Raw genomic sequence first — 56,724 nt, 5'->3', positions numbered from 1 at the left:
AAGAACAAAGCTGGCACAAATGCCTTTTTATTCGTTTCCTTACTTTTTATATAAGCAACGATGGCACCAAACATAAATAACACACCAGCAACAAGTATGTTATTCCCTAATGAAACTTCCCCATTTGCAATCAATACCGATCTTAAATACACAAAATCAAATAAAACGAATGCAATAAAGAAGAGCTGGACTATATTCCATAAAGAAGACGATCGAAACATTCCCAGTCCAAAACGGTGGATTGTTAAATAAGCAAAGAACCCCATTTGACTTATCACACTAAAAATAAATCCTACACCCATCAACCAGAAGGAGACTGCCAAAATTTCCTTTCCGTCGAAATTTTGAAAAAATTTAGCGTACTTGTCCCACTCTAAAACAAATCCAATAATGACTGTACTAACCCCACCAAGAAACAACGTCGTAAAAAATAGTCGTACCCACTTGCGGCTATTCACAACACATCCCCCATTATCCTTATATTTCTAATTAAATTGTATCAATGACAATTTCAAAAAGCTAGCCATGTTCATGTATAAATTCCTTAAAGATATTTATATTAAAAAGAGAGAACTGTGCTGAAAGGAGTTCCAACTTATGAAACGGATGCTGCTCGTTTTGACTTCTTCTTTTCTATTTCTTGTACTTGTAGCATGTGCACAAGAAAAAGAAGCAAAGTCCGAACTTGATTATGATCAAACCAAGAAAATGATTGTTGATATTTTAAAAACCGATCAAGGTAAGAAAGCCATTCAAGATGTGTTAACTGATGAAAAAATGAAACAAGCACTCATACTAGATGAAACAGTAGTAAAGAAAACGATTGAAGATGCAATGGTATCCGATAAAGGGCAACAATTCTGGGAAAAGCTCTTTAAAGACCCTGAGTTCTCATCGAAATTCGCTAAAAGTATGGGAAAAGAACAAACAGCCTTAATGAAAACATTACTAAAAGACCCTGAATACCAAGCAGGCGTCATGGAAATTATGAAAAACCCTGAAGTAGAAAAAATGATGTTACAAACGATGAAGAGCAAAGAATACCGTCAATATTTACAACAAGTACTAACAGAAACTGCTGAAAGCCCACTCTTCCAAGCTAAGATGATTGATATTATTAGTAAAGGTGTCCAAAAAGCCGAAAAAAGTGGTTCTGATAAAAAGGAAGCCGGCGGTGAAGGTGGTTCCCAAGAAGGTAAAAAGGAACAGCAGTAAAAATAATAACGATAATAATGAGTGGACAATATATGTATCATCCACTCATTATTATTTTATTTTTGCGCAACAGTTGTTTTATCAATTACCGTTTCAGCTATTGTGCGATAAATAAGACCTGTCGTATGCGTATCTTCATATACTGACGGCGCAAAATCTTCTTTATTCCAATCAGGTTGTTGAAGCGGGATTCGGCCAAGTACTTCTGTTTGAAGTTCTGTAGCTAGTTTATCTCCTCCACCTCTTCCAAACACATATTCTTTTTCGCCAGTTGTTTTACTTTCAAAATAAGCCATATTCTCAACAACACCAAGAATACTATGTTCTGTACGTAAAGCCATTGCTCCAGCACGTGCTGCTACAAATGCCGCTGTTGGATGCGGTGTTGTGACAATAATCTCTTTACAAGCTGGTAGCATCGAATGTAAGTCTAGCGCAACATCACCTGTACCTGGTGGTAAATCTAAAACTAAATAATCTAAATCGCCCCATTCTACTTCTGTAAAGAAATGATTTAACATTTTCCCAAGCATAGGTCCTCTCCAAATAACCGGTGCATTATCTTCTACAAAGAACCCCATTGAGATTACCTTTACACCTAGACGCTCCACTGGGATGATTTTATCTCCTCTTACTACAGGGCGTTTTTCTATCCCCATCATATCAGGTACGCTAAAACCATAAATATCGGCATCAATGATACCAACTCTTTTCCCTAGACGAGCTAGAGCAATAGCAAGATTAACAGAAACTGTTGATTTCCCTACTCCACCTTTTCCACTCGCCACTGCTAAAAATGTCGTTTTCGAATTTGGTGACAATAAAGATTCAGTTTGCTCTTCTTCTTGTTCTGGTGCAAACTGAGCTAATTCCTCTTCTGTAAATTCTGCAAAGCGAAGCCCTACTGTTGCTGCTCCTAGTTCTTTCACTAACTTTACAATTCCAGATTGCAATTGCATTTGTTCCGCTGTACCGGTTTTTACGATTGCAATTTTAACACTTACATGTTCCTTCTCAGGCTTGACTGTCACCTCTTTAATTGCCCCTGTTTCTTTTAACGTTTTATGTAAAAACGGATCTACAATCCCTTCTAACGCTTCCACTACTTGCTCTTTCGTTACCATAATTAGCCCAGCCCCCTGTATGAAAAATAACATAATGTTAATTAAATATATCTCTCTTTACTTTTGAAATAAATGCGTTTACATTTCCAGTATAACATATTTTCGGAAAACTTCGTTAACGAGAGAAACGCAAAAAAATCCTCCTTATTCTGGAGGATTTCCTTTTTCCGTGAAATAACGTAATATACCACGATATACTGCAGCTGCTACCTTTTGCTGATATTTCTCCGAATTTAACATATACCTTTCATTTACATTCGATAAAAAGCCAGCTTCAATTAAAGCGCCTGGTGTTTTCGCATACTTTAATAAATACACATGAGAAATTGTTTTAGCAGAACGATTTGTATTCTCTAAACTCGTTCTCAACTCAGCTTGTATAAATTTCGCAGCACGTTCATTTTCAATTGAAGAACGGTAATAGAACGTTTGTGCGCCCTTCGATCCACTACTAGTTAAAGCATTTAAATGGATACTTGCAAAAAAGTCTACATCGGGTTTATTAATAATCTCTACACGTTTTTTTAAATCTTCTGCTTTACGTCTACTATATGACTTTGTATCTTTCTGGGCTAAATCATAATCTCCCTCACGCGTTAAAATAACTAGTGCACCTTGCTCTTGTAAATAATCTTGCACCTTCTTTGTGATCTCAAGCGTAATATCTTTTTCTACAATATCCTTGCCACCAACAGCCCCTCCGTCTGGTCCACCATGCCCAGCATCTAATACGATTACTTTCCCTGATAAGGGTAAATTCCAAGCTCGCCACGATTTTGTAATTTGAAATTCTTGTTTGACTAAAAAAAACAAAATAACCGCAGCGAGTGCAAAAGAGATAATTCGAATTCTCTTCATACCTTTCCTCCTCCAGCTAGTCCCTCTAATTACTTATATGGGACAAGAGGAAAGTTTATGCTTGTCTTAATGAAGCTTTAATCGATATCTTCTTTCACCTTTTTCATATCCTTCCTGCCACCATAAGCCGATAAACTGCTGGCAAGATTCAAAAAGTAATTCCTCATCTTGTAATTTAATTTCCCGCATAGTCATGCTCGTTAAAAATTGAAATAGTGTTTCCGTTAATTGTTGCTCTTCTTCTAAGGCCCTATATTTCACATCAAAGAACGATTCGCCATAATAGCCAAATTTACTATATCTCGCTCCTAATAAATACGATTCTATCCCTAATTCAATGCAGTAATCTTCATACTGACGATGAAGTTCCTGCATCTGAAAGGCATCTCTAATATTTGAACGTAATGTTTTTAATGATAATTCCCGCAGCATCTTCCGCTCATATTTCAACTGCTTTTCTTTTTGTTTTTCTTGTAAGCTGACAATGACATTCATAGTACTTATAAACCTCCCTAATACGTATTAGTCTAAACTTCTAAAGAAGAAGCATACGCGAGAGGATAGCACTAAAATATTCCAAACTACAAAAATTACAAAAGAGGAATGAAACATAAAAAAACCCCAACCAAAATGGTTGGGGTTTGTAGTTCGCAAAAATTAACGTTTTGAGAACTGAGGTGCACGACGTGCGCCTTTAAGACCGTATTTTTTACGCTCTTTCATACGTGCGTCACGAGTTAATAGACCTGCACGTTTTAGTGTTAGACGGTATTCTGGATCAGCTTTTAATAAAGCGCGAGAAATACCGTGACGAATAGCACCAGCTTGACCAGTGTATCCACCACCATTTACGTTTACAAGTACATCGTAGTTACCTAAAGTTTCTGTTGCAACTAGAGGTTGTTTCACTACTTCACGTAATGCAGCAAATGGGATATAGTTTTCAAAATCACGACCGTTAATGATAACGCGTCCTTCGCCTGGAACTAGGCGTACGCGCGCTACTGAACTCTTACGACGTCCAGTGCCATAGTATTGAACCTGTGCCAAAGTAAGCCCTCCTTTAATTGATTATCCGCGAAGTTCGTAAACTTCTGGTTTTTGTGCTTGGTGTGGATGCTCTGCTCCAGCATACACGTTTAGTTTCTTAGAAACTTGACGGCCTAAGCGTCCTTTTGGAAGCATGCCTTTAATTGCAAGCTCTAACATTTGTACAGGGTAGTTTGTACGCATTTCAAGAGCTGTTCTTTGTTTAAGTCCACCTGGGTGGTTAGTGTGACGGTAGTAAATTTTATCGTTTAATTTATTACCTGTTAAATGAATTTTCTCAGCGTTAATAATAATTACATGATCACCCGTGTCAACGTGTGGTGTAAATGTAGGTTTGTTTTTACCACGTAAAATGGATGCTACTTCACTAGCAAGGCGACCTAAAGTTTGACCTTCAGCATCAACCACATACCATTTACGCTCAACTTCGTTAGCTTTTGCCATAAAAGTCGTACGCATGTGTTTCCCTCCTCGTTATCTTTTCCATAGAAAAAATCTATTGTTTATCTTAAACACGATTTCCTTCCGGGGCTAATCGTGGTTTTAGAAACAATACCATATGTTATGATATACTTTTGAGTTTCTAATGTCAAGCAAATGTTACACCAGGATTAGTTGTTATAGTTTACCTGCCATAAATAAAGCCCATGACCAGGAGCCATCTTTCCAGCAAACTGACGATTTTGTTTCGCTAAAATCTCTGGAATGCTATCCGGATCAAGCTTTCCTTGCCCTACGCTCAGTAACGTACCAACAATAATCCTGACCATATTATATAAAAATCCATTACCTACAAAACGAAAAATTAATTCGTCGTCCTGCTCAATTAGCTCGATTTCATAAATTGTTCTCACTTTATCTTTTTTGTCAGTTTTTGCCGAACAAAAAGAAGTGAAATCATGCGTTCCAATAAAATAAGGGATCGCTTTTCTTATAGCGTTTATTTCGAGCGGATATGGATATTGATATACGTAATTTCTACGGAATACATCCGCAGTCTTTGATAATAATACACGATAACGATATTCTTTTCTCTCGACACCGTAACGTGCGTGAAATTCTTCTGTTTTTTTCTCTACCTGTGTGATAACAATATCATCTGGTAACATTGTGTTTAATGCATTGTTCCATTGCCACTCTTCAAGAGACAACGGTGTATCAAAGTGTATCACTTGTCCTTTAGCATGAACAGTAGAATCTGTTCTGCCCGATGCCTGAACACGGACAAGTTCCCCTTTATGCAATTTCTGTAAAGCTTTCTCTATTTCTTGTTGAACAGTACGATGCTGCGGTTGAATTTGATAACCACAAAAATGCATGCCATCATATGCAACCGTACATTTTATTCTATCCATTTCTTTATTCTCCATTACGATCGCACCCATGCCAAAATACAAGCTAAACAAAGTAAGCTTATAATTGTTACTGTATCGCTTGTTTTCCAGCGTAGTTGCCTGAATTTAGTACGTCCTTCGCCACTTTGATATCCACGGGCTTCCATAGCAATTGCTAAGTCCTCTGCACGCTTAAAAGCACTGATGAATAGAGGAACGAGTAGTGAAATGATAGCTTTCATCCTATCTTTTATCGGTCCCCCTGCAAAATCAATACCACGTGACGATTGTGCCTTCATTATTTTACTCGTTTCATCCATTAATGTCGGGATAAAACGAAGAGAAATTGACATCATTAATGCGATTTCATGAACAGGAACTTTTATACGCTTCAACGGCTTTAATAACGTCTCCAAACCATCTGTAATCTCAATAGGTGTCGTCGTTAACGTTAATAATGTCGTCATTAAAATAATAACGAAGAATCGTATAGAAATGTATATTCCTTGCTCTAATCCTTTTTCATGTATCGAAAACCAACCAAGCTGGAATAGTACTTCCCCTTCTTTATTTGTTAAAATATGCAGGAAAAATGTAAAAAGAAAAATCCATAGAATTGGTTTTAAGCCCGAAAGTACATAACGAATCGGCACTTTTGCAAAAAATAAAGCAATGAGTGCATATAAAAATAAAAATCCATATGAAATCGCATTATTTGCTAAGAAAACAACAAATACATATAAAAAGACAATCAGCAGCTTCGTACGTGGATCAAGTTGATGAATAAGAGAATTCCCTGGAATATATCTTCCAATAATCAACTGCTGCATGATTCATGACCACCTTTTCGTAACACCTGCACAACTTCATGAGTAAGATCCTCTAAAGATAAGGTAGCCTTTGGGATTGAAATGCCAAACTTCTCTTCAATTGCACGTTTATACTTTAAAGACATAGGAAGATCCACGCCAATTTTCTCTAGTTCATCAGCATGTGAAAATACTTCCTCTGCACTTCCTTGCAAAAAGACCGTTCCTTTATGCATGACTACAATCTGCTCGGCATATTTAGCAGCATCCTCCATATTATGCGTTACAAGGATAACTGTAAGGCCTTTCTCCTTATGTAGCTTATAAAACATCTCCATAAGTTCATTTTGCCCTTTTGGATCTAGTCCTGCTGTAGGTTCATCTAATACAAGCACTTCGGGTTCCATCGCTAATACACCTGCTATCGCAACACGCCTCATTTGCCCACCACTTAACTCAAATGGTGAACGTACTAACAGTTCTGGTTCTAACCCTACAAGTTGAATTGCCTCTCTTGCCTTTTGCTTCGCTTCTTCTACAGATACACCAAAATTAGTAGGTCCGAAGCAAATATCTTTCTCCACAGTCTCTTCAAACAACTGATGTTCTGGGAATTGAAAGACAACACCTACCTTTTTACGTAGTGGCTTTAGCTTTTTTTCTTTCTTTCCTGCCGAAATGAAATGTTCACCAATTTGAACTGTGCCATTTGTCGGCTGCAATAAACCATTTAAATGTTGAATCATCGTCGACTTACCTGAACCAGTATGACCGATAATGGCATAATAGCCCCCACTTGGAAACGACACGTCTACATCATAAAGTGCGCGTCTTTCAAATGGAGTTTTATATTGATAACGATGTTCTACTTTTTGGAATGTAATCTCCAAAGTTCGTTCACCAAGCTTTCCATTGTAAGATGCGTATTTTGCAAGAGAATTTCATTTCTTTTTAATAATTCTGCTATTTTCACTGAAAATGGTACATCTAATCCAATTTCTTGGAGCATATGAGAGGACTTGAAAATTTGTTCTGGAGTCCCTTCCTCTAATATCTCTCCCTTATTTAAAATAATGACACGGTCTGACTGTGCCGCTTCTTCTAAATCGTGCGTAATTGATAACACGGTAATACCTTTTTCATTAACAAGTTGTCTAACCGTTTCTACCACTTCACGTCTCCCTTGAGGGTCTAGCATTGACGTTGCTTCATCTAATATCAAAATAGACGGCTGAAGTGCTAAAACGCCTGCTATTGCTACTCGCTGCTTTTGCCCACCAGATAACGAATGTGGCTCATCATTAAGAAAATCTTCCATACGGACTAGTCGTAAGGCCTGATCTAATCTTTCTACCATTTGCTCTCTTGGCATTCCGATATTCTCTAAACCAAAGACAACGTCATCTTGCACTGTCGTTCCAACAAATTGATTATCTGGATTTTGAAATACCATCCCAATTTGTTTTCGAACATCCCATACCGTTTCCTCTGACAAAACCATTGTATCATTTACTGTAATTGTCCCTGCTTCCGGCAAAAACAAACCATTCAATAATTTTGCAAGTGTAGACTTCCCAGAACCGTTTTGTCCAATAACAGATACCCATTCTCCTTCATATAAGGAGAATGAAACATCTTTTAATGCATAAGTGGCTGCACCAGGATATTGAAATGATATATTTTCTGTCCGAAGTTTCTCTTTTTTCAATACAAGGCACCCTTTCCTTCGCCAAGTAAGCCTATTTTTATATTTAAAAAAAAGGGCCATGACCAGTTTCTTGAAAAGAACTGTCCTGCCCTTTTAATTATCATTATACTAACTCGATAATTACCATTGGTGCTGCGTCTCCGCGACGTGGACCAATTTTTGCAATACGAGTGTATCCGCCTTGGCGCTCAGCATAGCGTGGAGCTACATCAGCGAATAGTTTTTGAAGTGCATCTTGACCAGTCTCAGCGTTAGCTACTTCATTGCGAATGAAAGCTGCTGCTTGACGACGAGCATGAAGATCTCCGCGTTTACCTAAAGTGATCATTTTTTCCACTACAGAACGAAGTTCTTTTGCACGAGTTTCTGTCGTTTGGATGCGCTCGTTGATAATTAAATCAGTAGCTAAGTCACGTAACATAGCTTTACGTTGCGCACTTGTACGGCCTAATTTTCTGTATGCCATTCGTAGTTCCCTCCTTTGTTGATGGGTTTAAATCCTCAGTCGTCTTTACGTAAACCTAAACCTAATTCCTCAAGTTTATGTTTAACTTCTTCTAAGGATTTACGTCCTAAGTTACGAACTTTCATCATATCTTCTTCTGTTTTGTTCGCAAGCTCTTGTACAGTATTAATTCCTGCACGTTTTAGGCAATTATAAGAACGAACAGAAAGGTCTAGTTCTTCGATAGTCATCTCAAGAACTTTCTCTTTTTGATCTTCTTCCTTCTCGACCATAATCTCAGCATTTTGTGCTTCATCAGTTAAACCAACAAAGATATTTAAATGCTCAGTTAAGATTTTGGCACCTAAAGAGATAGCTTCTTTTGGCCCGATGCTTCCATCCGTCCATACATCAAGCGTAAGCTTATCATAATTAGCCACTTGTCCGACACGTGTCTTTTCCACTTGGTAAGTCACACGTGATACTGGAGTATAAATAGAATCAATAGGAATTACTCCTATTGGTTGATCTTCGCTTTTATTTGCATCAGCTGGCGTATACCCACGGCCACGCTTTGCAGTTAAACGCACGCGGAAATGCGCATCTTTTGCTAACGTTGCAATGTGTAAATCTGGATTTAAGATTTCTACATCACTATCGTGAGTAATATCAGCAGCTGTGACAATACCTTCGCCCTGCACATCAATTTCCAACGTCTTCTCTTCTTCAGAGTAGATTTTAAGAGCTAACTTTTTCAAGTTTAAGATGATCGTTGTAACGTCTTCTACTACGCCCTCAACTGTTGAAAATTCATGTAATACGCCATCGATTTGGATAGCAGTAACAGCGGCACCAGGGAGTGAAGATAAAAGAATACGACGTAAGGAGTTACCCAACGTAGTACCATATCCACGCTCAAGCGGTTCAATTACGAATTTACCATATTTAGCATCTTCGTTAAGTTCAACCGTTTCGATTTTCGGCTTTTCGATTTCAATCATTAACTAAACCCTCCTTCAAAACGTCGAAACCCCGGTTAAACAAAGGTATAACCTCTGTCTAACCGAAAGTCCCCCTTAGGCAGTTCCCGATTGTGCACAACAAGCGATGTTTCTGTACGAAATTTCTCGATAATGCATCATATCCATTATAGACAAAAGGGAAAATTCTATACAGAAAAATTACACACGACGACGTTTTGGTGGACGACATCCATTATGAGGAACTGGAGTAACATCTCTAATTGCTGTTACTTCTAGACCTGCAGCTTGAAGAGCACGAATTGCAGCTTCACGACCAGCACCAGGACCTTTAACAGTAACCTCTAAAGTTTTTAAACCGTGCTCCATTGCAGCTTTAGCAGCAGTTTCAGCAGCCATTTGCGCAGCGAATGGAGTAGATTTACGAGATCCACGGAAACCAAGTGCACCAGCACTAGACCAAGAAAGCGCGTTACCGTGAGTATCTGTAAGTGTTACGATTGTGTTGTTGAAAGTAGAACGAATATGAGCTACACCAGCTTCAATATTCTTTTTCACACGTTTTTTACGAGTGTTTGTTTTACGTGCCATTGTTAGTTCAACCTCCTTTACTTATTATTTCTTTTTATTTGCTACTGTACGACGTGGACCTTTACGTGTACGAGCATTGTTTTTAGAGTTTTGACCACGAACTGGTAAACCACGACGGTGACGAAGACCACGGTAAGAACCGATCTCCATTAGACGTTTGATGTTAAGAGATACTTCACGACGAAGATCTCCCTCAACTTTAATACGATCGATGATATCACGGATACGTCCTAATTCGTCTTCCGTTAAATCACGAACTCGTGTTTCTTCAGAAACACCAGCTTCAGCAAGAATTTTTTCAGCAGTTGTGCGACCAATGCCGAATACGTAAGTTAAAGAAATAACAACGCGTTTGTCACGAGGAATATCTACACCTGCGATACGTGCCATTCCGAATGCACCTCCTTCTGATTAACCTTGTTTTTGTTTATGTTTAGGGTTTTCACAAATAACCATTACTTTTCCACGTCTACGAATAACTTTACATTTTTCGCAGATTGGTTTAACTGACGGTCTTACTTTCATGTCTCGAACCTCCTTAAAGATTACGGAGTGCTATATTATTTAAAACGGTACGTAATACGACCACGATTTAAATCGTACGGAGATAATTCTACCGTAACTTTGTCTCCTGGTAAAATACGAATGAAGTTCATACGGATTTTACCAGAAACGTGAGCCAATACGACATGCCCATTCTCTAATTCTACTTTGAACATAGCATTTGGCAACGTTTCAAGAACGGTACCTTCGACTTCAATTACATCATCTTTAGCCATTCAATAGTTCTCCCTTCTTCAAATCAGTAACATTTTACACTGCTCTGAAATCCCGGAGAGCCAGCTACTTATAAAGTGGTAAGGATTTCGTATCCTGCTTCTGTAAGAGCAATCGTGTGCTCAAAATGGGCACACCATTTACCATCTACCGTTACCACTGTCCAGTCATCAGATAGTGTTTTTACATATCGTCTTCCTTGATTCACCATCGGCTCAACACAGATGACCATTCCCGGCTTTAATCTAGGGCCTCTATTTGGTGGACCATAGTGCGGGATTTGAGGGTCCTCATGTAAGTCTTGCCCGATTCCGTGACCAACATACTCCCTAACGATCGAGAATCCATTCTCTTCAGCATGGGTTTGAACCGCATGTGAGATATTTGATAATCTCTCGCCTGGTTTTACTTGTTCTAGACCAAGATACAACGATTTTTCTGTGACATCAAGTAGCTTTTGAACAGATTCAGAAATGTTTCCAACTGGATACGTCCATGCAGAATCTCCATGGTACCCATTGTATTTCGCACCAATATCGATACTGATGATATCGCCCTCTTTGAGCTTGCGCTTCCCTGGAATTCCGTGTACAAGCTCTTCATTTACAGAAGCACATATGCTCCCCGGAAATCCGTTGTATCCTTTAAAAGATGGCGTAGCACCATATTTTTGAATCGTCTTTTCCGCTATTTGATCGAGCTCTTTCGTTGTAATTCCTGGAGTAATGTGCTGTTTTAACTCTTGATGAGTCAAAGCAACGATCCTGCCCGCTTCTCGCATGATTTCTATCTCGCGAGGAGTTTTGCAGATTATCATTACGCTAAGCCTCCGATGAGAACATCGATATCAGCAAATACTTTATTGATATCTTGCTCACCATTAATGCTTTGTAAGTAACCAAGCTCCTCGTAGAAATCAAGCAAAGGTTTAGTTTGCTTAATATTTACATCTAAGCGATTTGCTACAGTTTCTTCATTGTCATCAGAGCGTTGATATAACTCGCCACCACATTTATCGCACACGTCAGCTTTTGCAGGCGGATTGAATTCTAAGTGGTAAGTCGCACCGCACTCTTTACAAATGCGACGGCCTGTAAGGCGTTTTAATAACAATCCTGAATCCACATTAATGTTTAAAACATAGTCGATTTTTTTGCCAAGATCTTTCATAATCTCTTCAAGAGCTGATGCTTGTGCAACAGTTCGTGGGAAACCGTCTAATAAGAAGCCTCTTACGCAGTCTTCTTGACTTAAACGTTCACGAACGATTCCGATTGTAACTTCATCTGGAACAAGTGCCCCTTTATCAATAAAGGATTTTGCTTGTAAACCCATTTCAGTTTCAGCCTTCATAGCTGCACGGAACATATCTCCTGTTGAGATGTGAGGGATGTTATACTTGGCAACAATCTGTTCGGCTTGTGTACCTTTACCAGCACCAGGAAGCCCCATTAAAATTAAGTTCATCCTTGTTCCCCCTCAGAGTACATGAGCATGTAGGGAAGACAATACTTCCCACTTACTCACTGCTTGATAAACCCTTTGTAATGGCGTTTTACCAGTTGGCTTTCTAGTTGCTTCATTGTTTCTAAAGCAACGCCGACAACGATTAACATACTCGTTCCACCGATCTGTGCAGATGGAGGAAGATTTCCCAGCTTCGTAAAGATAACTGGTAAGATTGCAATCGCTGCTAGGAAAATTGATCCTACAAAGGTCAAACGATACAAGATTTTTGTTAGATATTGTTCTGTATTCTTACCCGGACGAATACCTGGAACATATCCACCTTGTTTGTTTAGATTCTCTGACATTTGCTCTGGATTAACCTGAACAAACGCATAGAAATATGTGAAGGCTACAATGAGCGCAACATATATGATCATTCCCACTGGGTGAGAATAGTTAAAGTTTGCAATAATCCACTGCGATACATCATGTTTCGGGAAGAACTGTGCAATAGTCGGAGGAGTAATTAAGAATGAAACAGCAAAAATTACTGGAATAACACCAGCACTATTTACCTTAAGCGGTAAATGTGTGTTTTGTGCTCCAGCATAACCACCATTTCCTCCTGTTACACGCTTCGCATATTGAATTGGGATCTTCCTAACAGCCTGTTGAATGAAAATAACACCCACAATAACTGCTAGCACAGCTAGTAAAATCAACGCAACTTTAACGATACTCATGAACAATTGATCTCCGATATTTTGAAACTGTTGCTGATACACTTGAGATATAACACTTGGGATCGCTGCGGCAATACCACCAAAGATAAGAATGGAAATACCATTACCTACACCTTTAGCTGTAATCTGTTCACCTAACCACATTAAAAATGCAGTACCAGCAGTCAGTACCGTAGCAATGTATAAATAAGTGCTCCAACCAGGATTCAAAATTAATTGTCCACCTACCATACCGTTAAAACCGATTGACATACCAAACCCCTGAATAAACGCAAGAACAATTGTAAAATAACGCGTGAATTGCGTTAGTTTACGACGGCCCATTTCACCTTGCTTCGCCCATTCCGAAAATTTAGGAACAACATCCATCTGCAATAATTGCACGATGATGGATGCTGTAATATACGGCATGATTCCCATCGCAAAGATGGAGAAGTTTTTCAAGGCTCCACCGCCAAATGTATTTAGAATACCTAAAGCATTTAATTGATCTTGTGCCTTCAGTACGTCTCCATTTGTAAATGGCACGGGGATAAACGTGCCAATCCTGAATACGATTAACATCGCTAAAGTGAATAATATTTTACGTCTTATCTCAGCAACGCGCATAAAGTTGGAGATTGTACGAAACATTAGATCACCTCAACTGATCCGCCAGCTGCTTCAATTGCTTCTTTAGCACTTGAAGAGAACTTGTGCGCTTTAACAGTTAGTTTTTTCTCTACTGCGCCGCTTGCAAGAATTTTAACACCGTCGTTTAATTTGCTGATAACGCCAGTTTCCAGCAATAATTCAGGTGTTACTTCTGTACCATCTTCAAAACGATTTAACGTTGATAAGTTTACAATAGCAAACTCTTTACGGTTAATGTTTGTGAAGCCGCGTTTTGGTAAACGACGGAATAATGGAGTTTGACCACCTTCGAAGCCAAGACGAACACCGCCGCCAGAACGTGCGTTTTGTCCTTTATGACCTTTACCAGCAGTTTTACCGTTACCAGAACCGATACCACGACCGACACGGTTACGTACTTTACGAGAACCTTCTGCAGGTTTTAATTCATGAAGTTTCATTCCCAGGCACCTCCTTATATTAATGAGTTATCCTTAAGCTTCTTTTACAGTTACAAGGTGAGAAACTTTGTTGATCATACCAAGAATAGCAGGAGTTTCTTCCTTAACTACAGTTGAATTCAACTTTTTAAGACCTAAAGCTTCTACCGTCGCACGTTGATCTTGTGGACGACCAATTACACTACGAGTGAGGGTAATTTCTAACTTTTTCGCCATTTGTTTTCCCTCCTTAACCTAGTAGCTCTTCTACAGATTTACCGCGTAATTTTGCAACATCTTCAGCGCGCTTAAGTTCGCTTAATCCGTTCACAGTAGCGCGAATCATGTTGATTGGTGTGTTAGAACCAAGAGATTTCGAAAGAATATCTTGTACACCTGCTAATTCAAGGACCGCACGAACAGGTCCACCAGCAATAACACCAGTACCCTCAGCAGCAGGCTTTAAGAATACTTCACCAGCTCCAAAATGACCGTTGATTGTGTGTGGAATTGTTGTACCAACTAATGGTACAGCGATTAAGTTTTTCTTAGCGTCTTCGATAGCTTTGCGGATTGCGTCTGGTACCTCTTGTGCTTTACCAGTACCGAATCCAACATGACCGTTTTTATCGCCAACTACAACTAGTGCAGCAAAGCGGAAACGACGACCACCCTTAACAACTTTCGCGACACGATTTATCGTAACTACACGTTCTTCAAGTTCTAATTTACTTGGGTCAATGCGATGCATCAATTTTCCCTCCTTTGACCATTAAAATTGTAATCCAGCCTCACGAGCAGCTTCAGCTAGAGCTTTAACACGGCCATGGTATAAGTAACCACCGCGATCAAATACTACTTCTTTAACGCCTTTCTCTACAGCACGCTTAGCAACTGATTCTCCAACTTTCGTAGCAGCTTCAATATTGCTAGTACCGTTAAGAGCAAGGTCTTTATCAAGAGTAGATGCACTTACTAACGTTACACCATTTACATCATCAATAACTTGAGCGTAAATATGTTGGTTAGAACGGAACACGTTTAAACGTGGACGTTCTGCAGTACCAGTAAGTTTAGCACGTACACGCGCATGTCTTTTCTTACGAGTCGCATTTTTATCAGCTTTAGTGATCATTCTTGTCACTCCTTTCTCTCACCTAACGGGTTTACTTAGCAGTTTTACCTTCTTTACGACGAACAACTTCGCCTTCGTAACGAATACCTTTACCTTTGTAAGGCTCAGGAGCACGTACAGCGCGGATGTTAGCAGCGAATTCGCCAACACGTTGCTTGTCGATACCTTTGATTACGATCTTAGTTGGTGCAGGTACTTCAACTTCAAGACCTGCTTCCGGAGTCATTTCTACTGGATGAGAATAACCTACGCTTAATACAAGTTTATCACCTTGTTTTTGAGCACGGTAACCAACACCGACTAATTCAAGTCCGCGTGCGAAACCTTCAGTTACACCTTCAACCATGTTTCCGATTAAAGCACGAGTTGTACCGTGTAATGCACGGTGTTCCTTCTGTTCAGATGGACGCTCAACTGTTAATGTATTCTCTTCAATTTTGATAAGCATATCAGCATTGAAAGTACGAGTTAATTCACCTTTAGGGCCTTTTACTGTTACAGTATTGTCTTCTGCAACTGTAATAGTAACACCTGCAGGGATTTCAAGAATCTTTTTACCAATACGAGACATGTGGTCACACCTCCGTTCGTTTTAAATATATATTACCAAACGTATGCTACTACTTCTCCACCAGTTTGTAATTGACGAGCGTCTTTGTCTGTCATTACTCCCTTAGATGTAGAAACAAGAGCGATACCTAATCCGTTAAGTACACGTGGTACTTCGTCAGCTTTAGCGTAAACGCGTAAGCCAGGTTTACTGATACGTTTTAATCCAGTGATTACACGTTCGTTGTTTGCACCATATTTCAGGAAAATACGAAGGATACCTTGTTTGTTATCCTCGATGTATTCTACATCACGAATGAAACCTTCACGTTTTAAAAGTTCAGCGATCTCTTTTTTGATTTTAGAAGCAGGAACCTCTAATTTCTCATGACGTACCATGTTCGCATTACGGATGCGAGTAAGCATGTCTGCAATTGGATCTGTCATCACCATGTGTTTTACCTCCTTCCCATTTGTGGGTTTTACCAACTAGCTTTTTTAACACCAGGAATTTGACCTTTATATGCAAGTTCACGGAAACAAATACGGCAAAGTTTAAATTTGCGGTATACAGAATGCGGACGACCGCAGCGTTCGCAACGTGTATACTCTTGTACTTTAAACTTAGGAGTACGCTTTTGTTTCGCAATCATAGATTTTTTAGCCACGTTTTCGCCTCCTCTACTTAGCGTTGGCTTCCATTATTTTTGGAATGGCATACCGAATTGTGTTAAAAGTTCACGAGCTTCTTCATCAGTGTTCGCTGTAGTAACGATTACGATGTCCATACCGCGGACTTTGCTTACTTTATCATAATCAATCTCAGGGAAAATAAGTTGCTCTTTAACACCTAATGTATAGTTTCCACGACCATCGAATGATTTCTTAGAAACACCACGGAAATCACGTACACGTGGTAAAGAAACTGATACTAATTTATCGAAGAACTCATACATTTGCTCGCCGCGTAAAGTTACTTTCGCACCGATTGGCATACCTTCACGAAGACGGAAACCAGCGATTGATTTTTTAGCACGAGTTACAACAGGTTTTTGACCTGCGATTTGTGTTAATTCTTCTACTGCGTTGTCTAACGCTTTTGAGTTAGATACCGCGTCACCAACACCAGTGTTGATTACGATCTTTTCGATTTTTGGTACCTGCATTACAGATTTATAGTTAAACTTGCTCATTAGAGCAGGAGTAATTTCCTTTTGGAACTTCTCTTTAAGGCGATTCAATGAAGTGACCTCCTTTCTTAAGAAAATTATTTATCTAATAATTCACCAGATTTTTTTGCAATACGAACTTTTTTACCATCTTCTACCTTGAAGCCTACGCGAGTAGGTTCACCTGTTTTCGGATCTAAAATCATAACGTTAGAAACGTGAATAGGTGCCTCTTTAGTAATAATTCCACCTTGTGGATTTAATTGAGATGGCTTAGAGTGCTTCTTAACGATGTTAACACCCTCAACGATAACACGGTTTTGCTTTGGGAAAGCCACAAGGATAACGCCTTGTTTTCCTTTGTCTTTACCAGTGATTACCTGTACTTTATCACCTTTTTTTACATGCATCTTAATTCTGCACCTCCTTAGCAAGGCAATACCTTAAATTATAGAACTTCTGGAGCTAAAGAAACGATCTTCATGAAGTTGCTATCACGTAATTCACGAGCTACTGGTCCGAAGATACGAGTACCACGTGGGCTCTTATCGTCTTTAATGATAACCGCTGCGTTTTCATCAAATTTGATGTAAGAACCATCCGGACGACGAGCACCGCTCTTCGTACGTACTACTACTGCTTTAACAACGTCACCTTTTTTAACAACGCCACCTGGTGTTGCTTGTTTTACCGTAGCAACGATAATGTCACCAATGTTAGCATATTTACGACCAGAGCCGCCTAATACTTTAATTGTTAAAAGTTCACGTGCACCAGAGTTGTCAGCAACTTTCAAACGAGATTCTTGTTGGATCATGTTATGAAACCTCCCTTCGGACTAAAAATTCCGATTCGTCTATTTAGATAATAACCGCTTCTTCAACGATTTCAACTAAACGGAAACGCTTAGTAGCAGAAAGCGGGCGAGTTTCCATGATTTTTACGATATCGCCAAGTTTCGCTTGGTTTTGCTCATCATGGGCTTTGTACTTCTTAGAATACTTAACACGTTTTCCGTACAAGGAATGAGTTTTGTAAGTTTCAACTAAAACTGTAATCGTTTTGTCCATTTTGTCAGACACTACACGACCAGTATAAACTTTGCGTTGGTTACGTTCGCTCACTATGCAAACCTCCCCTCAATTTATCGATTAATTCCGATCTCTCTTTCACGAACTACAGTTTTCATACGAGCAATTGCCTTACGCACTTCACGAATGCGAGTTGGATTCTCTAATTGTCCTGTAGCAAGTTGGAAGCGAAGATTAAACAACTCTTCCTTTAAAGCTTTAACTTTTGTTTCGATTTCGGCAGTGGTTAATTCACGAATATCATTAGTTTTCATTAGATTCACCACCATTTTCTTCACGTTTTACGAATTTACATTTCACAGGTAACTTGTGAGCTGCAAGACGTAATGCTTCGCGTGCTACCTCTTCAGATACACCCGCGATTTCGAACATAATTTTCCCAGGTTTTACTACTGCTACCCAGCCTTCTGGTGCCCCTTTACCGGAACCCATACGTACTTCTAGAGGTTTTGCAGTGTAAGGTTTAGAAGGGAAAATTTTAATCCATACTTTACCGCCACGTTTCATGTAACGAGTCATTGCACGACGAGCAGCTTCGATTTGACGGTTTGTAATCCATGAAGCAGCTTGTGCTTGTAAACCGAATTCACCGAAAGCTACTTCAGTTCCACCTTTAGCACGACCACGCATTTTACCACGATGCTCTCTACGATATTTTACGCGTTTTGGCATTAACATATTATTTTCCTCCTTCCTCAGAAGCTTTCTTTTTTGTAGGAAGGACTTCTCCACGGTAGATCCATACTTTTACGCCTAATTTACCGTATGTTGTATCAGCTTCAACTGCTGCATAGTCAATATCAGCGCGAAGTGTATGAAGTGGAACAGTTCCTTCACTGTAAGATTCTGCACGAGCGATATCAGCTCCGCCAAGACGACCAGAAACCTGTGTTTTAATACCTTTAGCACCTGCACGCATAGCACGTTGAATAACTTGCTTTTGTGCACGACGGAATGATACACGGTTTTCTAATTGACGAGCGATGTTTTCGCCTACTAATTTAGCGTTAAGATCAGCTCTCTTAACTTCTAAAATGTTGATGTGTACACGCTTGCCTGTTAATTGGTTAAGAGCTTTACGAAGTGCTTCAACTTCAGTACCACCTTTACCAATTACCATACCAGGTTTTGCAGTGTGAATTGTAACATTTACACGATTTGCTGCACGTTCGATTTCTACTTTAGCAACAGCAGAATCTTTTAAGCGTACATTAATGTACTCACGGATTTTGATGTCTTCATGTAATAATGTAGCGTAATCTTTCTCAGCGAACCAACGAGATTCCCAGTCACGGATAACGCCGACACGAAGACCAATTGGATTAACCTTTTGACCCATCGATTATCCCTCCTTCTTTTCTGATACCACAACTGTGATGTGGCTTGTGCGTTTGTTAATTTGGCTTGCACGACCCATTGCACGTGGACGGAAACGTTTTAACGTTGGACCTTCGTCAACGAAAACTTTCTCAACAACTAAGCTGTTAATGTCCATTTCATAATTGTGCTCTGCATTTGCGATTGCAGATTTTAAAACTTTTTCTACAACTGGAGAAGCAGTTTTTGGTGTGTGGTTAAGGATAGCAATCGCTTCACCCACTTGCTTACCTCGGATTAAGTCTACAACTAAACGAACTTTACGAGGAGCAATACGAACTGTTCTCGCTACTGCTTTAGCTTGCATTGAAGTGCCTCCTCTCATTATCTTCTAGTTTTCTTATCGTCAGCATCATGACCTTTATACGTACGAGTTGGTGCGAATTCACCTAACTTGTGGCCTACCATGTCTTCAGTAACATATACAGGTACATGTTTACGACCGTCATATACAGCGATTGTGTGACCGATGAACTGAGGGAAGATCGTTGAACGACGAGACCAAGTTTTAACAACTTGCTTTTGCTCAGTTTCATTTAGCTTTGCAATTTTACTCATTAAATGATCATCGACAAATGGTCCTTTTTTCAAGCTACGAGCCATTTTGGTGCCTCCCTTCGTGATTGCCGTACGGTTCTCAAAGTGAACCGTACTACAATCCCATTATTTTTTACGACGACGAACGATGAATTTGTCAGACGCTTTGTTTTTCTTACGAGTTTTGAATCCAAGAGTTGGTTTACCCCATGGAGACATTGGAGACTTACGTCCGATTGGTGAACGTCCTTCACCACCACCGTGTGGGTGATCAACTGGGTTCATTACAGAACCACGAACAGTTGGGCGCTTACCTAACCAACGAGAGCGACCAGCTTTACCGATCTTGATAAGTTCGTGTGACTCGTTACCAACTTGACCTACAGTTGCACGGCAAGCAGATAATACAAGACGCACTTCACCAGAAGTTAAACGTACAAGAACGTATTTACCTTCTTTACCAAGTACTTGTGCAGATGTACCAGCAGAACGAACTAATTGTCCACCACGACCTGGTTTAAGCTCGATGTTATGAACAACAGTACCTACTGGAATGTTGATTAATGGTAATGCGTTACCGATTTTAATGTCAGCTTCAGCGCCAGACATAATTTCCATACCTACTTCTAAGTTCTTAGGAGCAAGAATGTAACGTTTTTCACCGTCAACGTAGTTAATTAATGCGATATTCGCAGAGCGGTTTGGATCGTATTCGATCGTAGCAACGCGTCCTGGAATTCCATCTTTGTTACGTTTGAAGTCGATGATACGGTATTGACGCTTATGTCCGCCACCTTGATGACGTACAGTGATTTTACCTTGGTTATTACGACCAGCCTTTTTGCTTAAAGGAGCAAGTAAAGACTTTTCGGGTCTGTCAGTCGTGATTTCAGCGAAATCATTCGTAGTCATGTTACGACGACCGTTAGTAGTTGGATTATACTTTTTAATTCCCATCTCAATTTCCCTCCTTCTTTAGTAAGAATTAAACGCCTTGGAAGATTTCGATTTCTTTGCTGTCAGCAGTTAGCTTAACGATTGCTTTACGACGACGGCTAGTAAAACCAGCGTGACGACCAACGCGTTTTGCTTTCGGCTTGTAGTTCATGATGTTCACTTTTTCTACTTTAACACCAAAGATCGCTTCTAGAGCATCTTTAACTTCTGTTTTATTAGATTTAACGTCCACATCGAACGTGTATTTTTTTTCAGCCATCATTTCCATAGAACGTTCAGTGATAACTGGGCGCTTAATGATATCACGAGGATCTCTCATTATGCAAGCACCTCCTCTACTTTTTCCACTGCCGCTTTTGTCATGATTAGCTTATCATGATGAAGCACGTCTAAAACGTTTACGCCATCAGCAGTGATTACTGTTACTCCAGGGATATTGCGAGCAGATAACTCTACAGATTCGTTTGCATCAGCAGTTACGATAAGAGCTTTCTTCTCAACAGTTAATCCTTTAAGTACTGCTAGCATATCTTTTGTTTTTGGTGCATTTAACACTAGGTCTTCAAGAACTACAATGTTGTTCTCAACTACTTTAGTAGCTAATGCAGATTTGATTGCTAAACGACGAACTTTCTTAGGAAGTTTGTACGCATAGCTTCTTGGTGTAGGTCCGAATACCGTACCACCACCACGCCATTGAGGAGAGCGGATAGACCCTTGACGAGCACGTCCAGTTCCTTTTTGACGCCATGGTTTACGACCACCACCGCGAACTTCAGAGCGAGTTTTTACTTTGTGTGTACCTTGACGTAAAGATGCACGTTGCATCATTACAGCTTCGAAAAGTACAGCTTCATTTGGTTCGATACCGAAAATAGCTTCAGCTAATTCGATTTCACCAACCTGTGAACCAGTTTGGTTATATACAGTAACTTTTGGCATTGGAATTCCTCCTTCCTATTGTGAATTATTTGCTAACCTTCACAGCGCCTTGAACAACTACAAGAGATTTCTTAGCACCTGGAACGTTACCTTTTACTAGTAATAAGTTGCGCTCAGTGTCAACTTGAACGATTTCTAAGTTTTGGATAGTAACTTGGTCTCCACCCATACGTCCAGCAAGTTTTTTGCCTTTGAATACACGGTTCGGAGCAACTGGGCCCATTGAACCTGGACGACGGTGATAGCGAGAACCATGAGACATAGGTCCGCGAGATTGTCCGTGGCGTTTGATAACACCTTGGAAACCTTTACCTTTAGAAATTCCTGTTACATCAACGATTTCACCTGTAGCGAATACGTCAACTTTTACCTCTTGACCAACCTCTAATCCGTCCACGTCTGCATCGCGGATTTCGCGAATGAAGCGCTTAGGAGTTGTAGATGCTTTAGCAGTGTGGCCTTGTTCAGGTTTGTTAGTTAACTTTTCACGCTTATCTTCAAATCCTAACTGAATTGCGTTGTAGCCATCAGTTTCAGTTGTTTTCTTTTGAAGAACAACGTTTGGATTAGCAGCGATAACTGTTACTGGGATTAACTCACCGTTCTCAGCAAATACTTGAGTCATACCGATCTTTCTTCCTAAGATTCCTTTGGTCATGAGTTACACCTCCTACATTTTTAAGTTATATAAATTATAGTTTGATTTCGATATCTACACCAGATGGTAAGTCTAAACGCATTAATGAATCTACTGTTTGTGGAGTAGGACTCACGATGTCGATTAGACGTTTGTGCGTGCGCATTTCGAATTGCTCACGAGAATCTTTGTACTTATGAACAGCACGAAGAATTGTGTAAACAGTTTTTTCAGTTGGTAATGGGATCGGACCAGAAACTGTTGCCCCAGAACGCTTAGCTGTTTCTACAATTTTCTCAGCTGACTGATCAAGAATACGGTGATCGTAAGCTTTTAAACGGATACGAATTTTTTCTTTTGCCATTATTTTCCCTCCTTCGTTCGCCTATTTCTAAAATAGACCTTCTCCATGGAAATTTCCTCACACCATGCCATGGCAAAGCGGCCGGGTGTGTCAGCAACCTTCCACTTCATCGCAGTCAAAGACCAACATTGTCTATTATACAATGTTATTCGTCTAGATGCAAGCATCTTTTTGTTTGCATCTGCTTTTCTCTACTTTTGCTATTATACATGGCACTTTAAAGAATTTCAAGTTTTCATCTAGCAGAATTCATTTTACAGTTTCTGGATTTTGGTTTTGATGATTTTACATTACTATAGAAGAAACTCGTCAAAATATGAAACAATCATTTTGTTCATTATATAAATGCAAACAAAAACCCCAAGGGAAAATCCCTCGGGGTTTTTTATATCAGTTAAGATTACTCAACGATAGTAGCAACTACGCCGTAACCTACTGTACGTCCACCTTCACGAATAGAGAATTTAGTTCCCTCTTCGATAGCGATTGGAGCGATAAGTTCGATAGTCATTTCTACGTTGTCACCAGGCATTACCATTTCAGTACCTTCTGGTAATTGGATGATACCAGTTACGTCAGTTGTACGGAAGTAGAACTGTGGACGGTAGTTAGCGAAGAATGGAGTGTGACGTCCACCTTCTTCTTTAGATAATACGAAAACTTCAGCTTTGAATTTAGCGTGAGCTTTTACAGAACCGCTTTTTGCAAGTACTTGTCCACGTTGGATGTCTTCACGAGCAACCCCACGAAGTAAAGCACCGATGTTGTCACCAGCTTGAGCTTGGTCAAGAAGTTTACGGAACATTTCTACACCAGTTACAGTTGTAGAAGCATTTTCTTCAGCAAGACCGATGATTTCTACAACGTCACCAACTTTAACGATACCGCGCTCAACACGACCAGTAGCAACTGTACCACGACCTGTGATAGAGAATACATCCTCTACAGGCATTAAGAATGGTTTGTCAGTTTCACGTTCTGGAGTTGGGATGTAAGCATCAACTTCAGCCATTAATTCAATGATTTTTGCTTCCCAATCAGCTTCTCCTTGAAGAGCTTTAAGAGCAGAACCTTTGATTACAGGAATGTCGTCGCCTGGGAATCCGTATTCAGATAATAGGTCGCGAACTTCCATTTCTACTAATTCTAATAATTCTTCGTCGTCTACCATGTCGCATTTGTTTAAGAATACAACGATGTAAGGTACACCTACTTGACGAGAAAGAAGGATGTGCTCACGAGTTTGAGGCATTGGGCCATCAGCAGCAGATACTACTAAGATACCGCCGTCCATTTGAGCAGCACCAGTGATCATGTTTTTAACATAGTCAGCGTGACCTGGGCAGTCAACGTGTGCATAGTGACGAGTTTCAGTTTCGTACTCAACGTGTGCAGTTGAGATTGTGATACCGCGCTCTCTTTCTTCTGGAGCAGCATCGATTTGATCGTATCCGCGTGCTTCAGCACCACCAGCTTTTGCAAGAACTGTAGTGATCGCAGCAGTTAATGTAGTTTTACCATGGTCAACGTGGCCGATTGTACCGATGTTAACATGGGGTTTAGAACGTTCGAATTTAGCTTTAGCCATTCTAAATTCCTCCTTAGTTTATATAGGTTATTTTATATTTAGTCTAGAAAGCGAAACTTGCGTCCCACTTTCTAAGCTTACATAAGTAGTTATACTTGAACAATCGATAAAAATCAATTATTCACCTTTATTTTTTTTGATAATTTCTTCAGAAACAGACTTTGGTACTTCTTCATAGTGGTCAAACACCATAGAGAATGTTCCGCGTCCTTGAGTGTTAGAACGTAATGACGTTGCATAACCGAACATTTCAGAAAGTGGAACCATAGCGCGAACAACTTGAGCGTTACCGCGAGCTTCCATACCTTCTACACGTCCACGACGAGATGTTACGTCACCCATAATGTCACCCATGTACTCTTCAGGAATTACAACTTCAACTTTCATCATTGGCTCAAGGATTACTGGGTTACATTTAGAAACCGCAGCTTTAAGTGCCATAGATGCAGCGATTTTGAACGCCATCTCAGATGAATCGACATCATGGTAAGATCCGTCAACTAATGCAGCTTTAATGTCTACTACTGGATATCCAGCAAGTACACCATTTTTAAGTGCATCTTCAAGACCTGCGCCTACAGCTGGGATGTATTCACGTGGAACAACACCACCGACGATCTTGTTTTCGAATTCGAATCCTTTACCTTCTTCGTTAGGTTCAAACTCAATCCAAACGTGTCCGAATTGTCCACGTCCACCAGATTGACGAGCGAACTTACCTTCAACTTTCGCAGCAGAGCGGAAAGTCTCACGGTATGCTACCTGAGGAGCACCAACGTTTGCTTCAACTTTGAACTCACGGCGCATACGGTCAACGATGATATCAAGGTGAAGTTCACCCATACCAGCGATGATTGTTTGGCCAGTTTCTTGGTCAGTGTGAGCACGGAATGTTGGATCTTCTTCAGAAAGCTTAGCTAATGCTGTACCCATTTTATCTTGGTCAGCTTTAGATTTTGGTTCGATAGCTACAGAGATAACTGGCTCTGGGAATTCCATAGACTCAAGGATAACAAGGCTCTTCTCGTCACAAAGAGTATCACCAGTAGTAGTATCTTTTAAACCTACAGCAGCAGCGATGTCACCAGCGTAAACTGTTGAGATCTCTTCACGGCTGTTAGCGTGCATTTGTAGGATACGACCTACACGCTCACGCTTACCTTTAGTTGAGTTTTTCACGTATGATCCAGAGTTTAACACACCAGAGTACACACGGAAGAACGTTAACTTACCAACATAAGGGTCAGTCATGATTTTGAATGCTAATGCTGAGAAAGGCTCTTCATCGCTAGACTTACGTTCTACTTCTTCATCTGTATCAGGAACGATACCTTTAATAGCAGGTACGTCTAATGGAGATGGTAGGTAGTCGATAACTGCGTCTAACAGAATTTGAACACCTTTGTTTTTGAATGCAGAACCACAGATTACTGGGAAGAATTCTACAGAAGTTGTAGCCTTACGGATACCAGCTTTAAGCTCTTCTACAGTGATTTCTTCACCTTCTAGGTACTTCATCATCATTTCTTCATCTAGCTCAGCTACCGCTTCGATAAGTTTTCCACGGTATTCTTCAGCTAGTTCTTTGTGCTCTTCAGGAATCTCAACACGTTGAATGTCTGTTCCTAAATCGTTACCGTACATGTAAGCACATTCTTCAACAAGGTCAATGATACCATTGAACTCATCTTCAGCACCGATTGGTAACTGAATTGGATGTGCGTTTGCTTGTAAACGATCGTGGATTGTTCCTACAGAGTATAAGAAGTCCGCACCAATCTTATCCATTTTGTTAACGAATACGATACGAGGTACGCCATAAGTAGTAGCCTGACGCCAAACAGTTTCTGTTTGTGGTTCAACACCAGATTGTGCATCAAGTACTGCTACCGCGCCATCAAGTACGCGTAAAGAACGTTCTACTTCTACTGTGAAGTCTACGTGACCTGGAGTGTCAATGATGTTTACACGGTGACCTTTCCATTGTGCTGTAGTTGCAGCAGAAGTAATTGTGATACCACGCTCTTGCTCTTGCTCCATCCAGTCCATCTGAGATGCACCTTCGTGAGTTTCACCGATTTTATGAATACGTCCTGTGTAGTACAGAATACGCTCAGTAGCTGTTGTTTTACCAGCATCGATGTGAGCCATGATACCAATATTACGAGTGTTTTCTAAAGAGAACTCTCTTCCCATTTGGTGTCTTGCTCCTTCCATATATGGATTGGATTTTTTATTTTAAGTAGCAAAAAAGCCACTTTATATTGTTACATATGTCAGTATGTCCAGTACTCTCATTATGTAAAACGAGCGCCATTGAAAGGGAGAGGCATTCTCCCTCTCCACACTTCCATAAGCGACAAATAAAGCGGTCTATGCTTACATTTATTTTACGTTGTATCCTACCAACGGTAATGAGCAAATGCTTTGTTAGCTTCTGCCATTTTATGAGTGTCTTCACGTTTCTTAACAGATGCACCAGCGTTGTTAGCTGCATCTAAGATTTCGTTAGCAAGACGCTCTTCCATAGTTTTTTCACCACGAAGACGAGCGTAGTTTACTAACCAACGAAGACCTAAAGTTGTACGGCGTTCTGGACGAACCTCAACTGGAACTTGGTAGTTAGCACCACCAACACGACGAGCGCGTACTTCAAGAACAGGCATAATGTTCTTAAGAGCTTGCTCGAATACTTCCATTGGCTCTTTACCAGTACGTTCGCTTACGATATCGAACGCATTATAAAGAATTGTTTGAGATTTACCTTTTTTACCGTCAACCATCATTTTGTTGATAAGGCGTGTTACTAGCTTTGAATTGTACATTGGATCTGGTAACACGTCACGTTTTGCAACAGGTCCTTTACGAGGCATATTGAGTTCCTCCTTTCATTAAAAAGTTATTATTTCTTAGCCGCTTTTGGCTTTTTAGTACCGTATTTAGAACGGCCTTGCATACGCTTGTCAACACCAGCTGTATCAAGCGCACCACGAACGATGTGGTAACGTACCCCTGGTAAGTCTTTTACACGACCACCGCGAATTAATACTACGCTGTGCTCTTGTAAGTTGTGACCGATACCTGGGATGTATGCTGTTACCTCAATACCATTTGTTAAACGAACACGAGCATATTTACGTAACGCTGAGTTTGGTTTCTTTGGAGTCATTGTACCAACACGAGTACATACACCACGTTTTTGAGGTGCAGAAATATCAGTTGATTTTTTCTTTAAAGAGTTAAAACCTTTGTTTAACGCAGGTGATTTAGATTTCCATACTTTATCAGTACGACCATTTCTCACTAATTGGTTAATAGTAGGCATTTGATTATCCTCCCTTCGCATGTTTGTATGACCACATATCCAGGTGGTTCATTATTAGTTGAAAACAAAGTTTTTGCAAGGGAGAGCAAATGCTCTCTCCTCACAAAAACAGTTTTAACTTATTATTCCTATTGCTGAAGCTCCCACTTGAATCCCCGCAACTTTTCCAAGTTTACGAACTGATTCAACTTTTGTTATGGGTATGTTATGTTGCAATGCAGTACGAATGATAACATGGGTTAACCGCATATCAGCATCTTCTGCAATGACAACTTCTTTAACTATACCATTTTTGATTGCTTCCAATGTGCGTTTATGACCAACGACCACATTTTCAGCATTTGACACTTTTTGATAAGACATATAAATATCCTCCAAAGCATCGTTCAGGAGCAACCTTGCTTATAGTAACATTTTGACTCATACAATGTCAACTAGGATTAACTGTTTTTATACAAAATTTACGACGGAAAATTTTACTGTTCCACATAAACTTCATCGTTTTCTACATTCATGTCATCTTGTGTTGTTTTAACAAGATCCACTTTGCGATAACGATTCATACCTGTTCCAGCAGGAACAAGTTTACCGATAATAACATTTTCTTTCAATCCTAGAAGCTCATCACGTTTACCCTTAATTGCTGCATCAGTTAAGACACGAGTTGTTTCTTGGAACGATGCTGCAGATAAGAATGAATCTGTTTCAAGTGAAGCTTTTGTAATACCAAGTAGAACAGGTCTAGCTGTTGCTGGTTGTTTACCTTGTAGTAACACCTTCGCATTGGCATCAGTAAACTGATGGATATCTAGTAATGTTCCTGGTAATACATCTGTTTCACCTGCATCACTTACACGAACTTTACGTAACATTTGGCGTACCATTACTTCTACGTGTTTGTCACCAATTTCTACCCCTTGCATACGGTATACTTTTTGAACTTCACGTAATAAGTATTCTTGAACTGCCGTAATGTCCGTTACTTTTAGTAATTCTTTCGGATCAATAGAACCTTCTGTTAACTCTTTACCGTGGCTAATTTGCTGTCCTGGAATTACTTTCAGACGAGCACCGTAAGGAATAGCATACGTACGAGTTTCAACTTCACCCTGTACAACTACTTCTTGGCGATCTTTAACATCGTTGATCGCTGCGATAACACCGTCGATTTCACTGATAACTGCCTGACCTTTCGGATTACGAGCTTCGAAGATCTCTTGGATACGAGGTAAACCTTGAGTGATATCATCTCCGGCAACCCCACCTGTATGGAACGTACGCATCGTTAACTGTGTACCTGGCTCACCGATAGATTGAGCTGCGATAATACCTACCGCTTCCCCTACCTCTACGTCTGTTCCAGTTGCTAAGTTACGGCCGTAACACTTCTTACATACACCGTGGCGAGTGTTACACGTGAACGCTGAACGAATGTTTACAGTTTCAACACCCGAATTTTCAACGATATGAGCGATATCTTCAGTAATTAATTGATTTTCAGCAACTAATACTTCACCTGTTTCAGGATGTTTTACAGTTTTTCTTGCAAAACGTCCAACAAGACGATCATATAATGACTCGATAACTTCATTACCCTCTTTAATCGCACCAATTAATAAACCGCGATCTGTTCCACAATCATCTTCACGAACGATTACATCTTGTGCAACGTCAACAAGACGACGTGTTAAGTAACCAGAATCGGCAGTTTTCAGTGCTGTATCGGCAAGACCTTTACGCGCACCATGCGTAGAGATGAAGTACTCAAGTACTGTTAAACCTTCACGGAAACTTGATTTGATTGGAAGTTCGATGATACGACCAGATGGATTGGCCATCAGACCACGCATACCAGCAAGCTGAGTAAAGTTCGATGCGTTACCACGGGCACCGGAATCACTCATCATGAAGATTGGGTTGCGTTTATTCAAGGATTTCATCAGTTTTCCTTGGATAACATCTTTTGCATTACTCCAAATAGAGATAACGCGATCGTAACGTTCTTCTTCCGTGATTAAACCGCGACGGAATTGTTTAATTACATTATCTACTTTTGCTTGTGCTTCGTGGAGAATTTCATCTTTTTCACCTAATACAAGAATGTCAGATACCCCAACTGTAATACCAGCTTTTGTAGAGTACTTGAATCCTAAGTTTTTCATACGGTCAAGCATGCGAGACGTTTCTGTAATTTTGAAACGTTTAAACACTTCCGCAATGATGTTACCAAGGATTTTCTTGCTGAATGGCGCCACTTCTTCGCGACTAGCAATAATCTCTTTAATGTTCGCACCTTTTTCAACGAAATATTTCGCTGGTGTTTCTTTTTCAAGGTTTGAATTTGTTGGTTCATTAATATAAGGGAACGACTCTGGTAAGATTTCGTTAAATATTAATTTACCAACTGTTGTTAATAGAAGCATACTCTTTTGTTCTTCAGTAAATGTTGCGTTGTTTACTGCGCTTGCAGCTACTGCAACACGTGTATGAAGATGTACATATCCATTTTGGTATGCAAGTAATGCCTCGTTCGCATCTTTGAAGACCATACCTTCACCGATTGCACCTTCACGCTCAAGTGTTAAGTAGTAGTTACCTAATACCATATCCTGAGATGGAGTAACAACTGGTTTACCGTCTTTCGGGTTCAAGATGTTTTGTGCCGCTAACATAAGAAGACGAGCTTCTGCTTGTGCTTCTGATGATAAAGGTACGTGAACGGCCATTTGGTCACCGTCAAAGTCCGCGTTGTATGCAGTACATACAAGTGGGTGAAGACGGATTGCGCGACCTTCTACTAATGTAGGTTCAAACGCCTGAATACCAAGACGGTGAAGTGTTGGTGCGCGGTTTAGAAGTACTGGATGTTCTTTAATCACAGATTCTAAAACGTCCCAAACTTCAGGTTGTACACGCTCGATTTTACGTTTCGCACTCTTAATGTTGTGTGCTAATCCTTTTTCAACTAACTCTTTCATTACGAAAGGTTTGAACAGTTCAAGCGCCATCTCTTTTGGTAATCCACATTGGTACATCTTTAAGTTCGGTCCTACAACGATTACAGAACGACCAGAGTAGTCAACACGTTTACCTAATAAGTTTTGACGGAAGCGTCCTTGTTTACCTTTAAGCATGTGAGATAGTGATTTTAATGGACGGTTACCTGGTCCAGTAACTGGACGGCCACGACGACCATTATCGATTAATGCGTCTACAGCTTCTTGTAACATACGTTTTTCGTTCTGAACGATAATGCTTGGTGCACCTAAGTCCAATAGACGTTTTAAACGGTTGTTACGGTTAATTACACGACGGTATAAGTCGTTTAAGTCAGAAGTAGCAAAACGTCCACCATCTAACTGTACCATTGGGCGTAGTTCTGGTGGGATTACTGGTAGAACATCTAAGATCATCCAAGATGGCTCATTTCCAGAATTACGGAATGCTTCTAATACTTCTAGACGTTTAATAGCACGAGTACGGCGTTGTCCTTGTGCTGTTTTTAATTCTTCTTTTAAGAAGTCTACTTCTTTATCTAAATCGATGTCTTGTAATAGCTTTTTAATCGCTTCTGCACCCATAGCAGCTTGGAATGTGCTACCATATCGATCACGATATGCACGGTATTCTTTTTCAGAAAGTAATTGCTTCTTATCAAGTGGTGTATCTCCACTTTCTGTTACAACATAAGAAGCGAAATAAATTACTTCTTCAAGCGCGCGAGGGGACATGTCTAAGACAAGTCCCATGCGGCTCGGGATACCTTTGAAATACCAAATATGAGATACAGGAGCAGCTAATTCGATATGACCCATACGTTCACGACGCACTTTCGCACGCGTTACTTCAACGCCACATCGATCACAAACTACACCTTTATAACGTACACGTTTGTATTTTCCGCAATGACATTCCCAGTCCTTTTGTGGTCCGAAAATACGCTCACAGAACAAGCCATCTTTTTCAGGCTTTAACGTACGATAGTTAATTGTTTCTGGTTTCTTAACTTCACCGTATGACCAAGAACGAATCTTGTCAGGTGAAGCAAGTCCAATCTTCATATATTCAAAGTTATTTACATCTATCAAGGGGCCTACCTCCCTTTTAGTCTACAGGTTATCCCAATTATTCCTTAGTTGTCTCAACTTCGACATTCAATTTGTCTGCTGATTGATGATCATCGTCATCTTCCGTATCACGCATTTCAATTTCTGTATCGTCGCTAGACATCATTTTAACGTCCATACCTAAACTTTGCAGCTCTTTAATCAATACTTTGAATGATTCAGGAACGCCTGGTTCTGGAACATTTTCGCCTTTAACAATTGCTTCATACGTCTTAACACGTCCAACAACATCATCAGACTTCACTGTTAAGATTTCTTGAAGAGTATAAGCAGCACCATAAGCTTCAAGTGCCCAAACCTCCATCTCACCGAAACGCTGTCCACCGAACTGAGCTTTACCTCCAAGAGGCTGCTGCGTTACAAGTGAGTATGGTCCAGTAGAACGAGCATGAAGTTTATCGTCAACCATGTGCGCAAGTTTGATCATATACATGACACCAACAGATACACGGTTATCGAATGGTTCACCAGTACGTCCGTCATACAGGATTGTTTTCGCGTCATTTGCCATACCAGCTTCTTCAATTGTGCCCCAAACATCTTCCTCACGAGCACCATCGAATACTGGTGTTGCAATGTGAATGCCAAGGTATCTTGCTGCCATACCAAGATGAAGCTCTAATACCTGACCGATATTCATACGAGATGGTACCCCTAATGGGTTTAACATGATATCGATTGGCGTACCGTCTGGTAAGTAAGGCATATCTTCTTCTGGTAAAATACGAGAGATAACACCTTTGTTACCGTGACGTCCGGCCATCTTGTCACCTTCAGAAATTTTACGTTTTTGAACGATATATGCACGCACAAGTTGATTCACGCCTGGTGGCAATTCGTCGCCATCTTCACGGTTGAATACTTTTACGTCTAAGATAATACCGCCACCACCGTGTGGTACACGTAGTGATGTATCACGTACTTCACGCGCTTTTTCTCCAAAGATAGCATGTAATAGACGTTCTTCAGCTGTTAATTCTGTTACACCTTTAGGTGTTACTTTACCAACAAGTAAATCTCCATCTTTTACTTCCGCACCAACGCGAATGATACCGCGCTCGTCAAGGTTGCGTAATGCATCTTCCCCAACGTTTGGAATGTCACGTGTAATTTCTTCTGGTCCAAGCTTCGTATCACGAGCTTCTGACTCATATTCTTCAATATGAATAGAAGTGTACACATCATCTTTTACAAGGCGCTCACTCATAATGATCGCATCCTCGTAGTTATAACCGTCCCAAGTCATGAAGCCAACAAGCACGTTACGTCCAAGTGCTAGTTCACCTAATTCCATAGAAGGACCATCCGCAAGGATTTCACCTTTTACAACTTCATTTCCAACACTTACGATTGGACGTTGGTTGTAGCAAGTTCCTTGGTTAGAACGAATGAATTTTTGCATTTTGTAGCGATCTAAGTCGCCTTTTACTGTTTGACCGTCAACTTCTACATAGCGACGTACCCAAACTTCACGTGCTTCTACTCGTTCAACAATACCAGGGTGTTTACAGATTACTGCAGCACCTGAGTCTTTTGCTGATACGTACTCCATACCTGTACCTACAATCGGAGATTCCGGATTCATTAACGGAACCGCCTGACGTTGCATGTTCGCTCCCATAAGTGCGCGGTTAGAGTCATCGTTTTCTAAGAACGGAATACAAGCTGTCGCTGCCGACACTACTTGTTTTGGTGATACATCCATGTAGTCGATGCGTTCTTTATTTGTGACAATGTTTTCACCACGGAAACGAGCTACGATATCTTCATCAAGGAATTCTCCTTCTTCAGATAATTTCATATTCGCTTGGGCTACAACATAATTATCTTCTTCATCTGCTGTTAAATAATCAACATGCCCTGTTACAAGACCAGTTTCTGGGTCAACACGACGGTATGGTGTTTCAATGAAACCAAACTCATTTACTTTCGCGAACGAAGATAATGAGTTAATCAAACCGATGTTTGGTCCCTCTGGTGTTTCAATCGGACACATACGACCATAGTGAGAGTAGTGAACGTCACGTACTTCAAAGCCTGCGCGCTCACGCGTTAAACCACCAGGTCCTAATGCAGATAATCTTCGTTTGTGAGTTAACTCTGCTAACGGATTTGTTTGGTCCATGAACTGAGATAACTGAGAACTTCCGAAGAACTCTTTAATAGATGCAATAACAGGACGAATATTAATTAATGCCTGTGGTGTAATTGCATTTGTATCTTGGATCGACATTCTCTCACGAACAACACGTTCCATACGAGAAAGACCGATACGGAATTGATTTTGTAATAGTTCTCCAACAGAACGCAGACGACGGTTTCCTAAGTGGTCGATATCATCTGTATCCCCTACTTTATATAGTAGGTTGAAGAAGTAACTGATAGAAGCAAGGATATCACCTGGTGTGATGTGTTTTACATCGCGAGTAATATTTGCATTACCAATTACGTTAATTACGCGCTCGCCTTCTGACTCAGGAGCATAAATCTTAATAGATTGCAGCTCAACATCGCCTTCTACCACTCCACCCATTGGTTTCGCTGTTTTGAATCCAATGTTTTTCTCTAAGTAAGGTAAAATGCGATCAAGTGTACGACGATCTAAGATTGTTCCTTCTGCCGCTAAAATTTCACCAGTTTCTGGATCCACTAATGTTTCAGCTAAACGTTGATTAAACAATCTGTTTTTAATGTGTAACTTTTTGTTGATCTTGTAGCGACCTACATTTGCTAAATCGTAGCGCTTTGGATCAAAGAAACGAGACACAAGTAAGCTCTTAGCATTTTCTACTGTTGGTGGTTCACCAGGACGTAGGCGCTCATAAATTTCAAGCAATGCTTTTTCTGTGCTATCTGTGTTGTCTTTTTCTAATGTGTTGCTTAAGTATTCGTTATCACCTAAAAGCTCGGTGATTTCTTGATCAGAGCCAAACCCTAATGCGCGTAACAAAACAGTTACAGGAAGTTTACGCGTACGGTCAATACGCACATATACAACATCCTTAGCATCTGTCTCATACTCTAACCAAGCTCCGCGGTTTGGAATTACAGTAGCAGTAAAACCACGTTTTCCGTTTTTATCCACTTTGCCACTATAGTATACGCTTGGAGAGCGAACTAACTGGGAAACGATAACACGTTCTGCACCGTTAATTACGAATGTTCCAGTCTCTGTCATGAGTGGGAAATCTCCCATGAACACATCTTGTTCTTTTACTTCACCAGTTTCCTTGTTGATTAGACGCACTTTTACACGAAGTGGTGCTGCATACGTCACATCACGCTCTTTGCATTCGTCTACAGAGTATTTAGGTTCACCTAAGCTGTAGTCGATAAATTCAAGCGATAGATTTCCCGTAAAGTCTTCAATCGGAGAAATGTCTTGGAACATTTCTCGCAAACCCTCATCAAGAAACCACTGATAAGAAGAGGTTTGAATTTCGATAAGATTTGGTAACTCTAATACTTCACTAATACGGGCATAACTTCTTCGTTGGCGGTGGCGTCCGTATTGAACTAGTTGACCTGTCAACTGCTTCACCCCTCAAATCATGAGTATTATAAATGCACAAAAAAATTTGTGCAAAATCACAAATAAATACAACTACTGCTATTTAGCGTAGTCTTTTTTCTCTTAAAGATAAATACGTTGAGTCTTTCTACCTGTTCAAAAAAGAAAAATGGCTTCTATAAGAAAACCATCATTCTGTTTCATAATCTACTGATTTTACTATCTTTTCCAAGAGAAACAAAAATATACATCTTTCTCAACGCAGAAAATCATATATTGGCATTGTATAATGTTAACATAGCCAAAAATAACCGTCAACGTTTTTTTGATTTTATGATATAATATCCTTTTTTCTTTTCTACAACTTCGACTTCAGAAAACACTTCTTCTAGTTTCTTCAGCGCAGATGGTGCACCTTGTTTCTTTTGAATAACAATCCACAACTCTCCACCTGGAACTAAATGTTCTACAGCTTTTTCTAAAATCTCATGCACGATATCTTTACCTGCACGAATTGGAGGATTAGATAGAATAGCAGCATACATACCATCTACATTTTCATAGACGCTACTTTGAAAAATGTGCACATTTCCAATTCTATTGTTAGCGGCATTTTCTTTTGCAAGCTCAAGTGCCCTTTCATTCACATCCACCATGTGAACTTTACGGTCTTGAAACTCTTTCGCCAACGATAAACCAATTGGTCCATATCCACAACCTACGTCTAATATGTCACCTTTAATATCTGGCACTTGAAACGCTTCAATTAAAAGACGAGAACCAAAGTCCACTTCGTTTTTCGAGAACACCCCACGGTCAGATAAGAAAGTAAATTGAGATCCACGAAGCGTAAATTCCCATCGCTTACGATTACTTTTACTAGAAGGGTCGTTAGAAAAATAATGGTCTGCCATATGGCCACCTCTTTTCTTTACAGTTAAAAAAAAAGCTCGCATGAGAGCGAGCTTTTTTTAAAGCATCAAAAGTTAATTACTTAACTTCTACAGCAGCGCCAACTTCTTCAAGTTTAGCTTTGATTTCTTCAGCTTCTTCTTTAGCAGCAGCTTCTTTGATTACTTTTGGAGTGTTGTCAACTAATTCTTTAGCTTCTTTTAAGCCAAGACCAGTGATTTCACGAACAACTTTGATAACTTTGATTTTTTGTGCACCAGCGCTAGTTAGTTCCACATCAAATTCAGTTTTCTCAGCAGCAGCTTCTCCAGCGCCACCAGCAACAGCTACAGGAGCAGCAGCAGTTACGCCGAATTCTTCCTCGATAGCTTTTACTAAGTCGTTAAGTTCTAATACAGTCATAGATTTAACTGCTTCAATGATTTGTTCTTTAGTCATTGTAAATATCCTCCCTTAAATAGGTTTGTATTGTTTTATCGATAATACGTAATTATCTTTTAAAAAATTAAGCGCCTTGCTCTTCCTTTTGGTCTGCAACTGCTTTAGTAGCAAGTGCAAGGTTACGGATTGGAGCTTGAAGAACGCTAAGAAGCATAGAAAGTAAGCCTTCACGTGATGGAAGAGTAGCGATAGCTTTAACCTCATCAAGTGTTACAAGTTTACCTTCGATTACGCCCGCTTTAATTTCTAAAGCTTCATGATCTTTAGCGAAGTCGTTTAATACTTTCGCAGGAGCAACTACATCCTCGTTACTGAACGCGATTGCGTTTGGTCCTGTTAAGAATTCATTTAACTCAGCCATTTCAGCAGATTCTGCAGCACGACGAGTTAGAGAGTTTTTGTAAACTTTGAACTCAACGCCAGCTTCACGTAATTGCTTACGTAATTCTGTTGCTTCAGAAACTGTTAAACCACGGTAGTCAACAACGATTGTAGATTTACTAGCGCGAAGTTTGTCCGCGATTTCAGTTACAACTTGTTGTTTAGTTTCGATTACTTTGCTCATGTTATTACACCTCCTGTAGATTATATAGAAGATGTACCGAAAGTGCACTAAAAACCTCCATGCCCAACTTGTAGACATGGAGGCATATAGTCACAGAAAAAAATTCCGCTTCGTATATTAACACCTAGGTAGGAAATTAAGTCTATTGACACCTACTGTCTACGGTACACTAATTAAATTCACAACATAAATGATTATATTAAAACTTCTTTATGAAGTCAACTTCCAAAATTTACGCTAATGTAGAAACGTCTACACGTACGCCAGGTCCCATTGTAGAAGCAACTGTTACGTTCTTCATGTAAGTACCTTTTGCAGCAGCTGGCTTAACTTTTTGTAAAGTGTCAGCGATTGTTCTGAAGTTTTCTACTAATTTAGCATCTTCGAAAGATACTTTACCGATTGGAACGTGGATGTTACCAGCTTTATCAACGCGGTATTCAACTTTACCAGCTTTGATTTCGTTAACAGCTTTAGTTACATCGAAAGTAACTGTTCCAGTTTTAGGGTTTGGCATTAAACCTTTAGGTCCTAATACGCGACCAAGTTTACCAACTTCACCCATCATGTCAGGAGTTGCTACTACTACATCGAAATCGAACCAACCTTGTTGGATTTTACCGATGTAATCAGCATCGCCTACGAAGTCAGCTCCAGCAGCTTCAGCTTCTTTAGCTTTTTCACCTTTAGCGAATACTAATACACGTTGTACTTTACCAGTACCGTGTGGAAGAACAACTGCACCACGGATTTGTTGGTCAGCTTTCTTAGGGTCAACACCTAAACGGAATGCAGCTTCTACAGTTGCATCAAATTTAGCTGTGTTTGTTTTCTTTACTAATTCTACTGCTTCTGTTGCAGAGTAAGCAGCTGCACGATCAACAAGCTTTGCAGCTTCTACGTACTTTTTACCTCTTTTAGCCATTTTTATTTCCTCCTCGAATGTGGTTTTAGCGGAATAACCTCCCACGTTTACGCTTATTTTCAGGTATAACCTGAGGATGCGCGCCACCCATTTATTTAAAAACGATAATCATTTACGATAATAAAGGTTGCGAATTGGAATTCCAGACCCGCAACCTTTTTTAAAAAACAAATCGAATTAGTCTTCGATAACGATGCCCATACTGCGTGCAGTACCTTCAACCATACGCATTGCAGCTTCTACGCTAGCAGCGTTTAGGTCAGGCATTTTAGTTTCAGCGATTTCGCGTACTTTATCACGCTTAACAGTTGCCACTTTATTACGGTTTGGTTCACCAGAACCAGACTCAATACCAGCTACTTTCTTAAGAAGAACAGCAGCAGGAGGAGTTTTAGTAATGAAAGTGAATGAACGGTCCTCAAATACCGTAATTTCAACAGGGATGATAAGACCAGCTTGATCTGCTGTACGAGCGTTAAACTCTTTACAGAAGCCCATGATGTTAACACCTGCTTGTCCTAATGCTGGACCAACTGGTGGAGCTGGGTTAGCTTTACCTGCAGGAATTTGAAGCTTTACCATTTTAATTACCTTTTTAGCCACGAGACACACCTCCTTAAGTCCGTGATGTGGTCAATTGGACAGTGATTTGCCCTCCCACGTCATATTTTATCTCTAAGGATAAAATCTTTCAAAAAACGTCTCCGATAACGAAGACGTACTGACTTAAAAGATATTATCACTTTTTACAATTCATTTCAAGTTTCATTTTATAATTTTTCAATTTGATGGAAGTCAAGTTCAACTGGAGTCTCGCGACCAAACATGTCCACAAGCACGCTAACCTTCTTCTTCTCCACATCAATTTCTTCGATAGCACCTGTATAATCTGCGAATGGTCCCTCATTTACACGTACTGTCTCATGAAGTTCAAAGTCGAAATCAACCACTTCATTGTCCATTCCCATATGTTTCATAATAGTAACAACTTCCTCTTCTAATAGAGGTGATGGTTTAGATCCAGAACCAGAAGAACCAACGAACCCAGTTACACCTGGCGTGTTACGTACAACATACCAAGAGTCATCAGTCATGATTAATTCTACTAATACATAACCTGGGAACACTTTTCTTTTCATTAATTTTTCTTTACCATTTTTCATTTCTACTTCTACTTCTTCCGGGACAACAACACGGAAAATTTTATCTTGCATACCCATTGATTCTACACGTTTCTCTAGGTTTGCTTTTACTTTATTTTCATATCCAGAATAAGTATGGACAACATACCAACTTTTTTCCATTCATTTAGGACGAGCGTCCTTCCCTCCCTGACGTACATTTTTTTGCGCAAATGAAAAAACCCGTTCACCGGGCTTTTACACAGTTCTTATAAATAACATTATATCATGGATAAGTGCTTCTTATTCAAGAATTAACCAAGAATTAACCGAATTAAAGAAGAAATGCCCATATCAACAACTGCGAAGAAAATCGCAAAGAAGACAACTGTAGCGATAACAGTCGCTGTTGAACGGAGTAATTCATCTTTTTTAGGCCAACTTACTTTTTTCATTTCGCGACCTACATCGCCGAAAAAGTTCGTTAAACGCATCTACGGGACCTCCAGTGTATTATTTCAATTATTTATTTTGTTTCCTTGTGAACTGTATGCTGATTGCATGTTTTACAAAATTTCTTTATTTCAAGTCGCTCTACTGAGCTCGTATCTTTCATCGTAGAGTAGTTTCGATTTTTACACTCTTCACATGAGAGTACAACTTTTTTCCTCATTAGTTACACCAACCTTGTAACATTATGTCCCTAAAAATGTATCATACAATAAAAGACAATGTCAATGTCATGCCTTTTGTACTCCCTACAAAAAGAAAACAGGTGATTTTTACACCTGTAGTACTTGTTATGAATTTAAAGTGGTACTCTCTCTCATTTCCATATATCGTTCCAATTTCCGCTTCACCCTCTGTAAAGCGTTATCAATAGATTTCACATGTCTATTTAACTGTTCCGAAATCTCTTGATAAGAACGGCCGTCTAGATATAAAGAAAGCACCTTTCTTTCTAAATCGCTTAATAATTCAGATATTTTAGATTCTATGTCTGTATATTCTTCCTGACTTATAATCATTTCTTCAGGATCAGTTACCTTCGCTTCCGAAATAACATCTAATAATGTCCGATCAGATTCCTCGTCATAAATCGGTTTATCTAAAGACACATATGAATTTAACGGAATATGCTTTTGCCTGGTTGCTGTTTTAATAGCGGTAATAATTTGTCGAGTGATACACAGTTCAGCAAATGCTTTGAACGAAGACAGCTTGTCCTCCTTATAATCACGAATCGCTTTAAACAATCCAATCATACCTTCTTGAACAATATCTTCTCGATCGGCACCCACTAAGAAATAAGATCTCGATTTCGCGCGAACAAAGTTCTTATATTTGTGAATCAAATATTCTAGAGCGTCAGTATTACCTTTTCGAACTAACTCAACGATTGCCTCATCTTCTAAATCACGAAATGTAACGTCGCCTACACTTACGAAGCCTGCTTCCACCTTGATCCCTCCGACCGCTATTTATTTAGAAATATTATACAGTAAAAAGACAAAGAGCGTCAATGCTTCAACGCTCTCCTCTTCTTAATTTTTCTAACTTTTCTGTAATATCTTTACTAAATATCTTTCGCATGGCAGGTTGCTTTTCTTTTGCGTCTTGTGTACGCCTTCTTACTTGTTGCTCCATCGCTTGTACTTCCAACTCTAATTCCCGCGCAGATTTCCGGAGCGCACCTTGAGCAAATATAACCCATTGTTCCGTATAATCAGAAGTCGCAACATATATTTGCGTATTTATATTTCTAAGTTCAATCGCAAGTTGCTCTATCTTTTCATCTGCCGTTTGATTCTTCCTCGTGAATATAACTTCCACACGCGATTGTTTCATCTTTTTTTCAATACCGTGGACTGTATACGCATCAAAAACTATCATTACCTTTGTCCCTGTGTAACCTTGGTAATCCGCCATCTTATCAATCAGTGCATCTCTTGATGACTGCAAATCTACATCCCGTAGTTTCTTCAAGTCTCCCCAAGCTCCAATAATGTTGTAACCGTCAACGATTAAAATATCGTTCATTTTTTATTTACCAATTTCGTTACGTTTACGATATACCTCATACATTAACAAACTTGCGGCCACTGAAGCATTTAAGGATGTAACTTTACCAACCATCGGTAAAGTAATTAAGAAATCACATTTTTCACCAATAATACGACTCATACCTTTTCCTTCACTTCCAATTACTAATCCAATTGGCATTTTACCATCTAAATTACGATAATCCGTTTTCCCTTTTGCATCTGTACCAGCAATCCAAAGTCCACGTTCTTTTAATTCATCGATTGTACGAGATAAATTCGTTACGCGTGCAACAGGAATATATTCAATTGCCCCAGTAGATGCTTTCGCAACTGATGCAGTAAGTCCCACAGCTCTTCTTTTCGGAATTATAATTCCATGAGCCCCTGTTGCGTCCGCAGTACGCATAATAGAACCTAGGTTATGCGGGTCTTCAATTTCATCTAGAATTAAGAAGAACGGATCTTCGTTACGCTTCTCTGCTACTTTAAATAGATCTTCTAGCTCCGCATATTGATATGCGGCCACTTGAGCAATTACACCTTGATGGTTCCCCTCAACTAATTGATCTAACTTCTTTTTTGGTGCATGTTGCAAAATAATTTTATTTTCTTTCGCTAGTGCTAGTACAATTTGTACTTGTCCTTTGGCAGCACCTTCTGCGATCCAAATTTTATTAATATCTCTCCCTGATCGTAACGCTTCAATTACAGGGTTACGTCCGATAATATATTCACTACTCATGATGATGTGCCCCCTTCCTTTTCTTCTAGAACAGCAATTGCCTTATATACAATTTCGTCTAATCTTTCACGATTATTTAATAAGTGATGATAGCCAATTAACGCTTCAAAGGCTGTACTATGTCGATATGTTTGTACATCTGTATTTTTCGGAACAGTACCTGAATTTGCATTACGCCCTCTTCTTAGTACTGCCTCTTCTTCCTCAGTTAAAAATGCTGTCTCTAATAAATGATAAACAACTTTCGCCTGTGCTTTTGCCGAAACAAAGCTTGTCCCTAATCGATGCAACTGATTAGGACGAACCTTCCCTTTTTGAAGTAGGTGATAGCGGATATATTGTTCATATACCGCATCACCCATATATGCTAACGCTAAGCTGTTTAATTGCTTTGCATCAATCATTCTTATCCTCTTTTCCATCTTGTACCTTGAGCGGTATCTTCTAAAATAATATTACGATCTTTTAAATCATCGCGAATTTGATCTGATAATGCAAAATCACGATTTTTACGAGCTTCAATACGTTTTTGAATAAGCGCCTCAATTTCTTCATCTAGTAACTCTTCTTGTGCTAATTCTAACCCTAAAATATCAAATAATGTTTCAAGTTGTTTTACGTATGCTTGAATTACCACTGTAGACGTATGTTCTTCCAGTAAATATTGATTTGCATGATTTGCTACATTATATAACTCAGTGATTGCATTAGCAGTATTGAAATCATCATTCATCGCTTCTTCAAATGCAGTTTGGAATTTTTCCAGATCAGCTAACCATTTCTCATTATGATCTGTTAAATCCGTACTACTTTCCATACGGTGTTTCAAATTACCGTAAGCTGTTTTAATTCTTTCCAGTCCGTTATTTGTGCTTTGTAATAACTCTTCACTGAAATTAATTGGGTGACGATAATGTACTGATAGCATAAAGAATCTAATTAACTGCGGATCATATTGCTTAATGATATCGTGAACTAAAATAAAGTTCCCAAGTGACTTAGACATTTTCTCATTATTAATATTAATATATCCATTGTGCATCCAATAACGTGCAAATGTTTTTCCTGTTAGCGCCTCAGACTGTGCAATTTCATTCTCATGATGAGGAAATGCCAAGTCTTGACCACCGGCGTGAATATCAATTGTGTCCCCTAAGTATTTACGCGCCATTGCCGAGCATTCGATATGCCAGCCTGGACGACCTTGACCCCAAGGGCTTTCCCAGAAGATTTCTCCTTCTTTCGCAGCTTTCCATAGTGCAAAATCAAGAGGGTCTTGTTTCTTTTCTCCTACTTCAATACGCGCACCGTGACGTAAGTCCGCGATCGGTTGATGTGATAACTTACCGTACCCTTCGAATTCCTTCGTTCTAAAGTACACATCCCCTTCTGATTCATATGCATATCCTTTATTCACAAGTTCTTGAATAAATTCAATAATAATATCCATATTTTCTGTTACACGCGGATGAACTGTTGCATGTTTGCAACCTAATGCCGTTACATCTTCAAAGTACGCTTCCACGAAACGGTCCGCAATTGTCGGCACATCTTCGCCTAACTCATTTGCTGCTTTAATTAATTTATCATCTACGTCAGTAAAGTTAGATACATACTGCACATCGTACCCTTTATATTCTAAATAACGGCGCACTGTATCAAATACCATAGGTGGTCTTGCGTTCCCGATGTGAATATAGTTATAAACTGTAGGTCCGCATACATACATCTTCACCTTATTTTCTTCTAATGGAATAAACTCTTCCTTTTGACGTGTTAACGTATTATAAATGTGAATAGTCATTTTTATCCTTCCTTTCTACCTTTACTTCAAGTTGTTTTTTCAATTTATCAAGTTCTACTTCCATGACCTTTAATTTATCAAAAATTGGGTCTGGAAGGTCGGAATGATTTAATTCCTGACCGATCTTTACTCCATTTTGAATAACGACTCGGCCAGGTATACCTACAACTGTAGAATGTGCAGGGACTTCTTTTAATACGACAGAACCTGCTCCAATTTTAGAATTCTCTCCAACTGTAATAGAACCTAGTACTTTAGCACCCGTTGCAATTAATACATTATCCTGGATTGTAGGGTGCCTCTTTCCCTTTTCTTTACCCGTACCACCTAATGTAACCCCTTGATAGATCGTTACATTGTCACCAATTTCGCACGTTTCTCCAATTACAACCCCCATTCCATGGTCAATGAAAAAACGACGACCAATTGTTGCTCCTGGATGAATCTCAATGCCAGTAAAGAAACGACTAACTTGTGAGATCCAACGTGCAATAAAGAAGAAATTCTTTTTATAAAAAGCATGTGCAATTCGATGGGCCCAAACTGCATGTAATCCAGAGTAAGTCAAAATGACTTCGAAATAACTTCTTGCCGCTGGATCCTGTTCAAAAACGACTTCAATATCTTCCCGAAGCCTCTTAAACATCGACGTTCCCTCCCCTTTATGGGCTGCTTTTTCGAGTGAACTAACTCCCTACTTATCCCCCTAAATCTTTATACACGTGGATAAAGCTTATACTCACACCCAGTTTTACGGTATAAAAAAAGACGCCTCTGTCATATTGACAGAGACGCCTTATAAGCGCGGTTCCACTCTGTTTAGGCTAAAAAAGCCTCAAACTCATCTCTGATAACGGTGTACACCGCTTCTGCTTACTTTACGTCCTAAGACGTTTCGCAAAACCATTTGCTGTTCAGCAGAAGACTCGAAGGGGCATTTCAAAAACCCGCTTATAAACCACTTCCAGCCTAAGGTGGTTCTCTCTGTAAAAAGCATGATTTTCTACTTCTCCTTCTCGTCGCTTTTCCTTATTAGGTTTTAAGTATACTTATTATATTTCTAAACCTAGAAAATGTTAACCAATTACTTTTTGAAGACGATTTAAAACTTTTTCTTTTCCAAGAAGTGCAATAGCATTAGGAAGCTCTGGGCCGTGTGTTTGACCAGTAGTTGCAACACGGATTGGCATAAATAAGTTTTTACCTTTATGACCTGTTTCCTTTTGAACTGCCTTAATAGCCGCCTTAATTGCTGCCGGTTCCATAGCTTCTAGTGCTTCTACTTGACCAGCAAATGCACGAAGTACTTCTGGTACTTGTTCACCTTTTAATACTTCTTGTCCTTCTTCTTCATAATCAACATGATCTTTGAAGAACATTTCAGAAAGCTCTACAATTTCAGCTCCAAAGCTCATTTGTTCATGATATAACGCAATTACATCACGAATCCACGCTTGTTCTTGTTCACTTAAAGTTTCACCTATACGTCCAGCCTTCACTAAATGCGGTAAGCTTAATTCTACTACCGTATCTAAATCTTGCTTTTTCATATATTGGTTGTTCATCCATTTTAGTTTTTGAGAATCAAATAATGCAGGTGATTTTGATAAACGAGCTGCATCGAACATTTTGATAAACTCTTCTTGAGAGAAGATTTCTTCTTCTCCTACTGGCGACCAACCTAGTAATGCAATAAAGTTAAAGATTGCTTCTGGAAGATATCCAAGCTCTTTATATTGCTCAATAAATTGAATAATAGATTCATCACGCTTACTTAATTTTTTACGGCTTTCATTTACAATTAAAGTCATATGACCGAATTGTGGAATATCCCAACCGAAAGCTTCATAAATCATCATTTGTTTTGGAGTGTTTGAAATATGGTCATCACCACGAAGCACGTGTGTAATTTCCATTAAGTGATCATCTACTGCTACTGCAAAGTTATAAGTTGGAATCCCATCTTTTTTCACAATAACGAAATCACCGAAATCATTTGAATGGAATGCAACTTCATCTTTTACAATATCTTTAAATGTGTAATCACGGTCAGCTGGTACACGGAAACGAATACTTGGAATACGTCCCTCAGCTTCAAATTCTTTCACTTGCGCTTCAGTTAAATCACGGTGGTTACCTGCGTAACGAGGTGTTTCACCACGAGCAATTTGCCCTTCGCGTTCTGCTTCTAGTTCTTCTTCTGTCATATAACATTTGTAAGCTAAACCACGCTCTAATAAATCTTCATATAACTTTTTATAAATATCTAAACGCTCTGTTTGACGATATGGTCCAAATTCACCACCAACATCAACACCTTCATCCCAGTCCATACCGAGCCATTTCAAGTATTTTAATTGGCTTTCTTCTCCACCAGCAACATTACGTTTTACATCAGTATCTTCAATACGAATAATAAACTTACCATCTTGATGACGAGCAAATAAATAATTAAATAATGCCGTACGCGCATTTCCGATATGTAAGTGTCCTGTTGGACTTGGCGCATAGCGCACTCTCACTTGCTTTTCCATAATTGGTACACCTTCCATTCTTAATGTCAACACATTCTATAATTGTACACCAAAAAAATGTGATTATCCATCTTACGAATTAAAAACCATTATTTTTTCTGTAATAAAACAACTGCTTGAGAAGCAATTCCTTCTTCTCTACCTGTAAATCCTAATTTTTCTGTTGTTGTTGCCTTTACATTGATATTATCAATAGACGTTTCTAATAGTTCACTAATGCGTTTACGCATACTTTCAATATGTGGTGCCATTTTTGGCTTTTGAGCAATAATTGTACAATCTAAATTTCCTAATTCATAACCTTGTTCACGCACAAATTCCCAAACCTTTTGCAACAATACAGCTGAATCAGCATCTTTAAAGGCAGGGTCTGTATCAGGGAAATGTTTTCCGATATCTCCTGCTGCAATTGCACCTAAACAAGCGTCCGCGATTGTATGTAACAATACATCTGCATCGGAGTGACCGATTAATCCTTTCTCATGAGGAATTGTAACCCCACCAATAATTAACGGTCTACCCTCTGCGAATTCATGTACATCAAAACCTTGTCCAATTCGAAACATTTTTTACATCCTCCTCGAGCTAAACTACTGAGCTTTATGATTCTATATTATATCGCTATCTTTATAAAGAAAAGCCCGGCTGTTGCCGAGCTTTTCTTCGCTATAATCATTGCTATCATTTCTTTTGAACGTGAAGAAAACTTTCAGCAATTAGTAAATCCTCTGGAGTCGTCACCTTAATATTATAGTAACTCCCCTCTACTACACCTACTTGCTTCCCGATACGTTCTACCAGACTTGCATCATCTGTACCAAGAAAACAACTCTGTTTCGCACTTCTATGAGCTTCTAACAAAAGAGAAACAGAGAACCCTTGCGGTGTTTGTACAGCTTTCAGCTGAGATCTTTCTACTGTTTCTACAACAACACCCTGCTCTACTTTCTTAACAGTATCTTTCACTGGCACCGCACAAATGGAAGCTCCATATTTTTCTGCTGCAGTTAATACATCTTGAATCACTTTATTCGTTACAAACGGGCGCGCACCGTCATGTACAAGAACATACTCAACATCACTCGTATGCTGAATCGCGTTATATACACTATCTTGTCTTTCAGCTCCACCTTGAATAAATTGCACTGGCTTTTTAACCGGATACTTCTGCATTAACTCTTCAAAATACGGGCGCTCTTCTTCATTAATTGCCATAATAATATTTTTACATGCTTTATCCTTTTCAAAAGCACGTAACGTATGCACAATAATCGGTACTTCATTAATAAGTAAGAACAACTTATTTTTGCCAGCACCCATCCGCTTTCCTTGACCCGCTGCTGGAATAATTAATGTATACATATTAATAATCCTCTACTTATAATGCTTTTTCTAATAATTTACGTTTGGCAAAAATCATACGCCCCGCCGATGTTTGTAACACACTCGTAACGAGTACATCGAGTTGTGAGCCCACATATTCTCTACCATCTTCTACTACAATCATTGTGCCATCATCTAAATATGCCACACCTTGATTTTGTTCTTTTCCATCTTTTACAACATAAACACTTAGTTCTTCACCTGGGAGTACAACAGGTTTAATTGCATTAGCTAAATCGTTAATGTTTAGCACCGTTACCCCTTGTAATTCAGAGACCTTGTTTAAGTTGAAGTCATTCGTTACTACCGTTCCACCAGTGATTTTCGCTAACTTTACAAGTTTGCTATCCACTTCTTGAATATCGTCGAAATCGCCTTCATAAATTTCTACCGGAATCGGCATCTCTTTTTGAATACGATTTAAAATATCTAATCCTCTGCGACCACGATTACGTTTTAAAGCATCAGAAGAATCGGCAATGTGCTGAAGTTCTTCTAACACGAATTGTGGAATGACAATTGTTCCTTCTAAAAACTTTGTTTGGCAAATATCAGCAATACGTCCATCGATAATTACACTTGTATCAAGAATTTTCCAATGCGCTAAAGATTCTTCTACCTCATTTTCTGGTTCTTCATTCTCACTATTATTATTTTTCTTTTTCCCACGTTGTGGTAATGTAAATAATCCTAGCAATTCATTCCTCTTTTTAAACCCTACTTGGAATCCTAAATATCCTAGTAAAAGAGTAAAGAACACTTGCAACACTGTACTAATAACTGGAATTGTAAATTCACGAATTGGTATTAAAATTAAATACGCAACAATAAGCCCAGAGATTAACCCTAATGTACCAAATAAAACATCTGCTACAGGCGCCTTTACAAGAGCCTCTTCAATATGCTTAATAAGTTGAACAATATAATCTACAAGCCAAAATGTTGTTAAAAATAAAATAATTGCACCAATAATTGCACGAACATACGATCCTTCCAATAAAGGAACGGCACCGATGTCTAATACATTAATAACTTTTGGGATTAAGTAAATCCCTAACGCTCCCCCGATTACTAAAAAGAAGAGCTGTACAATCCGTTTTAACATCCAACCACCTCCTACTCATTATTAACCATTGTTTCGCTAATCAAAACGCCGAATGCAAAAGCGGACGTGTTTTTTTATAAATAGTTTTATTTACCAATATATCATATCATATACCAAAAATGTTCTAGTGTCGTTATATTATGGAATCAATGTAATATTCTTAATTGTGTCTACTCATATAGAGATGCTCTTGAATTCTTTTTAGGCCTTCTCGTATTTTCTTCGCCCTGACTTCTCCAATTCCTTCCACATCATCTAATTCATTAATAGTTGCACGACAAACACCCTGCAAGGTTTTAAATCGATTAATTAAATTTTCAATGATAAGTGGTGGAACACGCGAAATTTTGCTTGTGATTCGGTATCCTCTCGGCGTCACACTTTCTTCTAAGCTCGTTTGTCCCGGGTATCCGAGCAATTTAACTAAATCACTATCCTCTAGAAGTTGTGTATTCGCAAGCTCTTGTAACTTTTTCAAAACTTGATGATGGTCTTGTGTTTTTTCTTGATAGTAATCTTTAATTAATAGCGCTGCCTCTGCTTCTAAGTCGGCTAGTAGTTCCGTAAGTTGTAAACGAATTAACCTACCTTCTGTTCCCAATTCATGAATATAGCTCAATATTTCATTTTTAATACGTAGTACCATTTCAACACTATGTAAAACATGAACCACCTCGGACATTGTAACAACCTCTTCAAATTCTAGAATGCCCAAATTCGTAATCCCATCATTCCATACAGCCTTATATTTTTCTAACGTTTGAATAGCTTGGTTTGCCTTTGTTAAAATAACACCTATATCTTTTAGTGTATAACGTAAATTCCCTTGGTATAGCGTAATTACGTTACGTCTCTGTGAAATAGCCACAACAAGGCTACCAGTCTGCTTTGCTACACGCTCCGCTGTTCGGTGGCGCATACCTGTCTCAATAGAGTCGATAGATGACTCTGGAACTAACTGTGCGTTCGCAATCAAAATTTTACTTCCAGTTTCATTTAAAATAAGTGCCCCATCCATTTTTGCTAATTCGTATAAACTAGCCGGAGAAAATGCACAATTAATATGAAAACCTCCATCAACAATACTTTTAATCTGCTCATTATATCCAAGAACAATTAATCCCCCTGTTTGTGCGCGAAGTACATTATCTATCCCTTCGCGCAGTGGTGTTCCCGGGGCCACAAGTTGTAAAATATTAATCATACTTTTGACACGTTGCTTGTTTTCTTCCATAGCCTAGCCTCCTAATGTCAAACGAAGCGCTTCTCCTAAATTAGATACACCAACTACCTCAATCCCATCTGGAATTGTCCATCCTCCCAAATTTTTTCTAGGAATAATAGCGCGTTGAAATCCTAATTTAGCTGCTTCTTGTACACGTTGTTCAATTCTTGATACTCTTCTTATTTCTCCAGTTAATCCTACTTCTCCTATTACTGCATCGGTTGGTGCCGTAGATTTATCTCTAAAACTTGAAGCTATACTTAAAGCGACAGCTAAATCAATTGCTGGTTCATCTAACTTCAAACCACCTGCTACTTTTAAATATGCATCCTGATTTTGCAATAATAAGCCTGTTCTTTTTTCTAGCACTGCCATAATAAGCGATACACGGTTATGATCAATTCCCGTGGCCATTCTTCGAGGGTTTCCAAAACTAGTAGGGGAGATTAATGCTTGTATTTCTACTAAAACTGGTCTTGTTCCTTCCATTGAGGCAACCACTGTTGATCCTGCAACCCCAACTGGTCTTTCCTCAAGAAAAATTTCAGAAGGGTTTAATACTTCTGCAAGGCCAAGCTCTTTCATTTCAAAAATACCCATTTCATTCGTAGAACCAAAACGATTCTTTACTGCTCGCAAAATGCGGTATGTATGATGACGGTCTCCTTCAAAGTAAAGAACTGCATCGACCATATGTTCTAACATACGAGGTCCTGCAATCGCTCCCTCTTTTGTCACATGTCCAACGATAAAAATAGGGATCCCTTTCGTTTTTGCAAGTTTCATTAATTCCGCTGTACATTCACGAACTTGTGCCACACTTCCCGGCGCTGATGTTACGTCAGGTAGATGTATTGTTTGAATAGAATCAATAACAACAAAGGCTGGGTTCACCTCTTCAATATGTGTTGCAATTCGCTGTAAATCCGTCTCTGATACAACAAATAGATTACTACCATTTACATGTAAACGATCCGCACGCAGTTTAATCTGTTTTGCTGATTCTTCACCCGATATATATAGGACATCATATGAAGAATCTGCTAATTGCGATGATATTTGTAACAGTAACGTTGATTTTCCAATCCCGGGGTCTCCACCAATCAGTACTAAGGATCCATCTACAATCCCGCCACCAAGTACACGGTTAAATTCTTGAAATTTTGTTTCAATACGCGCCTCAGACTTTGTTTCCACTTCTGTTAGACGTCTTGGTTTTGTTACTTCTGTTTGAATTGCATTGGCATAATTAAGGCGCCTTGATGATACAACTGGTTCCATCTCTTCAACAAGCGTATTCCATTGACCACATCCAGGGCATTTCCCCATATATTTTGGTGACTGATACCCACACTCTTGACATGTGAATTTTGTTTTCTTTTTAGCCATATCGTTTTATATCTCACTTCACTTTCATCTATAAACAATTTATCCTTGTCGTACAAGAAAGAGGGCTATCTCGTAGCCCTCTTAGTTTGTCTATACTTATTTTACCTTTTCAGCACTATGAATGACAAATGATTCTCCTTCAACATCAAAGATAACTTTTTGTCCTTTCTCAATAGCACCTTTTAAAAGTTCTTCCGATAGTCTATCTTCTACATGTTTCTGAATTGCTCTACGAAGCGGACGAGCACCGTACTCTCGGTCAAACCCTTTATCAGCAATAGCCGAAATCGCTCCTTCTGTTAAATGCAATTCAATTTCTTGCTCTTTTAAGCGATTTACTAACTGATTTACCATAAGTGTTACAATCTCTTGAATATGTTTTTTCTCAAGCATATGGAACACGATAATTTCATCAATACGGTTTAAGAATTCTGGACGGAATGCCTTTTTCAGTTCATCCATTACTTTACCTTTCATATCTGAATAATCGCGGCTCTCATCTTGTACGTTAAATCCAAGATGTTTATTACGTTTTAACGCTTCTGCACCAACGTTAGATGTCATAATAACAATTGTATTACGGAAATCAACTGTACGCCCTTTAGAATCTGTTAAGCGACCATCTTCTAATACTTGTAGTAAAATGTTAAACACATCAGGATGAGCTTTCTCTACTTCATCTAATAAGACAACTGAATATGGCTTACGGCGAACCTTTTCTGTTAATTGTCCACCTTCTTCATATCCAACATATCCTGGAGGAGATCCAACTAAACGAGAAGTAGAATGCTTCTCCATGTACTCAGACATATCGATGCGAATCATTGCATCCTCATCACCGAACATAGATTCTGCCAACGCTCTTGCTAACTCCGTTTTACCTACACCTGTTGGTCCTAAGAAAATAAATGAACCAATCGGACGTTTCGGATCTTTCAAGCCTGCTCTAGCACGACGAACAGCTTTCGCTACAGCTACTACCGCTTCATCTTGACCAATAACACGATCGTGAAGAATCGATTCTAAGTTTAATAATTTATCAGTCTCTGTTTGTGCAAGCTTAGAAACCGGGATACGAGTCCACGTAGAAACAACATTTGCAATGTCTTCTACTGTCACTTCTGAGTTTTCTTTTCCTTGTTGCTCTTTCCATTGACGCTTCGTATCTTCTAACTTCTCACGTAAGCGTTGTTCCATATCACGTAACGAAGCAGCTTTTTCAAATTCTTGACTTTGTACAGCTGCATCTTTCTCTTTTCTAATTTCCTCAAGCTTCACTTCAAGCTCTTTTAGATTTGGTGGTGTTGTATAAGAGCGTAAGCGAACCTTTGAAGCAGCTTCATCAATTAAATCAATTGCTTTATCTGGTAAGAAACGATCTGTAATATAACGATCTGAAAGCTTTACAGCTGCATCAATTGCATCATCCGTAATAGATACGCGGTGATGTGCCTCATAACGATCGCGTAAACCTTTCAAAATTTGAGTTGATTCCTCTAAACTTGGCTCATCAACGTGAATTGGTTGGAAACGTCTCTCTAAAGCTGCGTCTTTTTCAATATATTTACGATATTCATCTAACGTTGTCGCCCCAATACATTGTAATTCCCCACGAGCTAAAGATGGTTTTAAAATATTCGATGCGTCAATAGCACCTTCTGCGCCACCTGCACCAATTAATGTATGAAGTTCATCAATAAATAGAATGATATTTCCTGCTTGGCGGATTTCATCCATTACTTTCTTCAAACGGTCTTCAAATTCACCACGGTATTTCGTTCCGGCTACCACCGTACCCATATCTAGTGTCATAACACGCTTATCTCTTAAAGTTTCAGGAACTTCATTATTTACGATTTGTTGCGCTAATCCTTCTGCAATTGCCGTTTTACCTACACCAGGTTCCCCGATTAATACAGGGTTGTTTTTTGTTCTACGACTTAAAACTTCAATTACACGTTGAATTTCTTTACCACGTCCAATAACAGGATCTAAACGATTTTCACGTGCAACAACTGTTAAATCACGTGCTAAACTATCAAGTGTTGGTGTATTTGCATTTGTTGAAGAACCACCTTGATGACCTGAACTTGCTTCATTACTTCCAAGAAGTTGCAATACTTGTTGTCTTGCTTTATTTAAGCTAACACCTAAGTTATTCAAAACACGTGCTGCTACCCCTTCACCTTCGCGGATTAAACCAAGTAAGATATGTTCTGTTCCAACATAAGAATGGCCTAATTTGCGAGCTTCATCCATAGACAACTCAATAACCTTTTTAGCACGCGGTGTATAATGTACAGTTTGAGAAGCTTCTGTTCCTCGCCCAATTAACGCTTCTACCTCTTTTTGAACTTTCTCCGGGCTTAATCCAAGAGCAATCAACGCTTTTGCTGCAATTCCTTCACCTTCGCGTACAAGCCCAAGTAAAATATGTTCTGTTCCAATATTGTTATGCCCAATACGAATCGCTTCCTCTTGAGATAAAGCTAATACTTTCTGTGCTCTTTCTGTAAATCTTCCAAACATCATAGAAATCGCCTCCTACTTGCGCTTAGTTTTTTTCAATACGTAATCGCTCACGGATTAAGGTTGCTCTTCGATAATCTCTTTCTTCTGGTCCTAAAGGTCCTCCTGCATATTGTTGTAAAATGCCTGGTTGTGTAAGGACCATTAGCTCAGTCAAAATATTTCTCGATATACCTTTTATATATCCTAAATCAATACCAAGTCGTAAATCTGATAAGCAATTGGCTGCTTCCGCAGATTGAATTAAACGACTGTTGGCTAGTATGCCATAAGAGCGATAAACTTTATCTTCAAGCTCAATACTTGAATTTTGTACAATTAATTCTCTAGCCATCTTTTCTTGCTGTATGATTTGTTGAATGACACTCTTTAAATCTGCAATAATATCTTCTTCAGATTTTCCTAGCGTCATTTGGTTTGACACTTGAAATATATTACCTAACGCTTCGCTACCTTCACCGTATATTCCTCTTACTACTAACCCTAATTTTTGAATTACTTGTATAATACGGCTAATTCTTTTCGTTAAAACGAGTCCCGGTAAATGAATCATTACGGAAGCCCTCAATCCTGTACCAACATTAGTAGGGCAGCTTGTAATATATCCAAGTGATTCATCAAAAGCATATTCAACCTCTTTCTCAATCCAATTATCTATTTGATTGGCACTTTGAAGAGCCTCTGATAACTGCAATCCTGAAAATAAGCACTGAATCCGAATATGGTCTTCTTCATTCAGCATAACACTAATATGTTCGCTTTCTGACAATAGACATGCTCCATATTCTGTTCCTGCAAGGTTGGGACTAATTAAATGCTTTTCAACTAATACTCTCCTTTGAAGAGGCGTTAATTCATCCATTTTTAATAGCTCAAACTCTCCAAAAGGTTCTACCGTTTTATTTATAAATTCCTTTTTAAATAATTCTTGAATCAGTTTAGCTTCTTCTTCATTTTGCATAGTAGAGAATTGATATTTTTTAAAATTACGAGCCAAACGAATTCGACTACTTAAAACAATATCAGAATCAGGGCCATCCCCCTTCATCCATGGACTAATCGCTTCATTCATAATTTTGTCCAGTGACATAGAACTATTCCCCCTCTCTATGCTCACTAAGCTGATTTTCAAGGTTTCTAATTTTATCCCTTACTTCAGCAGCTTTCTCAAATTCCTCTTTGTGTACGTATTGTTTCAGAATGAGTTTTAGTTCATCTAATTCTTTCTTTAAGTGAATATTTCCTTCTATACGCTCCGGAATTTTTCCGCAATGATCTGTATGCCCGCCGTGAAGACGTTTTAATAATGGCTTTAAATGTTCCTTAAATGTATCGTAACAAGAAGCACATCCAAAGCGTCCTACCTTTGTAAGTTGCTCATATGTCATTTTACAATCTGGACATCTTAATATATTTGTGTTCGAAAATCCGCTTTTTCCTTCTTCAAACACTGTTGATTCACCGTGTAATAACCCAGCAAATAAATCATGGAATGAAAAGTTAGACTGCGATGATTGAAAGAAAGACGTATAGCCACTTTGTTCTGCACATTGCTCACAAAGATGAACTTCCGCCTTCTTTTCGTTGATTACTTTTGTATAATGTAAAGTTGCTGGTCTTATATTACAGTTTTGACAAGTCATCACTATCCCCACCTTTACAACAGGAACGATCTATCTCATAGTACTTTTCATACATTACTAGACTGTTCACTTTCCTTTATTCGTTTACATAAAAGTGCGTGTTCTTTTTTTCAAAACTTCTACAATATTTAACTGCTTTATCTCTTAGTTATTATTCTTTTACAAAAGCTGTATTTATTTATATTTCAGTGTTCTTAACATTGCGCATAATATTCGAGCCCTAAGTTCATCTCGAGAAGGAACATCCATTGATAATACAGAACGATCTAGTACGCTTAACATAAGTTTAGCTTCACGATTCGTTATGATTCCCTCTTCTATTAAACGTATAATCATACTCTCTGCATTTCCTTGCGCAACGCTATGATCAATCATATGAAGCATTTGATCAATAATGTCTATATCATCATGCAGTTTGACTTTTATAATGCGAATGTAACCTCCTCCACCACGTTTACTTTCTACTACAAATCCTCTTTCTAACGTAAAACGGGTATTGATTACATAATTGATTTGAGATGGTACGCACTCGAATCGATCCGCAATCTCATTTCTTTTGATTTCAATCACATTATTATTACTTAAGTCAATAACTTGCTTTAGATATTGCTCAATGATATCAGATATATTTCTCATTTATCCGCCACCTTTATTGACTTTGACTATCTTTGACTTTAATTATATACGTATTAATAAAATTTGCAACTCTTTTGCTTATTTACTATCCTAGCCACATTTTCCTGTATTTAATCAAAATAATAATTATTTAAATACATTTTTAATTACTATGGATTATAAAAGAAAACACGAAAAAACACGAGTCATTTGACTCGTGTTTAGTTGCTTGGCGACGTCCTACTCTCACAGGGACAAGGTCCCAACTACCATCGGCGCTAGAGAGCTTAACTTCCGTGTTC

The 56,724-nt window shown here is 39.1% G+C and carries 72 protein-coding genes and 2 other annotated features (1 of these 74 only partly in view); of the genes, 1 reads left to right on the top strand and 71 read right to left on the bottom strand.

The window, feature by feature from the left end:
• Positions 1–458 carry the 5' portion of a KinB signaling pathway activation protein KbaA gene (kbaA, locus tag PDK19_RS24135; protein ID WP_001088517.1) on the bottom strand. It extends 154 nt beyond the left edge of the window, so only the first 458 of its 612 coding nucleotides appear in the window; its start codon is at positions 456–458; its stop codon lies off the left edge, out of view.
• Between the two features lie 139 nt (positions 459–597).
• On the opposite strand from kbaA, the gene gerD reads away from it, so the two are divergent.
• Positions 598–1,215: a spore germination protein GerD gene (gene gerD, locus PDK19_RS24130; protein WP_000827521.1), complete on the top strand. Its 618-nt coding sequence runs from the start codon at positions 598–600 to the stop codon at positions 1,213–1,215.
• A 56-nt stretch (positions 1,216–1,271) separates the two neighbouring features.
• On the opposite strand, the gene PDK19_RS24125 is transcribed toward gerD, so the two are convergent.
• From PDK19_RS24125 to ctsR, 70 genes are all read right to left on the bottom strand, one after another.
• On the bottom strand, positions 1,272–2,339 hold the full coding sequence (locus tag PDK19_RS24125) for an Mrp/NBP35 family ATP-binding protein (protein WP_000256611.1): 1,068 nt from the start codon (positions 2,337–2,339) through the stop codon (positions 1,272–1,274).
• Between the two features lie 144 nt (positions 2,340–2,483).
• A complete protein-coding gene (gene cwlD / locus PDK19_RS24120) occupies positions 2,484–3,197 on the bottom strand; it encodes an N-acetylmuramoyl-L-alanine amidase CwlD (RefSeq protein ID WP_000822436.1) in 714 nt (237 codons plus the stop codon).
• 66 nt (positions 3,198–3,263) lie between these two features.
• Positions 3,264–3,692 carry a YbaK family protein gene (locus tag PDK19_RS24115; protein ID WP_001101006.1) on the bottom strand — a complete coding sequence of 143 codons (429 nt, stop codon included), beginning with the start codon at positions 3,690–3,692 and terminating at the stop codon, positions 3,264–3,266.
• 162 nt (positions 3,693–3,854) lie between these two features.
• Positions 3,855–4,247: a 30S ribosomal protein S9 gene (rpsI, locus tag PDK19_RS24110; RefSeq protein ID WP_000079986.1), complete on the bottom strand. Its 393-nt coding sequence runs from the start codon at positions 4,245–4,247 to the stop codon at positions 3,855–3,857.
• A gap of 21 nt (positions 4,248–4,268) precedes the next feature.
• Positions 4,269–4,706 (bottom strand): 50S ribosomal protein L13, encoded by a 438-nt coding sequence (gene rplM, locus PDK19_RS24105; RefSeq protein WP_001260793.1) that lies wholly within the window; start codon positions 4,704–4,706, stop codon positions 4,269–4,271.
• A 152-nt stretch (positions 4,707–4,858) separates the two neighbouring features.
• Positions 4,859–5,602: a tRNA pseudouridine(38-40) synthase TruA gene (gene truA, locus PDK19_RS24100; protein WP_011039908.1), complete on the bottom strand. Its 744-nt coding sequence runs from the start codon at positions 5,600–5,602 to the stop codon at positions 4,859–4,861.
• A gap of 14 nt (positions 5,603–5,616) precedes the next feature.
• Complete coding sequence (locus PDK19_RS24095; protein WP_001186536.1) at positions 5,617–6,411, bottom strand: energy-coupling factor transporter transmembrane component T family protein; 795 nt, start codon at positions 6,409–6,411, stop codon at positions 5,617–5,619.
• Positions 6,399–7,280, bottom strand: a complete 882-nt coding sequence (locus PDK19_RS24090) for an energy-coupling factor ABC transporter ATP-binding protein (RefSeq protein WP_000406520.1) — start codon at positions 7,278–7,280, stop codon at positions 6,399–6,401. The genes PDK19_RS24095 and PDK19_RS24090 overlap by 13 nt, the downstream gene beginning before the upstream one ends.
• Positions 7,256–8,098, bottom strand: coding sequence for an energy-coupling factor ABC transporter ATP-binding protein (locus tag PDK19_RS24085; RefSeq protein ID WP_000711783.1), 843 nt, complete (start codon positions 8,096–8,098; stop codon positions 7,256–7,258). Before PDK19_RS24085 ends, PDK19_RS24090 begins: the two co-directional genes overlap by 25 nt.
• A gap of 103 nt (positions 8,099–8,201) precedes the next feature.
• The gene (rplQ, locus tag PDK19_RS24080; protein ID WP_000331490.1) at positions 8,202–8,564 is read right to left on the bottom strand and encodes a 50S ribosomal protein L17; all 363 of its coding nucleotides are present in this window, start codon (positions 8,562–8,564) and stop codon (positions 8,202–8,204) included.
• Between the two features lie 35 nt (positions 8,565–8,599).
• Positions 8,600–9,544: a DNA-directed RNA polymerase subunit alpha gene (locus PDK19_RS24075; RefSeq protein WP_000569643.1), complete on the bottom strand. Its 945-nt coding sequence runs from the start codon at positions 9,542–9,544 to the stop codon at positions 8,600–8,602.
• Between the two features lie 180 nt (positions 9,545–9,724).
• Positions 9,725–10,114: a 30S ribosomal protein S11 gene (gene rpsK, locus PDK19_RS24070; RefSeq protein ID WP_000101799.1), complete on the bottom strand. Its 390-nt coding sequence runs from the start codon at positions 10,112–10,114 to the stop codon at positions 9,725–9,727.
• Between the two features lie 24 nt (positions 10,115–10,138).
• Complete coding sequence (rpsM, locus tag PDK19_RS24065) at positions 10,139–10,504, bottom strand: 30S ribosomal protein S13 (protein ID WP_000090789.1); 366 nt, start codon at positions 10,502–10,504, stop codon at positions 10,139–10,141.
• Positions 10,505–10,525: 21 nt separating this feature from the next.
• Positions 10,526–10,639 (bottom strand): 50S ribosomal protein L36, encoded by a 114-nt coding sequence (gene rpmJ, locus PDK19_RS24060; RefSeq protein WP_000868344.1) that lies wholly within the window; start codon positions 10,637–10,639, stop codon positions 10,526–10,528.
• 35 nt (positions 10,640–10,674) lie between these two features.
• On the bottom strand, positions 10,675–10,893 hold the full coding sequence (gene infA, locus PDK19_RS24055) for a translation initiation factor IF-1 (protein WP_001029884.1): 219 nt from the start codon (positions 10,891–10,893) through the stop codon (positions 10,675–10,677).
• A 68-nt stretch (positions 10,894–10,961) separates the two neighbouring features.
• Positions 10,962–11,708 (bottom strand): type I methionyl aminopeptidase, encoded by a 747-nt coding sequence (map, locus tag PDK19_RS24050; RefSeq protein WP_000582539.1) that lies wholly within the window; start codon positions 11,706–11,708, stop codon positions 10,962–10,964.
• The gene (locus PDK19_RS24045) at positions 11,708–12,358 is read right to left on the bottom strand and encodes an adenylate kinase (protein WP_001048996.1); all 651 of its coding nucleotides are present in this window, start codon (positions 12,356–12,358) and stop codon (positions 11,708–11,710) included. Before PDK19_RS24045 ends, map begins: the two co-directional genes overlap by 1 nt.
• A gap of 56 nt (positions 12,359–12,414) precedes the next feature.
• Positions 12,415–13,716, bottom strand: a complete 1,302-nt coding sequence (secY, locus tag PDK19_RS24040; protein ID WP_000490114.1) for a preprotein translocase subunit SecY — start codon at positions 13,714–13,716, stop codon at positions 12,415–12,417.
• Entirely contained in the window at positions 13,716–14,156 is a 441-nt protein-coding gene (gene rplO / locus PDK19_RS24035) for a 50S ribosomal protein L15 (protein ID WP_000766080.1), read from the bottom strand. The genes secY and rplO overlap by 1 nt, the downstream gene beginning before the upstream one ends.
• Before the next feature lie 33 nt (positions 14,157–14,189).
• Entirely contained in the window at positions 14,190–14,372 is a 183-nt protein-coding gene (gene rpmD / locus PDK19_RS24030) for a 50S ribosomal protein L30 (RefSeq protein ID WP_001085234.1), read from the bottom strand.
• A gap of 13 nt (positions 14,373–14,385) precedes the next feature.
• Complete coding sequence (gene rpsE, locus PDK19_RS24025) at positions 14,386–14,886, bottom strand: 30S ribosomal protein S5 (RefSeq protein WP_000554646.1); 501 nt, start codon at positions 14,884–14,886, stop codon at positions 14,386–14,388.
• A 21-nt stretch (positions 14,887–14,907) separates the two neighbouring features.
• Positions 14,908–15,270 carry a 50S ribosomal protein L18 gene (gene rplR / locus PDK19_RS24020; RefSeq protein WP_000628816.1) on the bottom strand — a complete coding sequence of 121 codons (363 nt, stop codon included), beginning with the start codon at positions 15,268–15,270 and terminating at the stop codon, positions 14,908–14,910.
• A gap of 31 nt (positions 15,271–15,301) precedes the next feature.
• Positions 15,302–15,841, bottom strand: coding sequence for a 50S ribosomal protein L6 (gene rplF, locus PDK19_RS24015; RefSeq protein WP_000086558.1), 540 nt, complete (start codon positions 15,839–15,841; stop codon positions 15,302–15,304).
• Between the two features lie 32 nt (positions 15,842–15,873).
• Positions 15,874–16,272, bottom strand: a complete 399-nt coding sequence (rpsH, locus tag PDK19_RS24010; RefSeq protein WP_000245511.1) for a 30S ribosomal protein S8 — start codon at positions 16,270–16,272, stop codon at positions 15,874–15,876.
• A gap of 29 nt (positions 16,273–16,301) precedes the next feature.
• Positions 16,302–16,487 carry a 30S ribosomal protein S14 gene (gene rpsN, locus PDK19_RS24005; protein WP_001085700.1) on the bottom strand — a complete coding sequence of 62 codons (186 nt, stop codon included), beginning with the start codon at positions 16,485–16,487 and terminating at the stop codon, positions 16,302–16,304.
• Positions 16,488–16,520: 33 nt separating this feature from the next.
• Positions 16,521–17,060: a 50S ribosomal protein L5 gene (gene rplE, locus PDK19_RS24000; RefSeq protein ID WP_001080827.1), complete on the bottom strand. Its 540-nt coding sequence runs from the start codon at positions 17,058–17,060 to the stop codon at positions 16,521–16,523.
• A 26-nt stretch (positions 17,061–17,086) separates the two neighbouring features.
• Positions 17,087–17,398: a 50S ribosomal protein L24 gene (rplX, locus tag PDK19_RS23995; RefSeq protein WP_000558200.1), complete on the bottom strand. Its 312-nt coding sequence runs from the start codon at positions 17,396–17,398 to the stop codon at positions 17,087–17,089.
• Positions 17,399–17,436: 38 nt separating this feature from the next.
• Positions 17,437–17,805: a 50S ribosomal protein L14 gene (rplN, locus tag PDK19_RS23990; protein WP_000615912.1), complete on the bottom strand. Its 369-nt coding sequence runs from the start codon at positions 17,803–17,805 to the stop codon at positions 17,437–17,439.
• 43 nt (positions 17,806–17,848) lie between these two features.
• Positions 17,849–18,112 (bottom strand): 30S ribosomal protein S17, encoded by a 264-nt coding sequence (rpsQ, locus tag PDK19_RS23985; RefSeq protein WP_000004106.1) that lies wholly within the window; start codon positions 18,110–18,112, stop codon positions 17,849–17,851.
• Positions 18,113–18,132: 20 nt separating this feature from the next.
• On the bottom strand, positions 18,133–18,333 hold the full coding sequence (gene rpmC / locus PDK19_RS23980; protein WP_000855718.1) for a 50S ribosomal protein L29: 201 nt from the start codon (positions 18,331–18,333) through the stop codon (positions 18,133–18,135).
• Complete coding sequence (gene rplP / locus PDK19_RS23975) at positions 18,323–18,757, bottom strand: 50S ribosomal protein L16 (RefSeq protein ID WP_000928971.1); 435 nt, start codon at positions 18,755–18,757, stop codon at positions 18,323–18,325. The genes rpmC and rplP overlap by 11 nt, the downstream gene beginning before the upstream one ends.
• 1 nt (position 18,758) lies before the next feature.
• Positions 18,759–19,418 (bottom strand): 30S ribosomal protein S3, encoded by a 660-nt coding sequence (gene rpsC, locus PDK19_RS23970; RefSeq protein ID WP_000529956.1) that lies wholly within the window; start codon positions 19,416–19,418, stop codon positions 18,759–18,761.
• A gap of 3 nt (positions 19,419–19,421) precedes the next feature.
• The gene (gene rplV, locus PDK19_RS23965) at positions 19,422–19,763 is read right to left on the bottom strand and encodes a 50S ribosomal protein L22 (RefSeq protein ID WP_001148025.1); all 342 of its coding nucleotides are present in this window, start codon (positions 19,761–19,763) and stop codon (positions 19,422–19,424) included.
• A 17-nt stretch (positions 19,764–19,780) separates the two neighbouring features.
• A complete protein-coding gene (rpsS, locus tag PDK19_RS23960; protein WP_000124453.1) occupies positions 19,781–20,059 on the bottom strand; it encodes a 30S ribosomal protein S19 in 279 nt (92 codons plus the stop codon).
• Between the two features lie 60 nt (positions 20,060–20,119).
• On the bottom strand, positions 20,120–20,950 hold the full coding sequence (gene rplB, locus PDK19_RS23955) for a 50S ribosomal protein L2 (protein WP_000511580.1): 831 nt from the start codon (positions 20,948–20,950) through the stop codon (positions 20,120–20,122).
• A 28-nt stretch (positions 20,951–20,978) separates the two neighbouring features.
• Entirely contained in the window at positions 20,979–21,269 is a 291-nt protein-coding gene (rplW, locus tag PDK19_RS23950; protein ID WP_001205558.1) for a 50S ribosomal protein L23, read from the bottom strand.
• Positions 21,269–21,892: a 50S ribosomal protein L4 gene (gene rplD, locus PDK19_RS23945; RefSeq protein ID WP_001127258.1), complete on the bottom strand. Its 624-nt coding sequence runs from the start codon at positions 21,890–21,892 to the stop codon at positions 21,269–21,271. The genes rplW and rplD overlap by 1 nt, the downstream gene beginning before the upstream one ends.
• Before the next feature lie 25 nt (positions 21,893–21,917).
• A complete protein-coding gene (rplC, locus tag PDK19_RS23940; protein ID WP_000160207.1) occupies positions 21,918–22,550 on the bottom strand; it encodes a 50S ribosomal protein L3 in 633 nt (210 codons plus the stop codon).
• Positions 22,551–22,584: 34 nt separating this feature from the next.
• Positions 22,585–22,893, bottom strand: a complete 309-nt coding sequence (rpsJ, locus tag PDK19_RS23935; protein ID WP_001040596.1) for a 30S ribosomal protein S10 — start codon at positions 22,891–22,893, stop codon at positions 22,585–22,587.
• A gap of 400 nt (positions 22,894–23,293) precedes the next feature.
• Positions 23,294–24,481 (bottom strand): elongation factor Tu, encoded by a 1,188-nt coding sequence (tuf, locus tag PDK19_RS23930; RefSeq protein WP_001029615.1) that lies wholly within the window; start codon positions 24,479–24,481, stop codon positions 23,294–23,296.
• Positions 24,482–24,598: 117 nt separating this feature from the next.
• On the bottom strand, positions 24,599–26,677 hold the full coding sequence (gene fusA / locus PDK19_RS23925; RefSeq protein ID WP_000532231.1) for an elongation factor G: 2,079 nt from the start codon (positions 26,675–26,677) through the stop codon (positions 24,599–24,601).
• Positions 26,678–26,883: 206 nt separating this feature from the next.
• A complete protein-coding gene (gene rpsG, locus PDK19_RS23920; protein WP_001137493.1) occupies positions 26,884–27,354 on the bottom strand; it encodes a 30S ribosomal protein S7 in 471 nt (156 codons plus the stop codon).
• 29 nt (positions 27,355–27,383) lie between these two features.
• Positions 27,384–27,806 (bottom strand): 30S ribosomal protein S12, encoded by a 423-nt coding sequence (rpsL, locus tag PDK19_RS23915; RefSeq protein WP_001142340.1) that lies wholly within the window; start codon positions 27,804–27,806, stop codon positions 27,384–27,386.
• Between the two features lie 114 nt (positions 27,807–27,920).
• Positions 27,921–28,169, bottom strand: coding sequence for a 50S ribosomal protein L7ae-like protein (locus tag PDK19_RS23910; protein WP_000121830.1), 249 nt, complete (start codon positions 28,167–28,169; stop codon positions 27,921–27,923).
• Between the two features lie 113 nt (positions 28,170–28,282).
• Positions 28,283–31,894 carry a DNA-directed RNA polymerase subunit beta' gene (rpoC, locus tag PDK19_RS23905; protein WP_000567938.1) on the bottom strand — a complete coding sequence of 1,204 codons (3,612 nt, stop codon included), beginning with the start codon at positions 31,892–31,894 and terminating at the stop codon, positions 28,283–28,285.
• 37 nt (positions 31,895–31,931) lie between these two features.
• On the bottom strand, positions 31,932–35,465 hold the full coding sequence (rpoB, locus tag PDK19_RS23900) for a DNA-directed RNA polymerase subunit beta (RefSeq protein ID WP_000147554.1): 3,534 nt from the start codon (positions 35,463–35,465) through the stop codon (positions 31,932–31,934).
• Positions 35,466–35,758: 293 nt separating this feature from the next.
• Positions 35,759–36,358, bottom strand: a complete 600-nt coding sequence (locus tag PDK19_RS23895) for a class I SAM-dependent methyltransferase (protein ID WP_049111169.1) — start codon at positions 36,356–36,358, stop codon at positions 35,759–35,761.
• A 76-nt stretch (positions 36,359–36,434) separates the two neighbouring features.
• Positions 36,435–36,794, bottom strand: a complete 360-nt coding sequence (rplL, locus tag PDK19_RS23890) for a 50S ribosomal protein L7/L12 (protein WP_000159736.1) — start codon at positions 36,792–36,794, stop codon at positions 36,435–36,437.
• Between the two features lie 67 nt (positions 36,795–36,861).
• Positions 36,862–37,362: a 50S ribosomal protein L10 gene (rplJ, locus tag PDK19_RS23885; RefSeq protein ID WP_000048716.1), complete on the bottom strand. Its 501-nt coding sequence runs from the start codon at positions 37,360–37,362 to the stop codon at positions 36,862–36,864.
• 39 nt (positions 37,363–37,401) lie between these two features.
• Positions 37,402–37,545, bottom strand: a sequence feature (ribosomal protein L10 leader region).
• A gap of 49 nt (positions 37,546–37,594) precedes the next feature.
• Positions 37,595–38,287 carry a 50S ribosomal protein L1 gene (gene rplA, locus PDK19_RS23880; protein ID WP_002020168.1) on the bottom strand — a complete coding sequence of 231 codons (693 nt, stop codon included), beginning with the start codon at positions 38,285–38,287 and terminating at the stop codon, positions 37,595–37,597.
• Between the two features lie 177 nt (positions 38,288–38,464).
• Complete coding sequence (gene rplK, locus PDK19_RS23875) at positions 38,465–38,890, bottom strand: 50S ribosomal protein L11 (RefSeq protein ID WP_001085872.1); 426 nt, start codon at positions 38,888–38,890, stop codon at positions 38,465–38,467.
• 167 nt (positions 38,891–39,057) lie between these two features.
• Positions 39,058–39,591, bottom strand: a complete 534-nt coding sequence (gene nusG / locus PDK19_RS23870; protein WP_000415794.1) for a transcription termination/antitermination protein NusG — start codon at positions 39,589–39,591, stop codon at positions 39,058–39,060.
• Between the two features lie 131 nt (positions 39,592–39,722).
• Positions 39,723–39,902 (bottom strand): preprotein translocase subunit SecE, encoded by a 180-nt coding sequence (secE, locus tag PDK19_RS23865; protein ID WP_001241321.1) that lies wholly within the window; start codon positions 39,900–39,902, stop codon positions 39,723–39,725.
• A 32-nt stretch (positions 39,903–39,934) separates the two neighbouring features.
• Entirely contained in the window at positions 39,935–40,081 is a 147-nt protein-coding gene (rpmG, locus tag PDK19_RS23860) for a 50S ribosomal protein L33 (protein WP_002070160.1), read from the bottom strand.
• A 127-nt stretch (positions 40,082–40,208) separates the two neighbouring features.
• Positions 40,209–40,868, bottom strand: a complete 660-nt coding sequence (locus tag PDK19_RS23855; protein WP_000387198.1) for an RNA polymerase sporulation sigma factor SigH — start codon at positions 40,866–40,868, stop codon at positions 40,209–40,211.
• A gap of 67 nt (positions 40,869–40,935) precedes the next feature.
• Positions 40,936–41,448: an NYN domain-containing protein gene (locus PDK19_RS23850; protein ID WP_000997882.1), complete on the bottom strand. Its 513-nt coding sequence runs from the start codon at positions 41,446–41,448 to the stop codon at positions 40,936–40,938.
• Positions 41,449–41,451: 3 nt separating this feature from the next.
• Positions 41,452–42,195 carry a 23S rRNA (guanosine(2251)-2'-O)-methyltransferase RlmB gene (gene rlmB / locus PDK19_RS23845; RefSeq protein WP_000093759.1) on the bottom strand — a complete coding sequence of 248 codons (744 nt, stop codon included), beginning with the start codon at positions 42,193–42,195 and terminating at the stop codon, positions 41,452–41,454.
• The gene (locus PDK19_RS23840; RefSeq protein WP_000564261.1) at positions 42,192–42,599 is read right to left on the bottom strand and encodes a Mini-ribonuclease 3; all 408 of its coding nucleotides are present in this window, start codon (positions 42,597–42,599) and stop codon (positions 42,192–42,194) included. Before PDK19_RS23840 ends, rlmB begins: the two co-directional genes overlap by 4 nt.
• A 2-nt stretch (positions 42,600–42,601) precedes the next feature.
• Positions 42,602–43,999, bottom strand: coding sequence for a cysteine--tRNA ligase (gene cysS, locus PDK19_RS23835; protein ID WP_000152256.1), 1,398 nt, complete (start codon positions 43,997–43,999; stop codon positions 42,602–42,604).
• Complete coding sequence (cysE, locus tag PDK19_RS23830) at positions 43,980–44,645, bottom strand: serine O-acetyltransferase (protein ID WP_000476500.1); 666 nt, start codon at positions 44,643–44,645, stop codon at positions 43,980–43,982. The genes cysS and cysE overlap by 20 nt, the downstream gene beginning before the upstream one ends.
• Positions 44,646–44,783: 138 nt before the next feature.
• Positions 44,784–45,028: a binding site (T-box leader), on the bottom strand.
• A 47-nt stretch (positions 45,029–45,075) separates the two neighbouring features.
• Positions 45,076–46,533 (bottom strand): glutamate--tRNA ligase, encoded by a 1,458-nt coding sequence (gene gltX, locus PDK19_RS23825; RefSeq protein ID WP_000415154.1) that lies wholly within the window; start codon positions 46,531–46,533, stop codon positions 45,076–45,078.
• A gap of 89 nt (positions 46,534–46,622) precedes the next feature.
• Positions 46,623–47,099: a 2-C-methyl-D-erythritol 2,4-cyclodiphosphate synthase gene (gene ispF, locus PDK19_RS23820; protein ID WP_000488396.1), complete on the bottom strand. Its 477-nt coding sequence runs from the start codon at positions 47,097–47,099 to the stop codon at positions 46,623–46,625.
• 115 nt (positions 47,100–47,214) lie between these two features.
• Positions 47,215–47,895, bottom strand: coding sequence for a 2-C-methyl-D-erythritol 4-phosphate cytidylyltransferase (ispD, locus tag PDK19_RS23815; protein ID WP_000288294.1), 681 nt, complete (start codon positions 47,893–47,895; stop codon positions 47,215–47,217).
• 16 nt (positions 47,896–47,911) lie between these two features.
• A complete protein-coding gene (locus PDK19_RS23810) occupies positions 47,912–49,021 on the bottom strand; it encodes a PIN/TRAM domain-containing protein (RefSeq protein WP_000919684.1) in 1,110 nt (369 codons plus the stop codon).
• A gap of 160 nt (positions 49,022–49,181) precedes the next feature.
• Positions 49,182–50,255 (bottom strand): DNA integrity scanning diadenylate cyclase DisA, encoded by a 1,074-nt coding sequence (gene disA / locus PDK19_RS23805; protein ID WP_074614948.1) that lies wholly within the window; start codon positions 50,253–50,255, stop codon positions 49,182–49,184.
• Between the two features lie 3 nt (positions 50,256–50,258).
• Positions 50,259–51,635 (bottom strand): DNA repair protein RadA, encoded by a 1,377-nt coding sequence (radA, locus tag PDK19_RS23800; protein ID WP_270708149.1) that lies wholly within the window; start codon positions 51,633–51,635, stop codon positions 50,259–50,261.
• A gap of 96 nt (positions 51,636–51,731) precedes the next feature.
• Positions 51,732–54,167, bottom strand: coding sequence for an ATP-dependent protease ATP-binding subunit ClpC (gene clpC, locus PDK19_RS23795; RefSeq protein ID WP_098925102.1), 2,436 nt, complete (start codon positions 54,165–54,167; stop codon positions 51,732–51,734).
• Between the two features lie 22 nt (positions 54,168–54,189).
• Entirely contained in the window at positions 54,190–55,254 is a 1,065-nt protein-coding gene (locus PDK19_RS23790; protein WP_270708146.1) for a protein arginine kinase, read from the bottom strand.
• Positions 55,255–55,258: 4 nt separating this feature from the next.
• The gene (locus tag PDK19_RS23785) at positions 55,259–55,807 is read right to left on the bottom strand and encodes a UvrB/UvrC motif-containing protein (protein ID WP_270708144.1); all 549 of its coding nucleotides are present in this window, start codon (positions 55,805–55,807) and stop codon (positions 55,259–55,261) included.
• 174 nt (positions 55,808–55,981) lie between these two features.
• Positions 55,982–56,443, bottom strand: a complete 462-nt coding sequence (gene ctsR / locus PDK19_RS23780; RefSeq protein ID WP_001244563.1) for a transcriptional regulator CtsR — start codon at positions 56,441–56,443, stop codon at positions 55,982–55,984.
• Positions 56,444–56,724: the final 281 nt, after the last annotated feature.

The organism is Bacillus cereus group sp. BcHK124, assembly GCF_027712065.1.
In the GTDB taxonomy this organism is placed as follows: domain Bacteria; phylum Bacillota; class Bacilli; order Bacillales; family Bacillaceae_G; genus Bacillus_A; species Bacillus_A pacificus.
This window is presented reverse-complemented; position numbering and strand designations above follow the sequence as displayed.

Coding starts and splice junctions, on each gene's coding strand:
- rplW (WP_001205558.1), bottom strand. CDS start 21,269: ATGAGAGATCCTCGTGATATCATTAAGCGCCCAGTTATCACTGAACGT.
- rplX (WP_000558200.1), bottom strand. CDS start 17,398: ATGCATGTAAAAAAAGGTGATAAAGTACAGGTAATCACTGGTAAAGAC.
- PDK19_RS23910 (WP_000121830.1), bottom strand. CDS start 28,169: ATGTCTTATCAAAAAGTGTCAAATGCTGAAAATGTGGTCGTTGGTCAT.
- rpmD (WP_001085234.1), bottom strand. CDS start 14,372: ATGGCGAAAAAGTTAGAAATTACCCTCACTCGTAGTGTAATTGGTCGT.
- rpsC (WP_000529956.1), bottom strand. CDS start 19,418: ATGGGTCAAAAGGTTAATCCAATTGGTCTTCGTGTCGGCGTTATCCGT.
- rplA (WP_002020168.1), bottom strand. CDS start 38,287: ATGGCTAAAAGAGGTAAAAAGTACGTAGAAGCTGCAAAGCTTGTTGAT.
- rpsG (WP_001137493.1), bottom strand. CDS start 27,354: ATGCCTCGTAAAGGACCTGTTGCAAAACGTGACGTGTTACCAGATCCA.
- rplR (WP_000628816.1), bottom strand. CDS start 15,270: ATGATCACTAAAGCTGATAAAAATGCGACTCGTAAGAAAAGACATGCG.
- rpmC (WP_000855718.1), bottom strand. CDS start 18,333: ATGAAAACTAATGATATTCGTGAATTAACCACTGCCGAAATCGAAACA.
- rplM (WP_001260793.1), bottom strand. CDS start 4,706: ATGCGTACGACTTTTATGGCAAAAGCTAACGAAGTTGAGCGTAAATGG.
- clpC (WP_098925102.1), bottom strand. CDS start 54,167: ATGATGTTTGGAAGATTTACAGAAAGAGCACAGAAAGTATTAGCTTTA.
- rplP (WP_000928971.1), bottom strand. CDS start 18,757: ATGTTAATGCCAAAACGCGTAAAATATCGTAGAGAGCATCGTGGTAAA.
- rplB (WP_000511580.1), bottom strand. CDS start 20,950: ATGGGAATTAAAAAGTATAATCCAACTACTAACGGTCGTCGTAACATG.
- PDK19_RS23790 (WP_270708146.1), bottom strand. CDS start 55,254: ATGTCACTGGACAAAATTATGAATGAAGCGATTAGTCCATGGATGAAG.
- tuf (WP_001029615.1), bottom strand. CDS start 24,481: ATGGCTAAAGCTAAATTCGAACGTTCTAAACCCCATGTTAACATCGGT.
- cwlD (WP_000822436.1), bottom strand. CDS start 3,197: ATGAAGAGAATTCGAATTATCTCTTTTGCACTCGCTGCGGTTATTTTG.
- rplC (WP_000160207.1), bottom strand. CDS start 22,550: ATGACCAAAGGAATCTTAGGAAGAAAGATCGGTATGACTCAAGTATTT.
- rplJ (WP_000048716.1), bottom strand. CDS start 37,362: ATGAGCAAAGTAATCGAAACTAAACAACAAGTTGTAACTGAAATCGCG.
- secE (WP_001241321.1), bottom strand. CDS start 39,902: ATGCGTTTAACGAACTTTTTCGGCGATGTAGGTCGCGAAATGAAAAAA.
- rplQ (WP_000331490.1), bottom strand. CDS start 8,564: ATGGCATACAGAAAATTAGGCCGTACAAGTGCGCAACGTAAAGCTATG.
- PDK19_RS24075 (WP_000569643.1), bottom strand. CDS start 9,544: ATGATTGAAATCGAAAAGCCGAAAATCGAAACGGTTGAACTTAACGAA.
- map (WP_000582539.1), bottom strand. CDS start 11,708: ATGATAATCTGCAAAACTCCTCGCGAGATAGAAATCATGCGAGAAGCG.
- secY (WP_000490114.1), bottom strand. CDS start 13,716: ATGTTTCGTACAATCTCCAACTTTATGCGCGTTGCTGAGATAAGACGT.
- rpsS (WP_000124453.1), bottom strand. CDS start 20,059: ATGGCTCGTAGCTTGAAAAAAGGACCATTTGTCGATGATCATTTAATG.
- PDK19_RS23840 (WP_000564261.1), bottom strand. CDS start 42,599: ATGATTGATGCAAAGCAATTAAACAGCTTAGCGTTAGCATATATGGGT.
- ctsR (WP_001244563.1), bottom strand. CDS start 56,443: ATGAGAAATATATCTGATATCATTGAGCAATATCTAAAGCAAGTTATT.
- PDK19_RS23810 (WP_000919684.1), bottom strand. CDS start 49,021: ATGTTAAAACGGATTGTACAGCTCTTCTTTTTAGTAATCGGGGGAGCG.
- gerD (WP_000827521.1), top strand. CDS start 598: ATGAAACGGATGCTGCTCGTTTTGACTTCTTCTTTTCTATTTCTTGTA.
- rpmG (WP_002070160.1), bottom strand. CDS start 40,081: ATGAGGAAAAAAGTTGTACTCTCATGTGAAGAGTGTAAAAATCGAAAC.
- rpsK (WP_000101799.1), bottom strand. CDS start 10,114: ATGGCACGTAAAACAAACACTCGTAAAAAACGTGTGAAAAAGAATATT.
- PDK19_RS23785 (WP_270708144.1), bottom strand. CDS start 55,807: ATGACTTGTCAAAACTGTAATATAAGACCAGCAACTTTACATTATACA.
- rpsE (WP_000554646.1), bottom strand. CDS start 14,886: ATGCATCGCATTGACCCAAGTAAATTAGAACTTGAAGAACGTGTAGTT.
- gltX (WP_000415154.1), bottom strand. CDS start 46,533: ATGGAAAAGCAAGTGAGAGTGCGCTATGCGCCAAGTCCAACAGGACAC.
- rpsJ (WP_001040596.1), bottom strand. CDS start 22,893: ATGGCAAAAGAAAAAATTCGTATCCGTTTAAAAGCTTACGATCACCGT.
- fusA (WP_000532231.1), bottom strand. CDS start 26,677: ATGGGAAGAGAGTTCTCTTTAGAAAACACTCGTAATATTGGTATCATG.
- PDK19_RS24045 (WP_001048996.1), bottom strand. CDS start 12,358: ATGAACTTAATTTTAATGGGGCTTCCTGGTGCTGGTAAAGGTACACAA.
- rplF (WP_000086558.1), bottom strand. CDS start 15,841: ATGTCTCGTATTGGTAAAAAGATTCTTGAAATCCCTGCAGGTGTTACT.
- rplN (WP_000615912.1), bottom strand. CDS start 17,805: ATGATCCAACAAGAATCTCGTTTGAAAGTTGCTGACAACTCTGGTGCA.
- ispF (WP_000488396.1), bottom strand. CDS start 47,099: ATGTTTCGAATTGGACAAGGTTTTGATGTACATGAATTCGCAGAGGGT.
- PDK19_RS24115 (WP_001101006.1), bottom strand. CDS start 3,692: ATGAATGTCATTGTCAGCTTACAAGAAAAACAAAAAGAAAAGCAGTTG.
- cysS (WP_000152256.1), bottom strand. CDS start 43,999: ATGACTATTCACATTTATAATACGTTAACACGTCAAAAGGAAGAGTTT.
- rplO (WP_000766080.1), bottom strand. CDS start 14,156: ATGAAACTTCATGAATTAAAACCTGCAGAAGGTTCTCGTAAAGTACGT.
- rpsH (WP_000245511.1), bottom strand. CDS start 16,272: ATGGTGATGACAGATCCAATTGCAGACATGCTTACTCGCATCCGTAAT.
- ispD (WP_000288294.1), bottom strand. CDS start 47,895: ATGTATACATTAATTATTCCAGCAGCGGGTCAAGGAAAGCGGATGGGT.
- PDK19_RS24125 (WP_000256611.1), bottom strand. CDS start 2,339: ATGGTAACGAAAGAGCAAGTAGTGGAAGCGTTAGAAGGGATTGTAGAT.
- rpsM (WP_000090789.1), bottom strand. CDS start 10,504: ATGGCACGTATCGCAGGTGTAGATATTCCTCGTGACAAACGCGTTGTT.
- disA (WP_074614948.1), bottom strand. CDS start 50,255: ATGGAAGAAAACAAGCAACGTGTCAAAAGTATGATTAATATTTTACAA.
- rlmB (WP_000093759.1), bottom strand. CDS start 42,195: ATGAGTAGTGAATATATTATCGGACGTAACCCTGTAATTGAAGCGTTA.
- infA (WP_001029884.1), bottom strand. CDS start 10,893: ATGGCTAAAGATGATGTAATTGAAGTCGAAGGTACCGTTCTTGAAACG.
- truA (WP_011039908.1), bottom strand. CDS start 5,602: ATGGATAGAATAAAATGTACGGTTGCATATGATGGCATGCATTTTTGT.
- rpsL (WP_001142340.1), bottom strand. CDS start 27,806: ATGCCTACTATTAACCAATTAGTGAGAAATGGTCGTACTGATAAAGTA.
- PDK19_RS23850 (WP_000997882.1), bottom strand. CDS start 41,448: ATGAACGATATTTTAATCGTTGACGGTTACAACATTATTGGAGCTTGG.
- rpmJ (WP_000868344.1), bottom strand. CDS start 10,639: ATGAAAGTAAGACCGTCAGTTAAACCAATCTGCGAAAAATGTAAAGTT.
- PDK19_RS24095 (WP_001186536.1), bottom strand. CDS start 6,411: ATGCAGCAGTTGATTATTGGAAGATATATTCCAGGGAATTCTCTTATT.
- rplV (WP_001148025.1), bottom strand. CDS start 19,763: ATGCAAGCTAAAGCAGTAGCGAGAACAGTTCGTATTGCTCCTCGTAAA.
- cysE (WP_000476500.1), bottom strand. CDS start 44,645: ATGTTTAAGAGGCTTCGGGAAGATATTGAAGTCGTTTTTGAACAGGAT.
- rplL (WP_000159736.1), bottom strand. CDS start 36,794: ATGACTAAAGAACAAATCATTGAAGCAGTTAAATCTATGACTGTATTA.
- rplD (WP_001127258.1), bottom strand. CDS start 21,892: ATGCCAAAAGTTACTGTATATAACCAAACTGGTTCACAGGTTGGTGAA.
- PDK19_RS23895 (WP_049111169.1), bottom strand. CDS start 36,358: ATGGCAGACCATTATTTTTCTAACGACCCTTCTAGTAAAAGTAATCGT.
- radA (WP_270708149.1), bottom strand. CDS start 51,635: ATGGCTAAAAAGAAAACAAAATTCACATGTCAAGAGTGTGGGTATCAG.
- nusG (WP_000415794.1), bottom strand. CDS start 39,591: ATGGAAAAAAGTTGGTATGTTGTCCATACTTATTCTGGATATGAAAAT.